Annotated in this window: 50 protein-coding genes, 3 tRNA genes and 1 riboswitch (1 of these 54 running past the window's edge); of the genes, 33 read left to right on the top strand and 20 right to left on the bottom strand. The window is 64.0% G+C overall.

Annotated elements, in window-relative coordinates:
* The 5 genes from thiC to EMB92_RS02940 all read right to left on the bottom strand — a co-directional run.
* Positions 1-472 carry the start of a phosphomethylpyrimidine synthase ThiC gene (thiC, locus tag EMB92_RS02960; RefSeq protein WP_395951749.1) on the bottom strand. Its footprint begins 2,249 nt before the window's first position, so only the first 472 of its 2,721 coding nucleotides appear in the window; it begins with the start codon at positions 470-472; the stop codon falls past the left edge of the window.
* A gap of 58 nt (positions 473-530) precedes the next feature.
* Entirely contained in the window at positions 531-1,469 is a 939-nt protein-coding gene (locus EMB92_RS02955) for a hydroxyethylthiazole kinase (RefSeq protein ID WP_150393715.1), read from the bottom strand.
* Positions 1,463-1,570, bottom strand: a riboswitch (TPP riboswitch). (Overlaps the previous gene by 7 nt.)
* A 15-nt stretch (positions 1,571-1,585) precedes the next feature.
* The gene (locus tag EMB92_RS02950) at positions 1,586-2,923 is read right to left on the bottom strand and encodes a sensor histidine kinase (RefSeq protein WP_150393714.1); all 1,338 of its coding nucleotides are present in this window, start codon (positions 2,921-2,923) and stop codon (positions 1,586-1,588) included.
* Positions 2,920-3,612: a response regulator transcription factor gene (locus tag EMB92_RS02945; RefSeq protein WP_150393713.1), complete on the bottom strand. Its 693-nt coding sequence runs from the start codon at positions 3,610-3,612 to the stop codon at positions 2,920-2,922. Before EMB92_RS02945 ends, EMB92_RS02950 begins: the two co-directional genes overlap by 4 nt.
* Positions 3,613-3,615: 3 nt before the next feature.
* Complete coding sequence (locus tag EMB92_RS02940) at positions 3,616-4,413, bottom strand: hypothetical protein (protein ID WP_150393712.1); 798 nt, start codon at positions 4,411-4,413, stop codon at positions 3,616-3,618.
* 210 nt (positions 4,414-4,623) lie between these two features.
* Here EMB92_RS02940 and EMB92_RS02935 point away from each other — a divergent pair, with 210 nt between their 5' ends.
* From EMB92_RS02935 to EMB92_RS02875, 13 genes are all read left to right on the top strand, one after another.
* A complete protein-coding gene (locus EMB92_RS02935) occupies positions 4,624-5,811 on the top strand; it encodes a peptidoglycan-binding domain-containing protein (RefSeq protein ID WP_150393711.1) in 1,188 nt (395 codons plus the stop codon).
* On the top strand, positions 5,796-6,449 hold the full coding sequence (locus tag EMB92_RS02930) for an ABC transporter ATP-binding protein (RefSeq protein WP_150393710.1): 654 nt from the start codon (positions 5,796-5,798) through the stop codon (positions 6,447-6,449). The genes EMB92_RS02935 and EMB92_RS02930 overlap by 16 nt, the downstream gene beginning before the upstream one ends.
* Positions 6,446-7,525 carry a hypothetical protein gene (locus EMB92_RS02925; protein ID WP_150393709.1) on the top strand — a complete coding sequence of 360 codons (1,080 nt, stop codon included), beginning with the start codon at positions 6,446-6,448 and terminating at the stop codon, positions 7,523-7,525. Before EMB92_RS02930 ends, EMB92_RS02925 begins: the two co-directional genes overlap by 4 nt.
* Before the next feature lie 96 nt (positions 7,526-7,621).
* Positions 7,622-9,097 (top strand): glycine--tRNA ligase, encoded by a 1,476-nt coding sequence (locus tag EMB92_RS02920; RefSeq protein WP_107044293.1) that lies wholly within the window; start codon positions 7,622-7,624, stop codon positions 9,095-9,097.
* Position 9,098: 1 nt separating this feature from the next.
* The gene (gene dusB, locus EMB92_RS02915) at positions 9,099-10,349 is read left to right on the top strand and encodes a tRNA dihydrouridine synthase DusB (protein WP_190973533.1); all 1,251 of its coding nucleotides are present in this window, start codon (positions 9,099-9,101) and stop codon (positions 10,347-10,349) included.
* A gap of 95 nt (positions 10,350-10,444) precedes the next feature.
* Complete coding sequence (gene ftsZ, locus EMB92_RS02910; protein WP_150393708.1) at positions 10,445-11,806, top strand: cell division protein FtsZ; 1,362 nt, start codon at positions 10,445-10,447, stop codon at positions 11,804-11,806.
* A gap of 40 nt (positions 11,807-11,846) precedes the next feature.
* Positions 11,847-12,362, top strand: a complete 516-nt coding sequence (locus EMB92_RS02905; RefSeq protein WP_043167168.1) for a cell division protein SepF — start codon at positions 11,847-11,849, stop codon at positions 12,360-12,362.
* A 169-nt stretch (positions 12,363-12,531) separates the two neighbouring features.
* Entirely contained in the window at positions 12,532-12,813 is a 282-nt protein-coding gene (locus EMB92_RS02900; protein ID WP_043167171.1) for a YggT family protein, read from the top strand.
* Between the two features lie 188 nt (positions 12,814-13,001).
* Complete coding sequence (locus EMB92_RS02895) at positions 13,002-14,333, top strand: DivIVA domain-containing protein (protein ID WP_140445113.1); 1,332 nt, start codon at positions 13,002-13,004, stop codon at positions 14,331-14,333.
* Positions 14,334-14,353: 20 nt separating this feature from the next.
* The gene (lspA, locus tag EMB92_RS02890; RefSeq protein ID WP_150393707.1) at positions 14,354-14,893 is read left to right on the top strand and encodes a signal peptidase II; all 540 of its coding nucleotides are present in this window, start codon (positions 14,354-14,356) and stop codon (positions 14,891-14,893) included.
* Positions 14,890-15,834, top strand: a complete 945-nt coding sequence (locus tag EMB92_RS02885; RefSeq protein ID WP_043167176.1) for an RluA family pseudouridine synthase — start codon at positions 14,890-14,892, stop codon at positions 15,832-15,834. The genes lspA and EMB92_RS02885 overlap by 4 nt, the downstream gene beginning before the upstream one ends.
* A 34-nt stretch (positions 15,835-15,868) precedes the next feature.
* Positions 15,869-19,420: a DNA polymerase III subunit alpha gene (gene dnaE / locus EMB92_RS02880; protein WP_190973532.1), complete on the top strand. Its 3,552-nt coding sequence runs from the start codon at positions 15,869-15,871 to the stop codon at positions 19,418-19,420.
* Positions 19,421-19,538: 118 nt separating this feature from the next.
* Positions 19,539-20,429: an aldo/keto reductase gene (locus EMB92_RS02875; RefSeq protein WP_150393705.1), complete on the top strand. Its 891-nt coding sequence runs from the start codon at positions 19,539-19,541 to the stop codon at positions 20,427-20,429.
* A gap of 224 nt (positions 20,430-20,653) precedes the next feature.
* Here the strand turns inward: EMB92_RS02875 and EMB92_RS02870 are convergent, their stop codons facing one another.
* The 7 genes from EMB92_RS02870 to EMB92_RS02840 are packed head-to-tail and all read right to left on the bottom strand — an operon-like array spanning position 20,654 to position 26,708.
* Complete coding sequence (locus tag EMB92_RS02870) at positions 20,654-21,268, bottom strand: DUF6466 family protein (protein ID WP_150393704.1); 615 nt, start codon at positions 21,266-21,268, stop codon at positions 20,654-20,656.
* Positions 21,265-22,299, bottom strand: a complete 1,035-nt coding sequence (locus EMB92_RS02865) for a VWA domain-containing protein (protein ID WP_150393931.1) — start codon at positions 22,297-22,299, stop codon at positions 21,265-21,267. The genes EMB92_RS02870 and EMB92_RS02865 overlap by 4 nt, the downstream gene beginning before the upstream one ends.
* A gap of 17 nt (positions 22,300-22,316) precedes the next feature.
* On the bottom strand, positions 22,317-23,396 hold the full coding sequence (locus EMB92_RS02860; protein WP_150393703.1) for a vWA domain-containing protein: 1,080 nt from the start codon (positions 23,394-23,396) through the stop codon (positions 22,317-22,319).
* Positions 23,396-23,899 carry a hypothetical protein gene (locus tag EMB92_RS02855; RefSeq protein WP_223847530.1) on the bottom strand — a complete coding sequence of 168 codons (504 nt, stop codon included), beginning with the start codon at positions 23,897-23,899 and terminating at the stop codon, positions 23,396-23,398. The genes EMB92_RS02860 and EMB92_RS02855 overlap by 1 nt, the downstream gene beginning before the upstream one ends.
* Positions 23,900-23,940: 41 nt before the next feature.
* Positions 23,941-24,897, bottom strand: a complete 957-nt coding sequence (locus tag EMB92_RS02850; protein ID WP_150393701.1) for a DUF58 domain-containing protein — start codon at positions 24,895-24,897, stop codon at positions 23,941-23,943.
* Complete coding sequence (locus EMB92_RS02845; protein WP_043167552.1) at positions 24,894-25,976, bottom strand: AAA family ATPase; 1,083 nt, start codon at positions 25,974-25,976, stop codon at positions 24,894-24,896. The genes EMB92_RS02850 and EMB92_RS02845 overlap by 4 nt, the downstream gene beginning before the upstream one ends.
* Before the next feature lie 33 nt (positions 25,977-26,009).
* Positions 26,010-26,708: a uracil-DNA glycosylase gene (locus tag EMB92_RS02840; protein ID WP_043167549.1), complete on the bottom strand. Its 699-nt coding sequence runs from the start codon at positions 26,706-26,708 to the stop codon at positions 26,010-26,012.
* Between the two features lie 135 nt (positions 26,709-26,843).
* On the opposite strand from EMB92_RS02840, the gene EMB92_RS02835 reads away from it, so the two are divergent.
* From EMB92_RS02835 to EMB92_RS02800, 8 genes are all read left to right on the top strand, one after another.
* A complete protein-coding gene (locus EMB92_RS02835) occupies positions 26,844-27,575 on the top strand; it encodes a LytR C-terminal domain-containing protein (RefSeq protein WP_043167547.1) in 732 nt (243 codons plus the stop codon).
* Between the two features lie 164 nt (positions 27,576-27,739).
* Positions 27,740-27,943 carry a cold-shock protein gene (locus EMB92_RS02830; RefSeq protein WP_043167546.1) on the top strand — a complete coding sequence of 68 codons (204 nt, stop codon included), beginning with the start codon at positions 27,740-27,742 and terminating at the stop codon, positions 27,941-27,943.
* Between the two features lie 321 nt (positions 27,944-28,264).
* The gene (gene groL / locus EMB92_RS02825; RefSeq protein WP_043167545.1) at positions 28,265-29,890 is read left to right on the top strand and encodes a chaperonin GroEL; all 1,626 of its coding nucleotides are present in this window, start codon (positions 28,265-28,267) and stop codon (positions 29,888-29,890) included.
* 192 nt (positions 29,891-30,082) lie between these two features.
* Entirely contained in the window at positions 30,083-30,988 is a 906-nt protein-coding gene (locus tag EMB92_RS02820; RefSeq protein WP_052119322.1) for a TPM domain-containing protein, read from the top strand.
* A 97-nt stretch (positions 30,989-31,085) separates the two neighbouring features.
* Positions 31,086-31,817, top strand: a complete 732-nt coding sequence (locus tag EMB92_RS02815; RefSeq protein WP_043167544.1) for a response regulator transcription factor — start codon at positions 31,086-31,088, stop codon at positions 31,815-31,817.
* A 242-nt stretch (positions 31,818-32,059) separates the two neighbouring features.
* Entirely contained in the window at positions 32,060-33,952 is a 1,893-nt protein-coding gene (locus tag EMB92_RS02810) for a sensor histidine kinase (protein WP_395951747.1), read from the top strand.
* A 97-nt stretch (positions 33,953-34,049) separates the two neighbouring features.
* Positions 34,050-34,439, top strand: coding sequence for a cold-shock protein (locus tag EMB92_RS02805; RefSeq protein ID WP_043167542.1), 390 nt, complete (start codon positions 34,050-34,052; stop codon positions 34,437-34,439).
* A 9-nt stretch (positions 34,440-34,448) separates the two neighbouring features.
* Positions 34,449-35,870, top strand: coding sequence for a DUF3027 domain-containing protein (locus tag EMB92_RS02800; protein ID WP_081887153.1), 1,422 nt, complete (start codon positions 34,449-34,451; stop codon positions 35,868-35,870).
* A gap of 70 nt (positions 35,871-35,940) precedes the next feature.
* Here the strand turns inward: EMB92_RS02800 and EMB92_RS02795 are convergent.
* Positions 35,941-36,014 (bottom strand) — tRNA-Leu (locus tag EMB92_RS02795).
* 238 nt (positions 36,015-36,252) lie between these two features.
* Here EMB92_RS02795 and EMB92_RS02790 point away from each other — a divergent pair.
* The 7 genes from EMB92_RS02790 to EMB92_RS02760 all read left to right on the top strand — a co-directional run bounded on the left by EMB92_RS02790 (position 36,253) and on the right by EMB92_RS02760 (position 44,885).
* Positions 36,253-36,858 (top strand): NUDIX domain-containing protein, encoded by a 606-nt coding sequence (locus EMB92_RS02790; RefSeq protein WP_043167540.1) that lies wholly within the window; start codon positions 36,253-36,255, stop codon positions 36,856-36,858.
* Positions 36,859-37,023: 165 nt separating this feature from the next.
* Entirely contained in the window at positions 37,024-37,812 is a 789-nt protein-coding gene (locus tag EMB92_RS02785) for an ANTAR domain-containing response regulator (protein WP_043167538.1), read from the top strand.
* Positions 37,813-37,846: 34 nt separating this feature from the next.
* A complete protein-coding gene (gene polA, locus EMB92_RS02780) occupies positions 37,847-40,726 on the top strand; it encodes a DNA polymerase I (protein WP_043167536.1) in 2,880 nt (959 codons plus the stop codon).
* Positions 40,727-40,794: 68 nt separating this feature from the next.
* The gene (locus EMB92_RS02775) at positions 40,795-41,778 is read left to right on the top strand and encodes a Nif3-like dinuclear metal center hexameric protein (RefSeq protein WP_081887154.1); all 984 of its coding nucleotides are present in this window, start codon (positions 40,795-40,797) and stop codon (positions 41,776-41,778) included.
* A 1-nt stretch (position 41,779) separates the two neighbouring features.
* On the top strand, positions 41,780-42,403 hold the full coding sequence (locus EMB92_RS02770) for an NUDIX hydrolase (protein WP_081887155.1): 624 nt from the start codon (positions 41,780-41,782) through the stop codon (positions 42,401-42,403).
* A 93-nt stretch (positions 42,404-42,496) separates the two neighbouring features.
* Positions 42,497-44,638 carry a glycogen debranching protein GlgX gene (gene glgX / locus EMB92_RS02765; protein WP_150393698.1) on the top strand — a complete coding sequence of 714 codons (2,142 nt, stop codon included), beginning with the start codon at positions 42,497-42,499 and terminating at the stop codon, positions 44,636-44,638.
* 159 nt (positions 44,639-44,797) lie between these two features.
* Positions 44,798-44,885 (top strand) — tRNA-Leu (locus EMB92_RS02760).
* 576 nt (positions 44,886-45,461) lie between these two features.
* Here EMB92_RS02760 and EMB92_RS02755 read toward each other — a convergent pair.
* From EMB92_RS02755 to EMB92_RS02745, 3 genes are all read right to left on the bottom strand, one after another.
* Positions 45,462-46,028: an ASCH domain-containing protein gene (locus tag EMB92_RS02755; protein WP_150393697.1), complete on the bottom strand. Its 567-nt coding sequence runs from the start codon at positions 46,026-46,028 to the stop codon at positions 45,462-45,464.
* A gap of 160 nt (positions 46,029-46,188) precedes the next feature.
* The gene (locus EMB92_RS02750) at positions 46,189-46,656 is read right to left on the bottom strand and encodes an aminoacyl-tRNA deacylase (protein WP_150393696.1); all 468 of its coding nucleotides are present in this window, start codon (positions 46,654-46,656) and stop codon (positions 46,189-46,191) included.
* A 144-nt stretch (positions 46,657-46,800) separates the two neighbouring features.
* Positions 46,801-47,061: a type II toxin-antitoxin system RelB/DinJ family antitoxin gene (locus EMB92_RS02745; RefSeq protein WP_150393695.1), complete on the bottom strand. Its 261-nt coding sequence runs from the start codon at positions 47,059-47,061 to the stop codon at positions 46,801-46,803.
* A 427-nt stretch (positions 47,062-47,488) separates the two neighbouring features.
* Between EMB92_RS02745 and EMB92_RS02740 the strand changes: the two genes are divergently transcribed.
* Positions 47,489-48,088: a GNAT family N-acetyltransferase gene (locus EMB92_RS02740; RefSeq protein WP_150393694.1), complete on the top strand. Its 600-nt coding sequence runs from the start codon at positions 47,489-47,491 to the stop codon at positions 48,086-48,088.
* Positions 48,089-48,640: 552 nt separating this feature from the next.
* Here EMB92_RS02740 and EMB92_RS02735 read toward each other — a convergent pair.
* Together EMB92_RS02735 and EMB92_RS02730 are read right to left on the bottom strand one after the other, a co-directional pair.
* On the bottom strand, positions 48,641-49,315 hold the full coding sequence (locus EMB92_RS02735; RefSeq protein WP_150393693.1) for a DUF3800 domain-containing protein: 675 nt from the start codon (positions 49,313-49,315) through the stop codon (positions 48,641-48,643).
* Positions 49,316-49,633: 318 nt separating this feature from the next.
* A tRNA-Pro gene (locus tag EMB92_RS02730) sits at positions 49,634-49,710 on the bottom strand.
* 72 nt (positions 49,711-49,782) lie between these two features.
* On the opposite strand from EMB92_RS02730, the gene EMB92_RS02725 reads away from it, so the two are divergent.
* Together EMB92_RS02725 and EMB92_RS02720 are read left to right on the top strand one after the other, a co-directional pair.
* Positions 49,783-51,081 carry an ABC transporter permease gene (locus EMB92_RS02725; RefSeq protein WP_223847529.1) on the top strand — a complete coding sequence of 433 codons (1,299 nt, stop codon included), beginning with the start codon at positions 49,783-49,785 and terminating at the stop codon, positions 51,079-51,081.
* A gap of 183 nt (positions 51,082-51,264) precedes the next feature.
* Positions 51,265-52,521, top strand: a complete 1,257-nt coding sequence (locus tag EMB92_RS02720; RefSeq protein WP_150393692.1) for an MFS transporter — start codon at positions 51,265-51,267, stop codon at positions 52,519-52,521.
* Here EMB92_RS02720 and EMB92_RS02715 read toward each other — a convergent pair.
* The gene (locus tag EMB92_RS02715; protein ID WP_150393691.1) at positions 52,511-53,419 is read right to left on the bottom strand and encodes a hypothetical protein; all 909 of its coding nucleotides are present in this window, start codon (positions 53,417-53,419) and stop codon (positions 52,511-52,513) included. The two genes, EMB92_RS02720 and EMB92_RS02715, sit on opposite strands and share 11 nt — an antisense overlap.
* 250 nt (positions 53,420-53,669) lie before the next feature.
* Here EMB92_RS02715 and EMB92_RS02710 point away from each other — a divergent pair, with 250 nt between their 5' ends.
* Positions 53,670-54,659: a hypothetical protein gene (locus EMB92_RS02710; RefSeq protein WP_150393690.1), complete on the top strand. Its 990-nt coding sequence runs from the start codon at positions 53,670-53,672 to the stop codon at positions 54,657-54,659.
* A 139-nt stretch (positions 54,660-54,798) separates the two neighbouring features.
* The gene (aroA, locus tag EMB92_RS02705) at positions 54,799-56,136 is read left to right on the top strand and encodes a 3-phosphoshikimate 1-carboxyvinyltransferase (RefSeq protein WP_190973531.1); all 1,338 of its coding nucleotides are present in this window, start codon (positions 54,799-54,801) and stop codon (positions 56,134-56,136) included.
* A 144-nt stretch (positions 56,137-56,280) separates the two neighbouring features.
* Here aroA and EMB92_RS02700 read toward each other — a convergent pair whose 3' ends face one another.
* A complete protein-coding gene (locus EMB92_RS02700) occupies positions 56,281-57,510 on the bottom strand; it encodes an acetate/propionate family kinase (RefSeq protein ID WP_043167649.1) in 1,230 nt (409 codons plus the stop codon).
* Positions 57,511-57,671 lie beyond the last annotated feature (161 nt).

The following is a 57,671-nucleotide window of genomic DNA, read 5'->3' as shown; positions in this document are numbered from 1 at the left end:
CGCCCACGGAGGCCTCCGGCTTGGTGACGGACACGTGCAGCGGGCCGGCGCCGATGTAGTCGATGCAGCCGTCGGGCAGCTCGTTGATGAGACGCACCAGCGACTCGGTCTCGGCGGACAGACCCACGATCGCTTCGTCGCCCAAGAGGGCACGGGCCTCGCGCGGCTCCATATCGGTCTGTCCGATGTGCACGCCGTCGACCTTGATACCCTTGCGGCGGGCCTGCCACACCACGTCGGCACGGTCGTCGATCACGAAGGCCACGGAGTCGGACTTGCCGTTGTCCTCGATGATCTGCGCGATGTCCTGTGCCATCGTCGTCAGCTCGGAGGCGTCGGCCTTCTTGGCGCGAAGCTGGATGAACGTGGCGCCGCCGGTGAGAGCCTGATCGACCACGTCGGTCAGCGGTCGGCCCTTGCAGTCCTCCGGGCCGACCACGAAGTACGCGGACAGGTCGAAGCTGTCGCGCATCGACGCGTATGGGTATTCGTTGTTCATTGATTTGTTCCTTTGGTTGTTGGTGGAAGTGTCAGAACATGTGGATCTCGGAGGCGGCCACCTGATCGGCGGTCACGTTCCACAGGGCGTCGAGGAAGGCGACCTGGAACGAGCCGGGGCCGTTGGACTGCGTCTCGGCGATCTCGCCGGCGCGGTCGTACAGGGCGCTCGCCGCCAGCGCGGCGGTCAGCGGGTCGGCTACGGCGAGATAGGTGGCGGTCACGCCGCCGAGCGAGCATCCGGCGCCGGTGATCTTCGTCATCATCGCGCTGCCGCCGGGCAGTCGGTAGACGGTCTCGCCATCGGTGACGAGATCGATCTTGCCGGAGACGGCCACGGCGGCCGTCTTATCCGGGGCGGAGGCGGCGAGGAACTGCGCCAGACGTCTGGCCGGTTCGACGGCCGCATCGACCTCGTCGACGGTCTCGACGCCGGCCGGGCGGGTGGCGGGCTGGTTGCCGGGTTCGGCTTCGGCTGACAGACCCCACATATCGGCAAGGGCGATGATCTCGGAGGCGTTGCCGCGCACGATGGTCGGGGGAATGGCGCGGAAGGCGCGCAGGATCTCGGTGCGGGTGCGGCCGATGCCTGCGGCCACCGGATCGAGCACCCACTTGTGCCCGGTCTTGTGGAAGGCGCGTGCGATCTGCGGCAGCGCGTCCTTGTAGAACGGCAGCAGCGTGCCCACGTTGATGTAGTCCGCGCCGGAGATCGGCGCCGTGTCGATCACGTCGTCGGGCAGGAAGCTCATCGCCGCGGCGCCGCCGGCGGCGAGCTGGGCGTTGGCCACGAGGTTGATCGTCACGAAATTGGTGAACGACTGCGCCAGCGGGCGGGTGGCCCTCACCTGTTCGACGGCGGTTCGGATGCGGACGCGCAGCTCGGCGAGATCGCATCCGGAGTCGTCAGAATTGGTATAAGAGGAATCGATACCGCGTTCGTTGCGGATGGATAGCGAAGCATCGCTCATATATCACTGCTCCCTACGCTGGTCTTAACCAACAGGTTCAAAGGGTCGGGCCATCGCCCATCTCAACCCGCCTAGTGGTGCGGGTTCCCCTGCATTTCGTTTGTTGCTTCCCGAAACTACGCGCCGATACGGACATGGTTGTTACAAAATCGCACAGACACGCCGAATCGGCCCGGCTCGGGTCTGGCGAGTCGTAGCTCGGCATGGTAAAGATCCGCGATCTCCCTGACGATCGACAGGCCCAGTCCGTTGCCGGGCCGGTTCTCGAGCCGGGACGCCCTCCCGCGATGGAACGGGATCAGCAGATCGTCCAGATCGCACCCGTCCGCCGACTCCGCTGGATCTGTCGACTCCTCCGCCTCCGTGCTGTTGGTGACGGACAGTTCGACGCCCCCGCCGTCAATGCTCCGCACGTCAACCTCGATGTCGCCGCGGTCCACGTTGTGCACCACGGCGTTGCGGATGAGGTTGCCCGTCAACAGGGCCAGCATCGTCGGATCCGCGCGCACCGCCGGCGCGGGGTCGATGTCGCAGCGCACGTCGATGCCGCGTTCGTCGATCACGTCCCACGAGGCATCCAGCGCGTGCTCCACGGCCTGACCGAGCGACGTCTCGGGCGGCCGTTCCTCGCCCGGATGCAACGCCATGCTCTGCACGCGCGACAGCGCCAGCAGCCCCTCCACCAGGTCGGCCGCGTTCCGGTCCGCCTCCAGCGCCCGGCGCACCGCCGGCTCCACGTCCGCCGCGAACCGCCCCTGCGCGAGCGGGGCGTCCAGACTGGTTCCGATCACCGCGATCGGCGTGCGCAGCTCGTGCGAGGCGTTCGCGATGAACTGCCGCTGCGTGGCCGCCGCCTGCTCGATACGCGCGAGCATCGCATTCACGTCGCCGGCCAGCGACGCCACCTCGTCCGATCCCGCGATCGACACGCGCTCGCCGGTGGCCGCCGGGTCGAGCCGGCGCATCTGCGCTCCCAGCGAGGAGATGCGCCCGGCCAGCCTGCGGGAGATGAACCACGCCGCGACCATCGCCAGCACGGCGAACCCGGCGAACAGCGTCAGCGAGAACCACATGGCGCCCTGCATCAGGGGCCCTCGCATGTCCGAGTCGCTGATCTCCATGATCGACCCCGGCGTCATCGGTCCGCAGCCCACGGTGTGGTCGGTGTAGTAGCAGCCGGTGGAGGACACATACAGTTCGCCGCCGTCGGGCGTGGGCAGCGTTCCGCCGCTGGCCACCTGATACAGCCGGTAGGACGACCGGTCGTAGATGCGGCCGAACAGCATGGTCTGCAACGCCAGGGCGATCCCGAGGAACACCGCCACCAGCAGGCCGATGGCGAGCGCGAGCTTGCCGCGGAAGGTGCGCGGGCGCAGATGGAACCGGCGCTTTCCGGACGGGTCGGACGGGCTGGACGGGCTGGATGCGTTGGTCAGACTGGACGGGTGGTTCATGGCAGACGGTATCCCTTCCCTCGCGCCGAGACGATGGCGCCCCTGCCACCGGCGGCCTCGAGCTTGCGTCTGAGCGTGTAGACGAGCGTCTTGGCCGCCCCGGCGCTGGCCGTGCCGTCCGGCCATGCGGCGGCGATGAGTTCGTCGAGCGTGACCCAGCCGCCGTCCGCCTCGACGATGCGGCGCAGCACGGCGAACTCCCGTGCGGTCAGGTCGAGCGGGGTGTTTCTCCAGTAGGCGAGTCGGCGGTCGTCGTCGATGACGACCGGTTGCGCGACGGCGCCGGAATCGTCGGAGGACCCTGCCGGCGCGCGTCGTCTCGCGTCGTGGCGCAGCAGGGCGCGGATGCGGGCCGACAGCTCCCGGTAGACGAACGGTTTGGGCAGGTAGTCGTCGGCGCCGAGGTCCAGCCCCTCGACGCGCTGCTCCGGGCTTGCGGAGGCGGTGACCATGAGCACGCTCACGTCCAGTCCGAGCGTACGGATCGTCGTCATCACCGTGTCGCCGGACATGACCGGCAGGTCGCGGTCGAGCAGGACCACGTCGATGGCGTCCCGGTGCGCGGCGAGCAGTTCCAGCGCCTCGACGCCGGTCCCGGCCGTCCAGGTGCGGTAGCCCTCATGCCGCAACGCGTCGTCGAGCGAGGCGGCCATGCCCGTGTTGTCCTCGACGATCAGTATCCCCGCCATGATCTACCAGAGGTACTCCACGGGGTCGTCGGCGCTGCTTGACGACCAGCCCTGCGACGCCTTGCAGCCGCGCACGCGCGCGTCCCCGAAATCGTAGCCGAGCTTGTCCTTCGCGTCCGTCCAACCCTCCGTCTGGAGCAGGGTCTGCCCGTCGTTGAAGTCCTTGACCGTGTAGCTCGGGGGCACCACGCCCTCGCGCCGCATGCAGTCGACGACCGCCTCGTCGACGTTGGCGTACAGGTTCGGGTTGCCCTGCTGCTGACCGTACAGTCCCTGTACGTGGGAGAACCGCAGGTAGCAGTCGGCGTAGGCGTCGCGCCACCGCTCCTCCTGCTCATCGGTGCCGACGGCGTGCTGCATGATGTCCATCATGCCGTTCGGGAACCGTTCGAGCTTCGGCTCGGGGAAGCCGTGGTCGACCATGCACGTCTTGTAGTCCGACCAGACCTTCTCATAGACGGTTGTCGACACCCGCCCCTCCTTCTTGGCCTGTTCGAGGAACGGGCGCTCGTAGTCCGACACGTACGGGTCGGCGAGCACCTCGTCGATGTAGGCGGACAGCGAGCTCGCCAGCCGCCCGTTGCCGTCGGCGTCGAGCAGCGTCGAGACCGGCCCCTGCTGTTGCGAGGAATCCCGCTTCTGCGTCGACGAACCCTGATCCCCGGATGCGGGTGATGCGGATTTCGCGCCGTTCGTCAACCCCGCGCAGCCCGCGAGCCCCGCGAGCAGCGACGCCACGGACAACGTCGCGGCCAGCAGGCGCAGGATGTGTGTGAACCCCTGTGATGATCGTCGTCCCATCTCAACCCCCTTGTCTGCAGAACCCCTGTGCCGCACGGCTGTGCGGCCTGTGCACCTTCCATCGTAGGCGGCCCCGCCCTGACCTTCGCCTGACCGTGCGCGTGGACGGCGTGGAACGATGGAATCGGACACGACGCCGAAGCCGACGTCGGGATCGAAGCCCGATCGGACGCGAGGGCGAGCGCGAGGGCGCGAGGAGGGGAGGTCATCATGGCGAAGACATCATCGGCATCATCGGGGCCGTCGATGGGGCGGGGAGCGCCGCGCGGTACTCCACGCGGCACCGTGCGACGCAGGTTCCCCGTCGCCGGGCTGCTGATCGCCGTCATCCTCACCGCGGCCGTCAGCGTCGGCGCGGCCGCGTTCCTGCTGCCCGACCGTCATCCGGCGATACTGTCGCGCGCGAAGGAGATCACCAGCGCGCCGGTCGGCATCCAGCGCTACGACGCGAACAGGCAGATCAGCGTCATCCCCACGTTCTCCGCATCCCGCCAGATGCTCATCAACACGTCCGGCACCGTGACCGCCGACCATTCCGGCGAGGGGCTCGTCTCCGGCAGAGCCGCGCTCGCGGTCGACGAACGGCCCATCGTCGCACTCGCCACCGCGACCCCGCTCTACCGCGACCTGAAATACGGCGACAAGGGCAGGGACGTGCGCGCGCTCAACGATGAACTCGCGCGGCTCGGATTCGGCGCGCCTGCCGACACCGACCGGTACACGACGCGTACGGTCAAGGCCGTCAAGGCCCTGTGGCGCGGGCTCGGCGTGACCTCGGACCTGGACGGAAACCTCGCCATCGCGGACGTGATCTGGCTGCCGCAGCGTGAGGCGGCCGTCTCCGACTGGAACGGCGTACCCGGCACCATGGTCACGGCCGGAACCACGATCGGCCGGATCCCCGGGGCGTTGACCGCGATCAGCTTGAGGGACGGCGCCGCCGAGAACGCCGACCGGACGATCACCGTCTTCGGCCAGCAGGGCGTGCTCAAGGCCGGCGCCACGCGCATCGACGACCCGGAGTTCTGCGCGCGCGTCACCGCCTCGCCGGAGTTCCGCATGTTCGCCCAATCCTCGTCGTCCAAGTCCGTGCAGGGCCAGTCGTCGGGCCAGTCATCTGGCCAATCCGCGTCGCAGGAGTCCGTGCAGGGGATCGACGCCACCGTGGCCCTGACGCAGCCTCTCGACGTGATGCGCGTGCCGGCCGCCGCCGTGTTCGGCGTCGACGGCGATACCGGATGCATCGCCTCCGACGACAGGACGATCCCGGTGACGGTGATCGGCGCGGACCTGGGCGTGAGCCTCATCAGACCCGCCGACGGCTCCGAACCATCCGCCGGCCCCTCCACGGTGCAGGTGGGCGGGGCGATCAGGGGGCTGACATGTCCGCGAGGGTGACCGGCCGCGACCTCGCCCACCGGTTCCCCGGCACGGACACGCTGTTCGAACACCTGTCGTTCACCCTCGAGGCGGGCACCACGACGGCGATCTGCGGGCCGAGCGGCTGCGGCAAATCCACGCTGCTGTCGATCCTCGCCGGATGGGAGAAACCCGCCTCCGGCACGGTCACGCGCGACGGCGTGAACCGCATCGGCTGGGTGTTCCAGAACCCGTACGGCGTCGCCGAACGCAGCGCGCTCGACCACGTCGTCTTCCCGCTGCTCGCGCGGGGCCTGCGCCGTCGCGAGGCGGAACCGCAGGCGCTGGAGGCGATGGGCATGTTCGATCTCGGGCCCGTCGCCGACCGCCCGTTCGCCGCGCTCTCCGGCGGCGAGGCGCAACGGCTCATGCTCGCCCGAGCCGTCAGCTCGGCCCCTGACATGCTGCTTGTCGACGAACCCACGGCCCAGCTGGACACGCGCACCGCCCACAGCGTCTCGGGCGTGCTCGGCAACCTCGCCGGACACGGCATGATCGTCGTCGTCGCCACCCACGACCTCGCCACCCGCGACGCCTGCGGGCGGGTCATCGACCTCGCCGACTATGCGCCGGAAGAGGCGGCGACGCAGGCGCGGTACGGAAAGGAGACGTCATGAGACTCGCGTCCATCCTCTCCGAGGCGATGCGCAACATCGGCTCCGGCGCCGCCCGCGCCGCGGTCTGGTTCCTCGCCGTGGCCGTGGCCGGCACGCTCATCGGCGGATTCGAGGCGCTCGCCGTCATCGGACAGGAGCGCGACGCCGTCACCCGCATCCGTGCCGCGGCAGACGTCACCACCATCGTCAGCCCCGTCTCCGTGATCGACGGCGCCGCCTGCGACCGTCTCGTCGACGCGGACGGCGGGCCGCAGGCCGCGGGCGCCATGCGCGAGGGCGACCAGATCACCCCGCGCTCGACACCGGGACGCAGCATCGGCTCATACGAGGTCACCGCCGGCATGATCGGCCTGCTCGCGGCCGCCGACGCCGACCCCACCGGCGTATGGGTCTCCACGACCCTCGCCCACGACTTCGGCTGGGCCAAGGGCGTCACGATCGAGACCGACCGCGGAGACATCTCCGTCGCCGGCGTCTTCGACTGGCCGAACGACGGACGCGACACCCGCTTCGCCTACGCGCTCGTCGTCCCCGCGACGGCCGACGCCAAGCCGTTCAGCGAATGCTGGGCCAAACAGTGGCCGCGCACCGACGCGGTCGAATCGCTGCTTACCACGACCGCCATCGCCGGCAAATCGACCACGCAGACCCTCCCCGGCACCACCATGCTCAACAAAAGCCTCGATCGTGGCTGGAACGCCGCGGCGCTCTACGAGACGCGCATGACCCGCATGCTGCCCTGGGCGGCGCTCGCGGTCGGCCTCGTCATCGGCGTCGCGTCCGTGCACAGGCGGCGTCTGGAATACGCGGGAGCCCTTCACTGCGGCCAACGCAAATCGGACCAGTTGCTCGCAGCGCTGATCGAGACCCTCGTCTGGGCCGGCGGCGCGACCGCGGCAGGCCTGTCGCTGATCGCCGCGCTCTGCCTGCGCGCCTCCCCGTCCGAGCCCACGGCCGTGCTCCTCGCCGCCGCCCGCTCGCCGCTCGCCCTGTTCGCCGGCGTCCTTGCCGCGACCGTCGCCGGCGTGCTCGCCGTGCGCGAATCCCGCCTGTTTCGCCTGTTCAAGGGGAGGTGATGCGGCGCGGAGGCGGTCCGGCCGCCACTGTCAGACTGTGCCGGTATCCTGAAGCGGTTGTAAAGACCCCAAACCGTTCATACCAGAAGGTGCATTGTGGCTCAGTCCAAACTTGATGAAGTCGTATCCCTCGCGAAGCGTCGCGGTTTCGTGTTCCCCGCCGGCGAGATCTACGGCGGAACCCGTTCCGCATGGGACTACGGTCCGCTCGGTGTCGCCCTGAAGGACAACATCAAGCGCGAATGGTGGCGTTCGATGGTCGTCACCCGTCCCGACGTCGTCGGCGTCGACACGTCCATCATCCTGCCGACCCCGGTGTGGGTCGCCTCCGGCCACGTCGCCGTGTTCAACGACCCGCTGGTCGAGTGCCTCAACTGCCACAAGCGCAACCGCGCCGACAAGCTCCAGGAGAGCTACGCCGAGAAGCACGGCGACAAGCTGCCTGAGAACGGCATGGCCGACATCGTGTGCCCCGACTGCGGCACCCGCGGCAAGTGGACCGAGCCGCGCGACTTCAACATGATGCTGCGCACGCACCTCGGCCCGGTCGAGGACGAGAACAGCCTGCATTACCTGCGCCCGGAGACCGCGCAGGGCATCTTCGTCGACTTCAAGAACGTGATGACCTCCTCGCGCTCCAAGCCGCCGTTCGGCATCGCCAACATGGGCAAGTCCTTCCGTAACGAGATCACGCCCGGCAACTTCATCTTCCGCACCCGTGAGTTCGAGCAGATGGAGATGGAGTTCTTCGTCGAGCCCGGCACCGACGAGGAATGGCACCAGTACTGGATCGACGCCCGCACCCAGTGGTACCTGGACCTCGGCGTCAAGCCGGAGAACCTGCGCCACTACGAGCACCCGAAGGAGAAGCTGGCCCACTACTCCAAGCGCACCGTCGACATCGAGTACAAGTTCGGCTTCCAGGGCTCCGACTGGGGCGAGCTCGAGGGCGTGGCCAACCGCACCGACTTCGACCTGTCCGCGCACGCCAAGCACTCCGGCGAGGACCTGAGCTACTTCAACCAGGCCACCGGCGAGAAGTACATCCCGTACGTCATCGAGCCGGCCGCGGGACTCACCCGCTCCCTGATGTGCTTCCTCGTCGACGCCTACGACGTGGACGAGGCCCCGAACACCAAGGGCGGCGTCGACAAGCGCACCGTCCTGCGCCTCGACCCGCGTCTCGCGCCGGTCAAGGCCGCCGTCCTGCCGCTTTCGAAGAAGCCCGAGCTGCAGACCGTCGCCCAGGACCTGGCCGCCGACCTGCGCCAGCACGAGTGGATGATCGACTACGACGAGGCCGGCGCCATCGGCCGCCGCTACCGCCGCGAGGACGAGATCGGCACCCCGCTGTGCATCACCGTCGACTTCGACACCCTCGAGGATCACGCCGTCACCATCCGCGACCGCGACACGATGAACCAGGAGCGCGTCTCGCTGGACAAGGTCGCCGAGTACGTCGACTCCCGCATCGGCGAGCATCGCACCCGCGTGCCGATGAAGCCCGTCGCCATGGGCGGCGAGGCATGGCCCGACTCCGTGAAGATCAACGAGGCCGGCGGTCTGTACTGAGTTGACAGCCAACAGCGAAACCGTCATCGACGAGCGCGGCGACTCCCTCACGGGGGAGGATCCGCGCTCGCCGCGTCATACCGCCGCGCTCGACGCACCCGCACCGGTCATCAGGCCGGTCCGTCTCGGGCCGATCGACGTGCCCACCCCGGTCGTGCTCTCACCGATGGCCGGCGTCACCAACTGGCCGTTCCGCGTGCTGTGCGAGGAGTACGGCCCCGACGGCCTGTACGTGGCCGAGATGATCACCGCCCGCGCGCTCGTCGCCCGCAACCCCAAGGCCCTGCGCCTGTGCCGGTTCGCGCCCACCGAGCGCGTGCGCTCGCTGCAGCTGTACGGCGTGAACCCGGCGATCGTCGAACAGGCCGCGCGGATCGTCGTCGACGAGCACATGGCCGACCACGTCGACCTCAACTTCGGATGCCCGGTGCCCAAGGTCACACGTCGTGGCGGCGGCTCCGCCCTGCCGTGGAAGACCGACATCTTCACCGAGCTCATCCGACGCGTCGTCAAGGTGTGCGAGCCGGCGAACATCCCGGTCACCGCGAAGATCCGCGTCGGCATCGACCATGATCACGAGACGTTCCTCGAGGCCGGGCGCATCGCCCAGGAGGAGGGCTGCGCCGCCGTGACCCTCCACGCGCGCACCACCGCCGAATACTACGGAGGCCACTCGGACTGGAGCCGCATCGGCGAGCTCAAGGAGCATCTGACGATCCCCGTGTTCGGCAACGGCGACATCTGGGGCGCCGACGACGCCCTCGCGATGATCGCCGAGACCGGCTGCGACGGCGTGGCCATCGGCCGCGGATGCCAGGGGCGCCCGTGGCTGTTCGCCGACATCAGGCACGCGTTCGAGGGCTCCGACGAGCGGTTCAACCCGACCCTTGGCGAGGTGTGCCGCGTGATCGCACGCCACGCACGCCTGCTCGTCGAGTTCTACGACGGCGACGAGCGCATGGCCGTGCATGACCTGCGCAAACACATCGCCTGGTATCTGAAGGGCTTCCCGGTCGGCGGGTCCACGCGCAAGGCGTTCATGGAATGCGAGAGTCTCGAGGATGTGGACCGTGAGATCGGCCGGCTCGACCCGACGGTCGAGTTCCCGCCCCGTGTGGTCGACAAGCCGCGCGGCCGCGTGCGCTTCGCCAAGAAGGTCCACCTGCCCTACGGCTGGCTCGAGTCGCGCACCACCAGCCACGAGGAGCGCGAGACCCTCTTCGGCGACGACCCGATGGACGCCAGTTACTAAGCTATAAATGTGCGCTACACGCGCGAAAATATCACACAATACGGCGTGGCCCTGCGCTAGTCTAGGGTGTAACCGTGAAGTGACAGGAGCACAACGTGAGCGAGATCGCCCAGAACGAGGAGTTGAACGACAGGACCAACATCAAGGTCGTCGGCGTAGGCGGTGCCGGTGGCAACGCCGTCAACCGCATGATCGCCGAGGGCTTGCAGAATGTCGAATTCATCGCAGTGAACACCGATGCCAAGGATCTGCTGCGCTCCGACGCCGATGTGAAGATCTCCCTGTCCGATCAGTCCAGCCGCGGCCTGGGAGCGGGCGCCGACCCCGAGAAGGGTGCCAAGGCCGCTCAGGACCACCAGTCCGACATCGAGGAGGCCGTCAAGGGCGCCGACATGGTCTTCGTCACCTGCGGCGAGGGCGGTGGCACCGGTACCGGCGCCAGCCCGATCGTCGCACGTGCAGCCCACCAGCAGGGCGCGCTGACCATCGCCGTGGTCACCCGTCCGTTCTCGTTCGAGGGTCCGCAGCGCTCCGCCTCCGCCGAACTCGGCATCGACAACCTGCGTCAGGAGGTCGACGCCCTCATCGTCATCCCGAACGATCGACTGCTGGAGCTGTCCGACCGTTCGATCACGATCATGGACGCCTTCAAGACCGCCGATTCCGCACTGCTCTCCGGCGTGCAGGGCATCACCGATCTGATCACTTCCAACTCCTACATCCACGTCGACTTCTCCGACGTCACCGCGATTCTGCGTGGCGCCGGCACCGCGCTGTTCGGCATCGGCTCCGCACGGGGCGAGGACCGCGCCACCCAGGCCGCCGAGCTGGCCATCAGCTCCCCGCTGCTCGAGGAGAGCATCGAAGGCGCCCACGGTGCGCTCATCAACGTCGCAGGCCCGACCGACATCGGTCTGCAGGAGGCCTCCGCCGCCGTCGAACTGGTGCGCAAGGCCATCCACCCGGAGGCCCAGATCATCTGGGGTCTCGCGCTCGACGACGCCTATGGCGACGAGGTGCGCGTCACCGTCATCGCCGCCGGCTTCGACACCGCCAAGCAGGCGGCGGCCAATGCCGCCGCCGCGGGCATGCCCGTCGTGCCACAGCGCGCCGCCGCCCCGGCGGCCCAGCAGCCCGCCCGACAGACTCCGGCCGCCCAGCCGCAGCAGCAGACCGCTCCGGCCGACAATCCGGCTCCGGCACAGACCCAGAACCCGGCCCCGCAGGCGACCCCGGTCGCCCCGGCCCAGCCGGCTGTGACGCAGACCGGTCAGATCCCGGTCCAGCAGCCGGTCGCCCCGGCCCAGCCGCAGCAGGTGCCGCCGAGCACGTCGCCGTTCACCTTCGCGCCGGCCCCCGGCTACCCGCAGCAGCCGTACCCGCAGTACCCGCAGACCACGTACACGCCGGATGCGAACGATCCGGGTGATCTGGACATCCCCGACTTCCTGCGCTGAAACCACCACGGACGAGACTGACTAAAGAAAGGATTGAGGCATGGCTGGATTCATGAAGAACGCGATGTCCTATCTGGGCATGTCGGACGTGGCTGAGGACGATGACGATTTCGACGTCGCCGACGAGCCCGATACTCCGGTCTCCGCCGCGACGTCCGCGCCGGCGTTCGACTCGGATCGCGTGGTCACGCCGATGCCGGCGGCCAAGCCGGCCCAGTCCGGCCCCACGCTGTCCTCCGGCTCCACCACGCGTACGGCGAGTCCGTTCCAGAATCGCATGAACCGCATCACCACCATCCATCCGAAGTCCTATGAGGACGCGCAGATGGTCGGTCGTGCGATCCGCGACGGCGTGCCCGTCGTGCTCAATCTCACTGGCGTGCCCGAGGCCGTGGCCTACCGCATCGTCGACTTCTCCGCCGGCGTGGTGTTCGGCGTGCATGGTTCGATGGAGCGCGTCACCCCGCGCGTGTTTCTCCTGAGCCCCTCCCAGGTGAACATCAAGGTGGAGGAGCCCATCACCGCCAACAGCGCCCACGATCTGTTCACCGAATGATCGGCGACTAGGACGGGCGTCCATATCGGACGGACACGTTCATCGAAACGGGATCGGACCTTTACGCTCCGGTCCCGTTTCGCGTAAGCGGACATGATCCGGCTCACATCCAGTCCGTTCACAGCGAACGTTGCACGAACATTCCATGAGGCTTGATACGGTGTCGTATATGCTTTTCATCATCCTGATGCGTCTGCTCGACGGTCTTATCGACGCCTACATCACCGTGCTGTTCATCCGCATGATCCTCGACTGGGTCGCGATGCTGTCCCCGATGTGGCGTCCGCGTGGCTTCGTCTACACGATCATCGACATCATCTATCGGATCACCGATCCGCCGCTCAACTGGCTGCGACGCTACATCCCGCCGCTCAGGCTCGGTCCGGTGGCGCTCGACCTGAGCTTCATCGTCCTGTACTTCCTGCTGGTGGTGCTGCGCGTGCTGATCTGATCGGGCCGCGTGCGAGGATATCGGGTGATATCGGGGGTATGTCGGCGTTTGCCCCCGATATTTCACGGGATATGCCCGCAATCTTTTCGTAAAAGCCACGAAAACTCCATAAAGGCTCATGTCCGTGGTAAGGTCGTATCTGATACCAACGTAAGCGAGGCACAGCCCCAAAGCGAGGTGTAAGATTTATGGCTCTGTTGACGCCGAAAGACATCAGGGAGCGCACGTTCCAGACGGTGCGTTTCAAGGAAGGATATGACGTCGACGAGGTCGACGATTTCCTTGACCAGGTCACTGAAACCGTCGAAGCGCTCGGCAAGCAGGCCGTTGCGGGCGGTCAGGCGACTCAGTCGTTGGGTCCGGACGTTACCGCACTCAACAAGAAGATCTCCGATCTCAACGCTCAGGTTCAGCAGCTGCAGGATGAGAACAAGCAGCTGAAGGATGCAATGCAGCAGGGGGCCGGCAAGGGAGATCAGAACGCCCAGGTCGTGGCCGCCAAGCTGTCCGAGGCCGAGGAGTCCAACCGTGCGCTGACCTCCCAGAACGAGCAGCTCAAGGCGCAGACCGATCAGCTCAACGCTCAGATCGACCAGCTGACCGCACAGGTCGCGCAGGCCTCCGGCAACCAGGATGCCGTCGCGCAGCAGATCGCCGCCATCCAGAAGGAGCGCGACCAGTTCCGCTCCCAGAACGAGGATCTGTCCCGTCAGGTGGCCGCCTTCCAGCAGCAGGCCGCCGGCGTGCAGCAGCAGGCGCAGCAGATCGCCAACCTGACCCGCCAGCTCGAGGAATCCAAGCAGCGCGAGAACCAGCTGCGCGAGCAGGTCTCCAAGGTCGAGCCGAGCACCGAAACCGGCTCCCTGCAGAAGATCGCCGGCGCCGCAGCCGGTGCGGGCACCGAGCCCGAGCGCGCCACCGCCATGCTGACCCTGGCCATGCAGCTGCACGACCAGTACGTCGACAAGGGCAAGGCCAAGGCGAAGGAGATCTCCGAGAAGAGCCAGCGCGACTACAACGACCTCATCGGCAAGGCCAACGACTACAACGATCGCACCCGCACCGAGGCCGACGACTACAACAAGCGCGTCCACTCCGAGGCCGACGCCTACTCCGACCGCACCCGCTCCGAGGCCGACGCCTACTCCGTCAAGACCCGTCAGGATGCCGACACCTACCTCACCGAGAAGCACAACGAGGCCGATCAGTACGAGGCCGAGGTTCAGCGCCGCGCCGCCGACTACGACAAGAAGGTTCGTGCGGACGCCGTCGCGTACGACAAGAAGCTGCGCGCCGAGTCCGACGGTTACAGCAAGAAGACCCGTGCCGCCGCCGACGACTACGCCGATCAGGTGCGCACCAACCTCACCAATGAGTCCAAGCTCATCGAGGGCAACATCCAGGGTCTCAAGCAGTTCGAAGCCGAATACCGTGCCCGCCTGACCGACTTCCTCGGCCAGCTGGTCAATCAGGTCTCGGATACGAACAACTACAGCCGAACCGAGCAGTCCGGCGAGTGATTTCGGACTGAATCCGCTCTATGGAAACGATTCGAAAGGGACGGCTGCGCATACGCGTGGCCGTCTTTGCTTGTGTCGCCGTCGTCGCGCTGATCGTCGACCAGCTCACCAAACTGTGGGCGTTGGACGTGCTCGGCGACGGTCGTACGATTCCCGTCATTCCCGGTCTGCTGTCGTTCACGCTGGTGCGTAACCCGGGTGCCTCCCTCGGCTTCGGTTCGGGATCCACATGGATGATCTCGCTGCTCGCGATAGTCGCATGCATCGCACTGATCGTCGTGACCGTGCGCACCATCTCCATGGCATGGACCACCGCGTTCGCGTTCGCGTTCGCCGGCGCCTTCGGCAATCTCATCGACCGCGTCGTCTATGCCGACGGGTTCCTCAACGGCAAGGTCGTCGACTTCCTCAACTACGGCTGGTCCGTCGGCAACGTGGCGGATGTGTATCTGGTCATCGCCGGCGTCGTCATCGTCGCGATGATCCTCGCGAACGTGCCGTTCAGCCAGAAGGACCTCGACGAGAAGCGGGGTGCGAGCGAGAAGGGCAGTGCGGCATGAGCCGTCTTGTCCCAGCCCCCGACGCGCTGGTCGGCAGGCGCTTCGACGTCGCGGTGGCGAAGATGTTGGGCGTCTCCCGCTCCAAGGCCGCCGAACTCATCGATTCCGGTCAGGCGCGCGTGCTCGACCGCAGCATCGCCAAGTCGGGCACGCTGCAGTCCGGTGAGACAGTGGAATTCGATCTCGCCGAAGAGCAGCAGACCCCCGAACCGATAGCCGATGACATGGCCGTCGTCTACGAGGATGATGACGTGGTGGTGGTCGACAAGCCGGTCGGCGTCGCCGCCCACGCCTCCGTCGGATGGACAGGCCCCACCGTGCTCGGCTCGCTGCGCGATCGCGGCGTGCACATCACCTCGTATGGCGCCGCCGGGCGCGAGGGCATCGTCTCCCGTCTCGACGTCGGCACATCCGGCTTGATGCTCGTATGCAAATCCGATCTGGCATACGTGGAGATGCGCCGTCAGTTCGCCGAACATGAGGTCGTCAAGACCTATCATGCGCTCGTGCAGGGCTCCCTCAAACAGGACAAGGCCACCATCGAGGCGCCGATCGGACGAGCGAAGGTGTCCGACTTCCGCTTCTGCGTGACGCCCGCCGGCAAACCTGCCGTCACGCACTGGGATGTGATGGAGCGATTCGGGGGAGAGGCGACGCTGGTGTCGGTCAACCTCGAGACCGGCCGTACGCATCAGATCCGCGTGCACTTCTCCTCGATCGGGCATCCGCTCGTCGGCGACCACATGTACGGCGCGAACCCGGTGCTGGCCGAGGAGGTCGGCCTCGACCGCCAGTGGCTGCACGCGATGCAGCTCGAGTTCCGCCACCCGCGCACCCGCGTGTGGACGACCGTCACCTCGCAATACCCGGCCGATCTCGACCACGCGCTGGAGGTCATGCGCGCCCGCCACAAGAACGACGACGTGGTGGCCGCCGACTGACCTGCCGGGCGGGCCCGGCGGTATGCTGGAACGCATGGCTGATTCGGGAAACTTCGTTCATCTGCATAACCACACGCACTACTCGCTGCTCGATGGGGCGTCCAAGATCCCGGATCTGGCGAAGTATACGGCTGAACTGGGTATGCCGGCGGTCGCCATTACGGATCATGGCAACATGCATGGCGCGTATGAGATGTATACGAACTGTGTGGCCAATGGTGTCAAGCCGATCATCGGGATCGAGGCGTATGTGACGCCGGAGACGGCGCGTCAGGACAAGTCGCGCGTGCATTGGGGTACCGAGGAGCAGCGCAGTGATGACGTTTCCGGTGGCGGTCTGATCACGCACATGACGATGTGGGCGGAGAACGATGAGGGTCTGGTGAATCTCATCAAGGCGTCGTCGGTGGCGAACCTCGAGGGTCGTGTGCAGCGTTATCCGCGTATGGACAAGGAGGTGCTCGCGACCTATTCGAGGGGTGTGATCGCGTCGTCGGGTTGTCCGTCGGGCATTATCCAGACGAGGCTGCGTTTGGGTCAGTTCGATGAGGCGTTGCGTGCGGCGGGGGAGTTTCAGGATATCTTCGGGCGTGACAATTTCTATATCGAGCTGATGGATCATGGTCTGAGGATCGAGAGGCAGGTGACGTCGGGTCTGCTGGACATCGCCAGGCGGCTGAACGCGCCGTTGTTGGCCACGAACGATTCGCATTACGTGCATGCGGAGGACGCGGAGGCGCAGGATGCGATGCTGTGCATCAACTCGGGTTCGCATCTGGATGATCCGAACCGGTTCAAGTTCGATGGCACGGGCTATTACATCAAGCCCGCGGAGGAGATGCGTGAGTTGTTCCGGGAGTTTCCGGAGGCGTGTGATAACACGTTGGAGATCGCGGAGCGGTGCAACGTGATCTTCGATGATCACGAGGACGGCGCGTTCATGCCGCAGTTCGACTGTCCGGAGGGGTGGGACGAGGCGAGTCTGTTCCTCAGGAAGGTGGAGGAGGGTCTGGAGCGTCGGTATGACGGCAATGTGCCGGAGCATGTGTCCCGTCAGGCGGATTACGAGTGTGGTGTGATCTGTCAGATGCAGTTCTGCGGTTACTTCCTGGTGGTGGCGGATTACATCCAGTGGGCGAAGGATCACGGGATCATGGTGGGTCCGGGTCGTGGTTCTGCTGCGGGGTCGATGGTGGCGTATGCGATGGGCATCACGGAGCTGGATCCGTTGAAGCATGGTCTGATCTTCGAGAGGTTCCTGAATCCGGAGCGTGTGAGCTTGCCGGATATTGATGTGGACTTCGACCCGGAGGGTCGTCTGCATGTGATCGACTACTGCGGTGAGAAGTACGGGCGTGACAAGGTCGCGCAGTGCGTGATCTACGGTGTGATCAAGACGAAGCAGGCGTTGAAGGATTCGGCTCGCATCATGGGCTACGAGTTCGCGATGGGCACGAAGGTCACCGAGGCGCTGCCCCCGTCGAAGAACGGCAAGGACGCGAGCCTCAAGGAGATCTTCGATCCGACGTCGAAGCGGTATGCGGAGGCGCGTGAGTTCCGTGAACTCTACGAGTCGGATCATGACGTGCACATGGTCGTCGACAAGGCGAAGACGATCGAGGGTCTGATTCGTCAGACGGGTGTGCATGCGTGTGCGACGATCATGGGTAGCGAGCCGATCACGGATACGTCGCCCCTGTTGGAGCGTACGGATGGCACGGTGACGACCACGTTCGAGTATCACACGTGCGAGACGCTGGGCTTGGTGAAGATGGACTTCCTGGGGTTGTCCAACCTGACGATCATCCAGGACACGCTTCGGAACATCGAGGCGAACGGCAAGCCCGCGATCGACTACACGAAGATCCCGCTGGATGACAGGGCCACGTACGAGCTGCTGTCGCGTGGTGACACGCTGGGCGTGTTCCAGTTGGATTCCGACGGCATGCGCAGCCTGCTCAAGATGTTGAAGCCGGATAACTTCAACGACATCTCGGCATTGATCGCGCTGTATCGTCCGGGCCCGATGTCGATGGAGTCGCATATCAACTACGCCAAGCGCAAGAACGGGTTGCAGCGGATCACGCCGATCCATCCGGAGCTGGACGAGCCGCTTCGTCAGGTGCTTGACGAGACGTATGGTCTGATCATCTACCAGGAGCAGGTGCAGTCGGCGGCGCGTATCCTGGCGGGGTACTCGCTGGGCAAGGCCGACGTGCTGCGGCGTGCGATGGGCAAGAAGAAGCCGGAGGTGCTGGCCAAGGAGAAGATCCCGTTCTTCGCGGGCATGAAGGAGCACGGCTATTCCGAGGAGGCGTCGCAGGCCGTGTGGGACGTGCTGGTCCCGTTCTCCGGGTATGCGTTCAACAAGGCGCATTCGGCCGCGTATGGTTTGATCTCGTATTGGACCGCGTACTTGAAGACGCATTATCCGGTGGAGTTCATGGCGGCCCTCCTGCAGGGCGCGAAGGGCAACAAGGACAAGACCGCGTTGTATTTGGGTGAGGCGCGGCGCATGGGCATCCAGGTGCTGTCGCCGGACGTCAACGAGTCGCAGTTCGCGTATTCGGCCGTGGGTGACGTGGTGCGCTTCGGCTTGGGTGCGATCCGTAACGTGGGCGAGAAGCCGGTGGCCGACATCATCGCGGAACGTTCCGGCGGTCATGGCCGGTATGTGAACTTCATGGACTTCATCCGCCGCGTGCCCCTGACCGCGCTCAACAAGCGCCTCGTCGAGTCCCTGATCAAGGCGGGCGCGTTCGATTCCATCGACCCCAACCGTCGCGCGCTCTACGAAATCCACGAAGCCGCCATCGATTCGGTCGTCAGCCTCAAACGCAAGCAGGCCGAGGGCCAGTTCGACCTGTTCTCCGACGACGAGGACGGTGGCGCCGAGGCGATGGGTGACGCGTCCATCACCGTGCCCGACGTGGAGGAGTGGGACAAGAAGACCAAGCTCAACTTCGAACGCGAGATGCTCGGCCTGTACGTCTCCGACCATCCGCTTTCCGGCATGTCCGCCGTGCTGGCGGGTCTGCGCGAGATGTCGATCGCGCATCTCATCGACCGTGCTCGCACCATGGGCGACGGCCAGCAGGTCACCCTCGCCGGACTCGTCACCAACGTGGACCGCCGCGTCTCCAAGAAGGGCAACGCGTGGGCGATCGTCACCATCGAGGATCTGGAAAGCTCCATCCAATGCCTGTTCTTCGGCAAGGTGTACGAAGCCGCTGCAACCGAACTCACCGTCGACCAGATCGTCCAGATCCGCGGGCAGGTCGAACTGCGCGACGAGACCGTCTCGCTGCGCGCCACCGAAATGCAGGTGCCGTCATTGGAGGCGGAGGATGAACGCCCATTGGTCATCACCCTGCCCGAAGTGGCGGTCGACCGGCCGCACATGATGAAGCTCGGACAGGTGCTCACCAACCATCCGGGATACTGTGAGGTCAGACTCGCGATCATGAACGAGAAGGGCGACGCCGAGGTCATGACCTTCGGCGACCGGTTCCGCGTCAAACGCGATACCTCGCTCTTCGCCGAACTCAAGATCCTGTTCGGACCTCGGTGCCTGCCCGCCGCGTGAAAGCTCACACGTGTAGGATAAGGCGGTGAAGGACGGTCCGGGGCAGACCCTCCCGGACCGGCAGGCTGGCCGGTTACGCATCGGCGCACAATCGTCGCACAGGTTGGGAGGACTTGTCATGACACTTGGGGAAGCAGCACTTGAATCGCCGGAACTCACGTTGAACGACGCGAATCACACCGTCATTCCGCAGATCGGATTCGGCGTCTTCCAGATTCCGCCCGAGGACACGCAGCGGGCCGTCGAGGACGCGCTCGCGATCGGCTACCGTCACATCGACACGGCCGCCGCCTACTACAACGAGAAGGAGGTCGGCGAGGCGCTCAAGGCCACCGGCATGACCGGCAAGGTCTGGGTCACCACCAAGCTGCGCAACTGCGACCAGGGACGTGAACCCGCACGCATCGCCCTCGAACGCTCGCTCGACAAGCTCGGCCTCGACCACGTCGACATGTACCTGATCCACTGGCCGTTCGCCGCCGTCGACCTGTACCGCGAGACGTGGCGCTCGCTGCTCGACCTGCGCGACGCCGGACTCATCCGCGTGCCGGGCGTCAGCAACTTCCTGCCCGAGCATCTTGAGGCCATCATCGATGACTCCGGCGCGGCCCCGGCAGTCAACCAGATCGAGGTGCACCCGCGGTTCAGCCAGCCGGCGAACATCGCCTATTGCAAGGACCATGGCATCACCGTGGAGGCGTACAGCCCGCTCGGCCACGGTTCCGACATGAACGCGGAACCGGTGCTCGCCGCCGCGCAGGCGCATCAGGTCACGCCCGCCCAGGTCGTGTTGCGCTGGCACACGCAGGAGGGACGCGTCGTCATCCCGAAGTCCAAGCACCCCGACCGCATGCGTCAGAACCTTGCCGCGGCGTCGTTCGATCTCACCGACGCCGAACTGGCGGCCATCGACGCGCTCGACACACCCGAAGGACGCGTGAGCGCGGATCCGGCCACGTTCGTCCAATCGCAGTCGTGGGCCAACCAGCACTCGCGCGGCAACATCTAGTCCTCTGTTAGGTCGCCGCCGTTATGTGACGATGCACGACACACTCAAGGCACCCGGCCTCGCAGCATAGCTGCTCGCTTCGCCTATGTGCAATCCACTGGATTGCACATGTTAACGGCTCAGCAGCCAAGCCTATGGTCGTGCATCGTCACATAACGGCGGCTCGGATAGTGACGAACTCACGTTCGCGCGCTGCTGACTGAGAATCCTGATTAAGCGCCCGATCACCAGGGTTTGGTGGTTTGATTCTGGTCGGCCTTCTTGCTGGGGGTCTGCTGGGTGGAGGTGCTGGTGTCGGTGGACTGCTGGTTGGATCTGAGCAGCTGCTCCACCTGAGCCCTCTGCTGATCGGTGAGTGCCGGGCCGTTGGAGGAGTTGTCCTGGTTGTTCGTGGCGGCGCCTGTATCGTCGGAGCCACTGCCGGAGCCGTTCGTTCCGTTGCCGGACGAGGACGACCCCTGCTGCTCGGCGAGACGCCGCTCGATCAATGCGGTGAGCTGACGGGAGATCTCGGTGTTCGTCCTTAATGACGACCGCACGTTCGGCAGCAGCGCGGCTTCGAGCGTGGCGGCCTCCCTGAACTGGGCGTCGGTCTGCTGCTGACTCGCCTTGAGCGTGGCGAGATCGGCGTCTTCCTTGTCCGCGGCCTTGATGTTGCGCGTCAGAGTGGCGGTCGCCTGATTGAACTGGCCGACCGCCACGAGGTTCGTCAGAGCGAGACCGGCCGTGACCAGGGCTGCCACGGCCACGACGATGAGCAGGATGCGCACGGGCAGTGCTGCCCGAGGACTCGCCGTGCGTGCGGCGTTCGTGACGCGCATATCGGTTTCGCTGGTCATATCAGCCTCCTCGACAGTACGATCTGTGCGCCGGCCTCCCATGCCAGCAGCAGAGCCATCACGATCGCCAACGGCCATACGACGGGCGTCGTACGGGTGCGGGACTTGGCCGTGGACGTGATCTTCCACTGGGTGGATGCCTTGGCCGACAGCCCGTCCTTCATGGTTTTGGCGGCGGAGACGGGCAGATACGATCCGCCCATCTCGTCGGCGATGTCCTTGAGGTTGCCTTCGTCCATCTTCGAGATGCCGGGCTGTCCGGTATCGGGGTCCGTCACCCACTGCTGATCGGACTGCCCGTTGGAGTTCTGTGCGCTCACACCATCGGCGATTCGCGGGATCCTGCCGCCCTGCGTCGATCCGACGCCCACGGTGAACGCGTCGGTCAGATAGCTGCGTAGCGTCGAGAACGTGCGTCGCGTACGCGCGGAGGTCTGCTCGCCGTCGGTGATCATATACAGTACGATCGCATCATCGGGATGCAGATCGCGCATCTGCTTCAACGTGGAGACCAACGAGTCGAGCGGCGCATCGAGCGACGAACCGCTCGACACGCTCGTCGCCTCGGGAGCGAGCGTCGCGGCCCAGTTGCGGATCGCCGGCGCATCCGGGGTGAGCGGTACGTCAAGCGTGCCGGACGCCCCGAACCGCATTGCGGCGAAACTCGCATCCGCATACAGGTTCGTCAGATCGTCCACGGCCCTGCGCGCCGCATCCAGACGCGTGATCGTCTCATCGGAACCGTATTTCGCGTCCGAGACGGCCATCGAACCGGTCACATCGACCGCCACGACCACATCGGTGGCGTTCACCGCACGCGACGTGGTCGACGAGACGACGCTCGGCGTGAGCATCATCAGCGCCGCGATCAGACAGACGAGCGTGCGCCTGACGCACGAGCCTACCGTCTCGTCGCCGGCACGACCACGTGCATGCCGTACGATCTCGACGACGGCGAGCATGATCATCAGCGTCGCGATCGCACCGCCCGCAAGCCAGCCGAGCGCGGGGGAGAGGGTCAGCGACGTCAGTGCATTCAACGGATTCGTCATCGCTTCAACCTCCAGACGGTGATCAGCCACAGGCCGAGCGCGATGCTCAGGGCCAGCGTCCACCACTTCGGATCGTCGACGACGGCGGCCTGATGGGCCTGACGTTCCTGCGTCTCGCGTCTGCCGTCGATGTCACGCACCAGTTCGTCCACGCTCGACCCGTTCGCCTGGGTCAGGAAGACGCCGTCATGCGCCTCGATGAGCTGCCTCATGCGCGTGGTCGTGTTCTCGCCCTCGCTGGCACGGGGGCCGGAGAACAGGCCGTCTACGGTGATCCCCGCCTGCGAGGTCAGATCCAGCGCCTGCTCGAGCGTATACGTGGGCGTACCGGACACCACGTTATCGGTGGCGAGCACGATCGAGGCGGCGCGGCTGCGCTTCGCCGATGCGCCGGCGGAGTTGGACGAACCGGTGGAACCGTAGGTGAATCCGGGCAGCATCGCGGCGCAGGAGACGACGCCATCGCCGATCAGCGACGTCGTGTCCTTGCGGTTCTGCGTGCCCTCAAGCCAATCGGAGATTCTCTGATAGTCGGAGTCGCTCATCTTGTCGATATCATCCTGCGATTCGACGCCCTTGAGAATGTCCGACGACTCCCTGAGCTGTCTGGAGACCAGATCGTAGTCGTCGGTCAGCGGAAAGACCGTACGCGAGGTCGAGTTGAAGATGCTCATCCCGATGCGCTCGCCCTGGAAGCGTGAGACGAGGTCACGATACGTGTCGATCACCTGACGGTCGTACGGCAGCGTCGATCCGGACACGTCGAGACACAGGACGATGTCACGGCTTGCGGAACGCTCCTGACTGCTGTCCACCGTCGACGGACGCGCGGCCAGCGTGACCGAGAGCAGTGCGGCCGCTGCCAGCAGCGCCATCGCGGCGCGGTTGAGCCAGCGCCACCTACGGAACAGGCGCGAGGCGAACTCGGTGTTGAGATCGTCATCCAACGAGAACACCCGTGCCGCATCGGATTCGTCACGCCCCCGGCGCGACAGCGCGATCGTCAGGATGATGATCGCCGCGACGACGGCCACGCCTACCAGTGCGGCCCACGGCCATTGCCAGGACAGTTGCATCAGCGAGACCACCTTTCCACCAGATTCGACACCCATCCGGCGGCCTCCTCCACACTCGCCTCCCGGGCGGGTCCGTTGACCGCGCTATCCGCGAACTCCGGCGGGTACAGCGCCGAAATCGTCAGACGCAGCATATCGAGTCCTTGCTTCGTCGACGACGTGCGCGGTTCGCGACGGATGTCGGCGAGCGTATGCGACTTGAGATCACGTCCCGACGCCTCGGACGCATAGTCGCGGGCGATGGACGCCAGTTCGGCGAACGCCTCGCCGCGCTCCAACGCTCCGGCCTGATGGCGCGACACCACATCGTCGATACGCCGATGCCAACGGCGACGATCCTGCGCATCGGCGTGCGCGCCACGCTGACGCGCCGCGGCGCGCACCCTTCTGGGACGGGACAGCAGCACCGCGCCCACGACCAGTGCGATCGCGGCCAGCACGCAGGCGACGGCGACGGCGACGAGCGGCGTCGTCAGATCGATCGGACCGACGGGAGTACCCATAGAAAGAGGTTTCACGGCCGCGAAGACGAACGAACGCATGATCACGCCTCACCTCCCGACATCGACAGCGAGCCGCCGACCGCCGGATCGCGCGCAACGAGACGGACGCCGGAAGTGCCGGCCAGCGAGCGGGAGACCAACGCGACGAACGCGTCGAACATCGCCTCGCTGGAACCGGCATGGATCAGATGCCCTCCCACACGCGAGAGCTCATGCTCCAGCGAAGCCGCCAGAAACGCGCGATGCGTATCCACCTGTTCGGCCGCACGCGCGTCGACGAAGAACGCGGGCAGCCGTCTGCCGCCGAGCCCATCGAACACATGCGTTCCGGCCGCCACGGCGAACGGATTGACCGTCGCCACATCGATGAGCACCACCGGATGCGTGCGGGCGATGAGCCGGATCGACTTGATATGCCGTTCGACCAACGCCTGCTCGTCGGTGGCGATCACCACCAGCGCACGGCGATCCTTGATGCGCCGCGCGTAGTCGAGCAGTGCATCGATATTGCGACCATGACGCCACCTGCGGTTCAACGCGCCGTCCAGCGTGCGCTCGAACTGGGCGAACCCGCCGTTGAACGGCACTCGCGTGATGCTCGCCGCATCGCCGAACACCAGCGAGATGTCATCCGAACGGCGCAGCGACAACGCGGCGAACATGCGCAGCGCATTCGCCGCCACCTCATACGCGCGTTCCCCCGACTCGCATGAACCGGTCATCTCCAGACCGACATCAAGCAGCATCCACACGCGCGACGTGACCAGACGCTCACGATACACCACCATCGGCCGGCCCATGCGGGCGCTGGTCTTCCATTCGATGAGACGCGCCTCGTCACCGGGCTCGTAGGCACGCACATCCATCAACTCGTCCGAGCCGCCCGCACGCCGAGAGGAATGCTCGCCCTCGATCACGCCCAGCGCCTTACGGACGGTGGGCATCGTCAGCTGCGTGCCCAACGCCTCGATCCTGGCCCTGATCGGATCGTCGATCATGGAACGGGGACCGCCTGGACGATGCGATCAACCACCTGATCGGCGTTCACGCCATCCGCCAGCGCCTCGAACGTCAGCAGCACGCGATGGCGCAGAATCTCACGCATGTGCGCCTTGAGATCCTCCGGCACCACGTAATCGCGGCCTGACAGCAGCGCGCTCGCCTGACCGATGCGGACCAGCGCGATGGAGGCGCGCGGCGAGGCGCCAAGCCTGACCAGCGACCCCAGACCCTGCACCGGATGCGAGCCGGCACCTCGGGAGGTCGCCGTCACATCGGCCGCATAACGCATGATCGCATCGGAGACATGCACGCGTCGGGCGGCATCGCGCAGGAACTCCACGTCACGGATCGACAGGCGCTCGGCGGTCAGCTGCGTGGGATCGAACACATCCGAGCCGCGACGGGTGAGCAGCGCCAGCATGCGCGTCTCCTCGTCCGGCGTCGGATAGGTCATCATCGCCTTCATCATGAAACGATCCATCTGCGCCTCGGGCAGCGTGAACGTGCCCTCCTCCTCGATCGGATTCTGCGTGGCGATCACCATGAACGGCTTCGGCAGCGCGATACGCTGGCCGCCGATCGTGGTCGCGCCCTCGGCCATCGCCTCGAGCATCGCCGACTGCGTCTTCGCGTTCGAGCGGTTGATCTCGTCGAGCAGCACGAAATTGGCGTGGATCGGACCGATCTGCGTGGTGAACTTCTGCGTGGCGAAATCGAAGACCTGCGTGCCGACCAGATCGGACGGCATGAGATCGGGCGTGCACTGCACGCGCTTGAACGTGCCGGAGACCGACGTCGCCAGCGTCTGTGCGGCGGTGGTCTTCGCCAGACCGGGCACGGATTCGATGAGGATATGGCCGCCGGCAACCAGTGTGAGGATCAGCGATTCACGCAGATTGTCCTGACCGACCAGCGTCTGCGCGAACCGTGAGCGGATGCGATCGGCAAGCGCCTTCGAGCGCGCGACATCATCGGCGCTCAGCGCGCTCGCCGACGCGGAGACCGGCGTCGGCGGCATCAGAGGCGATTGCGTAGGCTGCAGGGGCGTCTGCGGTTTGGGAGGGAAAAATGCCATGCGCTCCACTGTAACTAGGTGCGGTGACCGGGATCAGGGCAGCTGCCAGTTGACGGGGTCGGCGCCCATGGCGATGAGGGCCTGATTGGCCCGGGAGAAGGGGTGGGAGCCGAAGAAGCCGCGTGAGGCGGACAGTGGGCTTGGATGTGGGGATTTGATGATGACGGCGTTGGTCAGCAGAGGTTCCAGCGTCTGCGCATTGCGGCCCCACAGGATCGCGACCAGCGGACGCGGCTTGCCCGTCTGCGGATCGACGCGCGCGTTCAGGGCTCTGATCGCCGCCTCGGTGACCTGTTCCCAGCCCTTGCCCTGATGCGAGTTCGGACGGCCCACGCCGACCGTCAGACACCTGTTGAGCAGCAGCACGCCGCGTTCGGTCCATGGGGTCAGATCGCCGTTGCTTGGCATCGGCACCCCCAGATCGGAGACCAGCTCCTTATATATATTGATCAGGCTCTTGGGCAGCGGGCTGACGTCCGGGGCGACGCAGAAGCTCAGTCCCACCGGGTGCCCCGGAGTCGGGTAGGGGTCCTGACCGACGATCAGCACCTTGATCGAATCGAAGGGGATCGTGAACGCCCGGAGGATGTTATGGCTTGCGGGCAGCCAATGGCGTCCCGCGCGATTCTCCTCGCGCAGAAAATCTCCCATGTGGTGGATCGCCGGTTCGACATCCGCCAATGCGGCGGCCCAACCGGGTTCGACGAGTTCACTCAACGGTTTGACGCTCATGATGGTCTACTCTACGCGCTCCATGCGCCGTACACGAACGTGCACATCCGGTGGCGGCACGGGCGCATCATTGCGTATGGGGATGCGCTGACGTTACACTCTTGGATAGTTCACATGGATGGAGGAATGAGCAGTATGGCGAAGCGAGATCGAAAGCGGGACAACGGCGAATCCTATGAGCCGGACGTCTTCGACAATCCGCCGTCGGGCCCTGCCGGCGTCCATCGCGGCAACACATCCCTAGCCTCACGCCTGGTGCCGTTCGCGATCGTCGTGCTGGTGGCGGCGCTGTGCGGATTCGCCGCATGGGGATTCTTCTCCGGCGAAGTGAACAACATCACATGGCCGTGGTCCTCGCATTCCACCACGCAGAGCGCGGCCGACGCGTCGAGCGAGTCGAAGTCGTCGTCCTCCGACTCCACGGACTCCTCCGATTCATCCGATTCCTCGAAGTCCGACTCCTCGGCGTCAAAGGATTCGTCCTCTGATTCGTCCTCGAAGCAGGATTCCTCCGATCAGCAGACGAGCGATGCGCAGGCCCAGCAGGATGAGGCCGCCAAGCAGCAGGCGGCGCAGCAGCAGGCCGAGGCGGCCGCCCAGCCGAACAAGGCGACCGAGGTGCGGGTCGTCAACGGCACCAGAACCTCCGGATACGCCACCTCCCGGAAGAACACGCTCAATGCGGCCGGCTATACGAATGTCGTGGCCGCCAACCCGAGCGGCAGCCTGCCGAGCTCCACCGTGGTGTGGTACCAGTCCGAGTCGGACAAGGCCACGGCCGAGAACGTGGCCAGTACGCTGGGCATCTCCAATGTGCAGCAGGCGTCCGGCATCTCCGCCGCGATCGTGGTGGTGCTGATGAACTGAAATCCCATGAATCAGTTCCATGCGTGGAACCCGCCTTGTTGTTGTTTTGGGTCGCGTCTATACTGGCCCTTTAGTCGCGAGGCGGGGGGAGCGCGGTGTTGTGGTTGTATGTCCCTCCGTGTCGGGAGAGATATAGAGCTCACACAGCTAAGGGAAGTGCAAACATGGCGCAAGGAACCGTAAAGTTTTTCAGTAACGGCAAGGGGTATGGCTTCATCACGCCGGAAGGCGGAGGTGAGGACGTGTTCGTCCACTACTCGGTTATTCAGGGCGAGGGATTCAAGACTCTGGACGAGGGAGACAAGGTCGAATACGAGGCCGAGAAGGGCCCCAAGGGAATGCAGGCCACGAAGGTCACCAAGCTGTGAAAATGTGACCGCGTGCGAGTACAAGGCATCGCCCGCATATAAGTGAAGAGTTCGTGAGGTTGAGGATTCGGACCCCTCAGGTTGCCCCGGTCAGTACGACGGGGCTTTTTTCATGCCTTTTTTCCATCTTTTCCCTCGGCTGTTTCATGCCCAAAGCGCAATCGCCGAAACGAATGTTGGCACTCGACGATGCAGAGTGCTAATGTCTGGGTTAGCACTCGGAGGTCGAGAGTGATAACCCGCAGCTGACGGCGGGAGGTTGCTCCGGACCGTACGGGTGAATAACCGGAACCGAATAAAGCCATTTGGAGGAACACAACCATGGCAAAGATCATCGCGTATGATGAGGAAGCCCGTCAGGGCATGCTGGAGGGCCTCGACAAGCTCGCCAACACCGTCAAGGTCACGCTGGGCCCGAAGGGCCGCAATGTCGTGCTCGACAAGACCTACGGCGCTCCGACCATCACCAACGATGGCGTCTCCATCGCCAAGGAGATCGATCTCGAGGATCCGTACGAGCGCATCGGCGCCGAGCTGGTCAAGGAAGTCGCCAAGAAGACCGACGACGTCGCCGGCGATGGCACCACCACCGCTACCGTGCTGGCCCAGTCCCTCGTGCACGAAGGCCTGAAGAACGTGGTCGCCGGTTCCAACCCGATCGCGCTGCGTCGCGGCATTGAGAAGGCCGCCGACGCCATCGTCAAGGAACTCATCGCCGCCGCCAAGGACGTCGAGACCAAGGACCAGATCGCCGCTACCGCGACCATCTCCGCCGCCGATCCGGAGGTCGGTGAGAAGATCGCCGAGGCTCTGGACAAGGTCGGTCAGGACGGCGTCGTGACCGTCGAGGACAACAACCGCTTCGGTCTGGATCTCGAGTTCACCGAGGGCATGCGCTTCGACAAGGGCTACATCGCCCCGTACTTCGTCACCAACGCCGACGACCAGACCGCCGTGCTCGAGGATCCGTACATTCTTCTGACCTCCGGCAAGGTCTCCAGCCAGCAGGACGTCGTTCACGTCGCCGAGCTGGTCATGAAGACTGGCAAGCCGCTGCTGATCATCGCCGAGGACGTCGACGGTGAGGCTCTGCCGACCCTGATCCTGAACAACATCCGCGGTACCTTCAAGTCCTGCGCCGTCAAGGCCCCGGGCTTCGGCGACCGTCGCAAGGCCATGCTGCAGGATATGGCCATCCTCACCGGCGCTCAGGTCGTCTCCGATGAGCTGGGCCTCAAGCTCGACTCCATCGACACCTCCGTGCTCGGCCACGCCAAGAAGGTCATCGTCTCCAAGGACGAGACCACCATCGTTCAGGGTGCCGGCTCCAAGGAGGACATCGACGCCCGCGTTTCCCAGATCCGCGCCGAGATCGAGAACACCGATTCCGACTATGATCGCGAGAAGCTGCAGGAGCGTCTGGCCAAGCTGGCCGGCGGTGTCGCCGTCATCAAGGTCGGCGCTGCCACCGAGGTCGAGGCCAAGGAGCGCAAGCACCGCATCGAGGACGCCGTGCGCAATGCGAAGGCCGCCATCGAGGAGGGTCTGCTGCCCGGCGGTGGCGTCGCCCTCGTTCAGGCTGCCGCCAAGGCCGAGAAGGATGAGTCCGTCACGTCTCTGACGGGCGAGGAGGCCACCGGTGCGGCCATCGTGTTCCGCGCCATCGAGGCCCCGATCAAGCAGATCGCCGAGAACTCCGGTGTGTCTGGCGACGTCGTGATCAACAAGGTCCGCTCGCTGCCGGAGGGTGAGGGCTTCAACGCCGCCACCAACACCTACGAGGATCTGCTGGCTGCCGGCGTCACCGACCCGGTGAAGGTCACCCGCTCCGCTCTGCAGAACGCCGCCTCCATCGCCGGTCTGTTCCTGACCACCGAGGCCGTCGTCGCCAACAAGCCGGAGCCGAAGGCCGCCGCCCCGGCCGCCGGTGCCGACATGGGCTACTGATCGTCACCCCAAGGATAGACGGACAGTTACGTAGACGAATAGTCTGACGCAAGGGTCCCGGTTCCCGCTCATGGGAACCGGGACCCTTGTTGTCGTTCATGGGTTCACGCGGTTCATGGGTGTGTATGAGTTCGACGTGCGTGTCGGTCATGCCGGACCGTTCCCCGGCCGGAAGGCGCTAATGTGGGACATATGACTTTCGCTTTCGCACGATTCGCTGATCACGACGATTCGAGAACGTCGTCTTCGCGCCCGATCATGCTCCCGGTCGTGGCGGCGCTGCTGATGTGCCTTACCATGATCGTGCCGTCCATGGTGCTTGCTCCCGTCGCCGTGGCGGCGCAGACCGGAACGATGACCAACGAGATCACCGACCCGCAGAACCTGCTCGGCTCCAACGTCTCCACGGTCACCGACAAGATCAAGCAGACCGAGGAGACCACCGGAGTGCACGTGCATCTGCAATACGTGGAAAGCTTCGGATCAGACATCACGCCGTCCACATGGGCGAACCGCGTGCTGGAGGCGAGTAAGCCGGAACCCAACACCGTGCTGCTCGCGGTGGCCTCCGGCGACGGCAATCTCATTGTGGCTGTCTCGTCGAACTCCGACGAATGGCTGCGCGACGAGAACACCGTCGACGAGCTGAGCAAGGCGGCCACGGCCCCTCTGGCCAAGCAGAACGACCAGAACTGGTCGGGCGCGGCGATCGCCATGATGGACGAGATCGAACAGCAGAAGCGGACCTCGACCAACTCGCGCGCCATCAGAATCGGCGTCATCGTCATGGGCGTCGTGCTCATAGTGCTCGTCATCGTGATCGTGGTGACGCTGACCGTGCGTCGCCGTCGCAGGGGGCGCAGAGCCGCCGGCGGCTCCGGATCGAAGTCGTCGAAGAAGTCGGACAGGTCGTCGAAATCGCAGCCGGCGACCGGTGCCGGTGCCGAGCCCGCGGCGGAGGAGAAGGCCATGGCCGACCTGCTCAATGCGATCGAGAAGGATGAGAGGAACGAGGAGAGCGGCGGAGCCAGGCCGATGACCCGACGTCAGATGCGCGAGGCGCGCAAGGTCAAGCGGGGCCCGTTCGGCCGGAAGTAGGCAGGACAGGCCGCACATCGCCAGGCCGGTTCGATCGGCAAAGAACGCACAGACGCCTTTCAGGAAACCTCCAGACAGAGAGGCCAAGCTGGAAGCCATGAGCAAGCCTATTGAAGCAAACATCGTCGTCGTCGACGACGAGCCGTCCATCCGTGAATTGCTGGTCGCCTCGCTCCATTTCGCGGGCTTTGAGGTGAACACCGCAGCCTCCGGCTCCGAGGCCATCGAGGTCATCGAGAAGGTCAGGCCCGACCTCATCGTGCTCGACGTCATGCTGCCGGACATCGACGGATTCACCGTCACCCGCCGCATCCGTCAGGAGGGCATCGATTCCCCCGTCTTGTTCCTCACCGCACGTGACGACACTCAGGACAAGGTCATGGGACTGACCGTCGGCGGTGACGACTACGTCACCAAGCCGTTCAGCCTCGAGGAGGTCGTGGCGCGCATCCGCGCCATCCTGCGCCGCACCCGCGAGCAGGAGGAGGATGATCCGGTCATCCGTGTGGCGGATCTGGAGATCAACGAGGACTCCCACGATGTGACGCGTGCCGGTCAGACCATCGATCTGAGCCCCACCGAATACAAGCTGCTGCGCTACCTGATGGACAACGCCGGACGAGTGCTCTCCAAGCCGCAGATCCTCGATCACGTCTGGCAGTACGACTGGGGCGGCGACGCGGCCATCGTCGAAAGCTACATCTCCTACCTGCGCAAGAAGGTCGACGGCATCGAGGTCACCGACGAGAACGGAGAGAAGCATAAGGTCACGCCGCTTATTGAGACCAAGCGCGGCATCGGATACATGATTCGCGAACCGAAGTCATGATCGTACATCCCGCGAACACCGCCGGAACGTCGAAACCAACCGCAGCTGCAGGCGCTCCCGGAAGGCCCGCAGCCCCCGTCCCTGCGGCGGGCAAGGGCCCGTGGCATCGATTCACCCGACTGTTCCTCGACAGGATCGACCGCGTCTCGCTGAGCGCCAAGCTCGTCGCCTGCACGCTGGTCATCCTCATCGTCGGAACCGTCGGCATTTCGGCTACCATCCGCCAGCTCGTCAGCGGCTACATGCTGGAGAAGACCGACTCGCAGATCATCTCGCAGCGTGACATCGTCTTCCAGTACGTGCAGCAGAACCCCACACAGAACAGCGGTCTCAACAGCTACTTCGTGGAGGTCCGCTACGCGAAGGACGGTAAGCTGACGAACATTTCCAGAACGCCATCCTACCCGGTGCTGGAGGGCAATGTCGTATCCATGCCCCAACTGCCGTCCAACGCGCAGATCACCGCGGACATGCTCGGCAAGCCGTTCACCACCAGCGCGAAGGTCGTCTCACTGCAGACGATGAGCTCGAACTCGTCGGGCACAGTCCCCGGTACGGGCACGCCCGACGCCAGCGGGGGAGCTGCGGATGGCTCCGGATCGACCGGATCCGACGGCTCCTCCGACCAGTCCGCGAACGGCGCGGATCCCGGGCAGTCCCAGCAGTCGTCGCCGGACGGCCAGAGCTCTGATGCGTCGGGTTCCTCGCAGGCATCAGGGACACCGGTCACCAGCTCCCGCAAGACGCTGCAGGCGGCAAGTGCCCCGTGGCGCGTCGGCGTCTTCCAATGGGAGGACAAGGAGACGGGCGCATACAGGGGAGTCGTGTTCATCGGACTGTCCCTGGCCGATCAGATCGACACCATCAACACGCTCACCCGGTACTGCATCACGGTGGGCATCGCGATCGTGCTGCTCGGCGGATCCCTGTCGGCGCTGATCATCCAGCGCACGCTCGACCCGCTCAAGCGCATCGAGAAGACCGCCGCCAAGATCGCCGCCGGCGATCTGAGCCAGCGTGTCCCGTACGCGCCGGAGAACACCGAGGTCGGCTCGTTGTCGGCATCGCTGAACATGATGCTCACACGCATCGAACAGAGCTTCCACGAACAGGAACAGACCACGGCGAAGATGAAGCGGTTCGTCTCCGATGCCAGCCACGAGCTGCGCACACCGCTCGCGGCGATCCACGGCTATGCGGAGCTGTACACCATGCAGCGAGGCATGCCCGGGGCATTGGAGCGCGCCGACGAATCGATCGCGCACATCGAGCGTTCCAGCCAGCGCATGACCGTGCTCGTCGAGGACCTGCTGTCTCTGGCGAGACTCGACGAGGGTCGCGGCATCGACATGACCCAGACCGTCTCGCTCACCACGCTGGTCACCGATGCGGTCGACGACCTGCACGCGCTCGACCCGCAGCGCGAGGTCACCCGCGGCACGGTGGCGTTCGAGCCATCCAGCGACATGACGCATCCGAGCACCCTCGGCATCGAAGGCGACTCGATGGCGTCGATCACGATCACCGGCGACGCTTCGCGTCTGCGGCAGGTCGTCACCAACATCGTGGGCAATATCCACCGGTACACGCCCGATGATTCGCCCGCACGGGTGGGACTGGGAGTCGTGGCCGCGTCGATCACCCCCGAGCAGCTCTCCCGCATGCCCTCCAACGACGAATCGCTGCGGCGGTTCCTCGAGGCGGCCGAGGTCGGACACACGATGCACACCGGCACCAACTATGCGGTGCTGCGGTTCGAGGACCACGGACCCGGTGTGCCCGCCGAGTCTCGCGCGCAGATCTTCGAACGCTTCTACACGGCGGATCCCTCGCGCGCCCGCGAAAAAGGCGGCACTGGCCTCGGCCTTGCCATCGCGCAGTCCGTGGTCAAGGCGCATAGGGGACTCATCTGTGCCACCGAGACCTCGGGAGGCGGTCTGACGTTCACGATCATGCTGCCGCTGGGACCGGTGGATGCCAATGCGTCCAGCGAAGTCGGCGCTGCTGCCGCAACGGGCAAGAACGGCGGTGCGGCAGGCAGCGCCAAACAGGCTCGTCAGACCAAGCGAGGCAAGGACGGCAAAGGCGGCAAGGACGGCGGTAAGCGGGGATCGTGGTTCTCCCGTTCACGCTGATCGCGGTTTCCTTCGGCTTCGCCATCGGCGTGTGACGGGGTGATGCGGTAGAATAAATCGGCTTAGCAATACTGGAGTAGGAAAGTGAGAGTGTACGATGCCCACCGGTCGAGTTCGTTGGTTCGATGCCGCCAAGGGATATGGCTTCATCACCAGTGAGGAAGGCAAGGACGTGTTCCTGCCCGCGGCCGCGCTGCCGACTGGCGTCACCACGTTGCGCAAGGGCGCTAAGGTGGAGTATTCCGTCGTCGAAGGCCGCAAGGGACCGCAGGCCATGGATGTGAACGTCGTCGCCGCCGCGCCGTCGCTGGTCAAGGCCACGCGGCCGAAGCCGGACGATATGGCCGCCATCTGCGAGGATCTCATCAAGATGCTGGACTCCGCGGGCAACACGCTGCGCCGCCATCGCTATCCCTCCTCCGCCGAGAGCCGCAAGCTGGCAACCCTGCTGCGTGCGGTGGCGGACAACTTCGACGTACAGGACTGAAAACCGCATATGACCGATACGAGCGAAACCAACATCACCGACGACGAGGAGCAGGACATTGCCTCCCCGCAGCCGCGGATCGATCCTCGTGATCTTGCGCGCGCCGTGGCCATCGAGGTGGCCGAGGAGCCCGAACAGGTCGGTGATGTGGTGGACGCCATCGATTTGGGCGACGGCGTCACCGATTTCCGCATCGCCGCGCACATCCGCGGATACGAGGGCTGGCAGTGGTCGGTGACGCTGTACCATGACGAGGAACTCGATCACTGGACCGTCAATGAATCCTCGCTCATTCCCACGTCCGACGCGCTGGTTCCCCCGGCATGGATCCCGTGGAAGGATCGTCTGGAACCCACCGATCTGGCACCGACCGATTCGATCGGCACCGATCCCGACGACCCCCGTCTCGAGGAGGGATTCCGCAGGACCGATCCTGTCGTTTCCGTTGATGCGGCTGATGCGGTTGCTGACGCCGATGCCGCCGGTACTGTCGAAGAGCGACCGTCCAAGGACGGCGATGGCGACGGTGAAGGTGACGGTGATGGCAGCGATGAGCAGCGGGAGACAGCCGTCGATTCCAAGGAGGACGTCGATGAGGCGGTCGAGGAGTTCGATCTGTCCCGTCGGCATGTGTTGTCCTCGCTCGGCCGTGCGCAGGCCGCCAAACGCTGGTATGAGGGCCCGCGTGGCCCGAAGGCCATGAGCACGAAGACCGCTGATGGCAACCTGTGCTCGACGTGCGGGTTCTTCGTGCCGCTCAAGGGCGAACTGAACCTGCTGTTCGGCGTGTGCGCGAACAAGTGGAGCCCGGATGACGGTCGTGTCGTGTCCCTCGACCACGGCTGTGGCGAGCATTCGGAGATCGAGCCTCCGGAACCCAGTCGTCTGTGGGTGCAGTCGAAGCCCGCCTTCGACGATCTGCACATCGACATCATCGCCCAGCGCCCGCGCGAGGACCGTGCCCAGATCGAACTGCTCGAAGCGCAGGACGACGACACCGAAGACGTGAACGACGTCGACGTGAACGATGCGGATAAGGCGGCCGATGCCGCCGTCGATACGGACGCGCAGGACATCGCCGACGCGCAGGACATCGACGAGAACACCGAGATCGATGCCGATTCCGAGGACGTCGAGGAGAACACCGTCCCCGACGACGAGTCCGAGCCCGAGGTCGAGTCCACCGTCGATCTGAGCGGTGAGCCGGATATTCCGGGTACCGCGGATACCGCAGACGATGCAGGTGATGAGGATGAATCCGAAGAGGACGATTCCGAGGGGTCCGAGAAGAGTGATACCGAGGACGGCGGCGACAATACGTCCGACGGATTCAAGGACGATGATCCGGACTCCGTCGACAACGGCGATACCGTCGGCGACGATGACACCGTCGATGCCGGCGGTTCCGAGGAGTCCGAGCAGGTCGAATAGCGATCACGCCGATACGCACAAGGGCTGTGAATCGTTGGGATTCCAACGATTCACAGCCCTTTGTCGAACGTGCCCTCGGTGGGACTCGAACCCACACTGCGCAGATTTTGAGGCTGCTTCCTCTACCAATTGGGATACGAGGGCGATCCCATGCTTCGATCCGGACATCGACCGCATTCATAGACCGATGCCCAAAAGCACTCGTGACAATGTACCACAACTCTCCGACCGCGTTCGCGCGACATGCCGGCCGAAGCCACGGCGCTGCGGCACGGAGACGAGTGCGGCCGACAGCGTACTCCAGCGTGGCTCACGACGAATGAACATTCGCGATCTACAATAAATTTGGAACGTTTCTCATGGAAAGGACCGAGGAGGGACCATGAACAACGAGACCTATCGTCAATTCGACCCGTGGCGTCCCGCGCCGCTCAAGGAGGAGTCGCGGACCCAGGTGATGACCAGCCACTACTTCAACATCGACAGCGTGACGCTCGAATCGGCGCAGGCCGGCAGCATCAAGCGTACCGTCGTCCACGTGAACAACGGCGATTCCGTGTCGGTCGTCGCTCTGACCGAGGATGGCAGAATCCCTCTGGTGGAGCAGTATCGCATCCCGATCCACCGTTGGACCCTGGAGATCCCCGGCGGCCACGCCAACACTCCGGACGAGCGTCCGCTCGACGTCGCCAAGCGCAAACTGCGCGAGGAGGCCGGATACGAGGCCAAGTCGTTCCGTCAGGTGATGCGCTACGCCAACACTCCGGGCTTCACCACCCAGTACACGTCCCTGTACTACGCGACCGGACTGACCTCCGTACCGGATGACCGCACCCAGATCGGGCCGGAGACCCCGCGTTCCGAGGTTCGCCTCTACACGATCGACGAGGCGTACCAGATGGTCGTCAACGGCACCATCATGGATGTGAACTCGATCATCGCGATCCTGCGCATGCATTCGGGACTCTCCGAGATCGAGGGCGACTGACCACTGCGATGAACGGCAACCGACGCCGGCACCGCACCGGTATTGTGCCGATGCAGTGCCGATATTGCGTTGCGGGCACGTCGTCCGCGGCCAATCGCGGTTATGCGTTAAAATCACGAAGCATACAGAATTCAGCCAAACAACGCACGTAGGAAAGGGACTGGCATGGTTGCTAGGAAGACCGCTGATCAGGCTCCGCAGATGGAACCGGTACTCACCGAGGAGGAGCTCGAGGCCGTGGCTCGCGGCGAAACCGACATCAAGGAGACGGCGGCTCCCGAAGTGGATGAGAACCGCAAGCGCACCGTCGTCGTGGCCGAGGACGAGTCCGTCAATCGCATGGACCTCGTCGGCATGCTCGAGGACAACGGATACGAGGTCGTCGGCGAGGCCGCCAACGGTGAGGAGGCCGTCGAACTGACCCGTGCCAAGCGTCCGGACGTGGTGTGCATGGACGTCAAGATGCCGCGAATGGACGGCATCACCGCCGCAGGCATCATCTGCGACGAGAACATCGCCCCCGTGGTGATGCTCACCGCCTTCTCCCAGCCCGATCTGGTCAAGAAGTCCACCGGCGCCGGCGCGATGGCGTACGTCACCAAGCCGTACGAGGAGTCCAAGCTCATCCCGGCGCTCGAGGTCGCGATGGGCCGCTTCGCCGAGATCAACGATCTGCTCGACAACGTCGAGCGCAGCGAGAACAAGCTCAAGGAGACCAAGGAGGAGCTCGCCAAGGCGCAGGCCGATCTGCAGAAGGCCCAGGACACGCTTGAGGAGCGCAAGCTCGTCGATCGCGCCAAGGGTCTGCTCATGGACAAGGCTGACTTCTCCGAGCAGGGTGCGTTCCGCTGGATCCAGAAGACCTCGATGGATCAGCGCATCCCGAAGAAGCGTCTGGCCATGGCCATCATCGCGAAGTACGGCGATCCCAAGCCTGAGCGCGACGAGCACTGACGGTTCAGGCCCCGATAAGCCCCGATAAGGAATCATGGCGGATATCGAATCCACTGAGACCACCGAGACGCGCGGAACGCTACTGGTCGTTGACGGCCATTCCTTGGCGTTCCGCGCGTTCTTCGCTCTTCCGGTCGAAAACTTCTCCACAGCCTCCGGTCAGGCCACCAACGCCGTATGGGGATTCGCCTCGATGCTCTCCCAGGTCATCGAGTCCGAAAAGCCCGATCGCCTCGCCGTCGCCTTCGACGTCAAGGGCGGCACGTTCCGCAATACGCTGCTGCCGCAGTACAAGGGCACGCGTGACGCCGCCCCCGAGGAGCTGCTCACCCAGTTGCCGCTCATCCAGCGGATGCTCGCCGCACTGGGCGTCACCTATATCGAGAAGCCCGGCTACGAGGGCGATGACGTGATCGGCACGCTCGCCACGATGGGCGATCACGCCGGATACCACACGCTCGTCCTCTCCGGCGATCGTGACGCGTTCCAGCTGATCGACGATCGCGTCACCGTGCTGTACCCCGGGCACCATTTCAAGGATCTCAAGCACATGACCCCACAGGCCGTCGTCGCCAAATACAAGGTGACGCCGGCCCAGTACCCGGATCTGGCCGCATTGCGAGGCGAGACCGCCGACAACATCCCCGGGGTTCCCGGCGTCGGCGATGGCTTCGCGGCCAAATGGATCAACCTGTACGGCTCATTGGACGGCATCCGTGAGCACGCTGATGAGATCGGCGGCAAGAAGGGCGAGGCCCTGCGCGCCAACATCGATCAGGTGATGCTCAACCGCAAGGTCAACGCGCTGGTGCGCGATCTGGATCTCGGCGTCACCGTCGATGATCTGACCTTCGGCGATCCCGATGTCGACGAACTCGACGCGCTGTTCAAGCAGCTCGAGTTCGGACCGCGCACGAAGAACCGTGTATTGAAGGTCTTCGTCAGCGGCCGCTCCGTGCACGGTACGGACGGCAAACGGACCGGAACCGGAGCCGCCGGATCGGCGGGAGCGAAGGCCGAGGACGAGTCAGGCCTGACGATTCCCGAGGCCACGCATGCCGCAGGCGCCGAGGACATCGCGCTGTGGGAACGCGAGAACCTGCCGGCTGCGGAGGATGGCGCGAATGATGACGCCGACGCGAACAACGTGCCGAACCTGATCATCCACGCGGAAGGCGACGACCGTCCCGGACGCGTCTCGCTCGAGGCGGTCACGCTGCTCGCCGCGGACCGGAACACGGCCCTCGTCCTCGATGCGCCGTTCGGCACCGACATGGCCGCAGCGTTGGAAGGACTGCTTGATCGTCATCGTTCGATCCTCGCGGTGCACGGGTACAAGGAGCATCTGCATCTGCTGGCGGCGTACGGGGTCGACGTGCCCCAGCCGGCGTTCGACACCAAGCTCGCCGGATACCTGATCCGACCGGATTTCCACGCGGACGGTCTGGAACAGGCCGCCTCCCAGTTCCTCGACCTGCATCTGGACGAGGAGCAGCCCAAGGCCACGCAGGGCCTGCTCGACTTCGACGCCGAGCCGGACGATTCCGCGGATTCCGGCGACGGCGAGTCGGACGAGAGGCGTAAGCAGGATGCGACGCTGCTGCGCCACGCCGCCATCGTCGCCGCGCTGACCCGTGAGCTCGGACCGAAGCTCGAGGCGTGCGAGCAGACGAAGCTGCTTTCCGCCATCGAACTGCCCGTCTCCCGTGTGCTGTTCGGCATGGAGAACGAGGGCGCGAAGCTCGACATGCGTCGTCTCGACGATCTGCGTGACATGTTCGCCGCCGAGGCGAATCAGGCGCAGGAGATCGCGTGGGACAACGCCGGATCGCGCGTCAACCTGCAAAGCCCCAAGCAGCTCGCCAAGGTGCTGTTCGAGGACATGGGACTGAAACCCACCAAGCGCACCAAAAGCGGTTCGTACACGACCAACGCGGATGCGCTGCAGACCCTGTATGTGCGCAACGCGGACAACGATCGCGCCAGCGGATTCCTCGGAGCACTGCTGCGCCATCGCGAGACCAACAAGCTTCGGCAGATCGTCGCCACGCTGATCGACGCGGTCAACCCGGCGGACGGGCGCATCCACACCACGTTCGAGCAGACGGTGGCCGCCACCGGACGCCTGAGCTCGGTCGACCCGAATCTGCAGAACATTCCGAACCGCAACGCGGCCGGACGCGAGATCAGATCCGCGTTCGTGCCCGGCGAGGGCTACGAATCGCTGATGAGCTGCGACTACTCGCAGGTCGAGCTGCGCATCATGGCCCACCTGTCCGGAGACGAGGCGCTGATCGAGGCGTTCCGTTCCGGCGCCGACTTCCACCGCTACGTGGCCAGTCTCGTCTACCAGCTGCCCGTCGACGAGATCAGCGCCGACCAGCGCAGCCACGTGAAGGCGATGAGCTACGGACTCGCCTACGGGCTGAGCACCTATGGCCTGTCCCAGCAGCTCAAGATCAGCCCGGGGGAGGCCGAAGGACTCAAGGCCAAGTACTTCGCGACCTTCGGCAAGGTGCATGACTTCCTGGAATCGTGCGTCTCCGAGGCGCGCGAACGCGGCTACACGGAGACGATGTTCGGCCGCCGTCGCTACTTCCCGGCGTTGAACTCGGTCAACCGCGTCGCACGCGACGCCGCCGAACGCGCGGCGCTCAACGCGCCGATCCAGGGCACGGCCGCCGACATCATGAAGATCGCCATGATCCATGCCGATGAGGCGCTGCGCTCCGCGGGTCTGAACAGCAGGATCATCCTGCAGATCCACGACGAACTCGTCGTGGAGATCGCGCCCGGCGAGGCCGAACAGGCCACACGTCTCGTGCGCGAGGCGATGGAGGGAGCCGTGTCCCTCGATGTGCCGTTGGACGTCTCCACCGGCATCGGATCGGATTGGCAGCTCGCCGCGCACTGAGCCATCACTGACTCAGCTCTGACCCATACGGGCCCGAGGAAGCCCGGACCAGATCAAGGGAGGACATCATGCCGAATCTCAAACAGGTCGTCGACGTACTTGAGAGCCTGTATCCGTTGCGATACGCCGAACAGTGGGATGAGCCGGGGCTCATCGTCGGAGATCCGGCCCGTCCGGTCACGCGCATCGTCTTCGCCGCCGATCCGACCTCGGCGATCGTCGACGAGGCGATCGCACATGGCGCCGACCTGCTCATCACCCACCATCCGCTGTTCTTCCGGTCGGTGCATCAGGTGTCCGGACTCGGCTTCCGCGGCGCCATCGTGGATCGTCTCGCACGCGCCGGCTGTGCGCTGTGGGTCGGGCATACCAACGCCGATGCGGCGTATCGCGGCGTCGCACAGGCCGCCGCGGACGGGTTCGGGCTCGTCGACCAGTGCCCGCTGGTTCCCATTGACGATCCCGCTTCGCCGCACGCCGTCGGTCTCGGACGTGTGGGACGTCTGGTCGAACCGGTCTCGTTCGAGGCGTTCGCCAGACGCGTGGCCACAGCCCTGCCCATCGATACCGCGCTCGGCGTGCAGGCGTGCGGCGATCCGGACGCGCCGGTCTCGACCGTAGCCGTGCTCCCCGGATCCGGCGACTCCCTGTTCGACGAGGTGCGCGCCGCCGGCGTCGACGTGTACGTGACCAGCGATCTTCGCCACCATCCCGTCACCGACGCCATCGAACAGGCGCGCTATGAGGCGTCGATGCGTGCCGCCGGCATCGTACTCGACAGGGGAGGGGAGCCGGGCGACGGACAGGTGCGCCCCTGCTTCGTCAACACCCCGCATTCGGCCATCGAATCGATGTGGTTCCGTTACGCCATCGAGGACGTTCCCACGGCAATCGAACGCGCCTTGGGGGAGCGGCCGGTCGTCGACTGGATCCGACGCAACACGGATCCGTGGACCTTCACCATCCATTCGGGACGGATCGTCACGCCACGCACGCCGGCCACGTCGGATACGGGTGTCGGCGACGGCAACGGCGATGCGAGGGAGGCTTGACATGGCGACGGATGCGCTGGACGCCAGTTCCGACGGCATCGACATGAACACGCCCGCGATGGTGATCGACAGCCGCGAGGTGTACCGCGGCGCGATCTTCCACGTGGACGACATGACCATCGGACTGACCACCAACACGGGCGGTCTCGTACGTATCAGACGGCAGGTGCTCCGGCACGCGCCATGCGTGGTCATGCTCGTGCACGATACGACGACGGACCGGTATCTGATCGAACGCGAATACCGTGCCGGTAGTGACATCTTCGCCTACGGACTGCCCGCAGGACTCATGGACTCGGGCGAGGACGTGGAGACGGCGGCGCTGCGCGAACTCGCCGAGGAGACCGGCGTCGTGCCGACATCCCGCGACGCACTCGACATCGACCACGTCGGCGACTACTACTCGTCGGAGGGGATGACTGATGAACTCGCGCACATCATGGTCCTCCATCTCGACTCATGGACGCATCGCGACACGCACTTCGACCCCGACGAGCACGTCGAATCCGCATGGGTGGACTGGGACGACCTTCTGTCCACGCGCATCACCGCGTCCAATTCGATCATCGCCATCCAGCACGAGACGATACGACGGCTCCGACACGAATCGAACCGTGTCTCCTGATCCCGCGTTCCACGCCGCTTCGTCCACGAAGAAACACCGACTGTTCATACAACAACACATTTCCATACGATTTGAGGTGCGATACTGGTGACTATGCAGATACGACCAGGTTTAACCTATCCGCTCGGCGCCAGCTACGACGGCGCCGGAGTCAACTTCGCATTGTTCTCTCAGGTTGCCGACAGCGTCGAGTTGTGTCTTTTCGACGACAACGACTATGAGACCCGCATCCAGATGACCGAGCAGAACTCGTACATCTGGCACAACTACATTCCCGGCCTCCAGCCGGGACAGCGCTACGGCTTCCGCGTGCACGGACCGTACGACCCCAATCAGGGTCTGCGCTGCAATCCCTCCAAGCTCCTGCTCGACCCGTACGCCAAGGCCATCGAAGGCAACATCGACGGTGACGAGAGTCTCTTCTCCTACCGGTTCTCCTCGCCCGACAACCCCTACAACGTCAACCTGCTCGACTCCGCGGCGCACACGATGAAGTCCGTGGTCGTCAACCCCTACTTCGACTGGGGCAACGACCAGCACCCGCGCATCCCGTACCACGACTCCGTGATCTACGAAGCCCACGTGCGTGGCATGACCAACCTCAACAGGGACGTGCCTCCGGACATCCGAGGCACCTACGCGGGCCTCGCATACCCGACGGTCATCGAGTACCTGAAGAAGCTCGGCGTCACCGCCATCGAGCTCATGCCGATCCACCAGTTCGTCAACGACTCCTTCCTGCAGGAGAAGGGGCTGTCCAACTACTGGGGATACAACACCATCGGCTTCTTCGCTCCGCACAACGCCTACTCGTCCGCAGGCGAGCGCGGCCAGCAGGTCAACGAGTTCAAGTCCATGGTCAAGGCCTACCATCAGGCCGGCATGGAGGTCATCCTCGACGTGGTGTACAACCACACCGCCGAAGGCAACCACATGGGTCCGACCCTGAGCTTCAAGGGCATCGACAACCGCTCCTACTACCGTCTGGTCGACAACGACCAGCAGCACTACTTCGACACCACCGGAACCGGCAACTCGCTGCTCATGCGTTCGCCGCACGCGCTGCAGCTCATCACCGACTCCCTGCGCTACTGGGTGTCCGAAATGCACGTCGACGGCTTCCGATTCGATCTTGCCGCGACGCTGGCCCGTCAGTTCCAGGAGGTCGACAAGCTCTCCGCGTTCTTCGACATCGTCGAGCAGGATCCGGTCATCAGCCGCGTCAAGCTCATCGCCGAACCGTGGGATCTGGGCTCCGGCGGCTATCAGGTGGGCGGCTTCCCGTCCAGCTGGTCCGAATGGAACGGCCGTTACCGCGACACCGTTCGTGACTTCTGGCGCTCGCAGCCGTCCACGCTGCCCGAGTTCGCGTCGCGCCTCATGGGCTCGTCCGACCTGTATCAGATGAACGGACGTCGTCCGGTCGCGTCGGTCAATTTCATCACCGCGCACGACGGTTTCACGATGAACGACCTCGTGTCGTACAACGGGAAGCACAACGACGCCAACGGCGAAGGCAACCGTGACGGCGAGTCGAACAACCGCTCGTGGAACTGCGGCGTGGAGGGTCCCACCACCATCCTCGACGTCAACGAGCTGCGTCAGCGTCAGATCCGCAACATGTTCTCCACGCTGCTGGTCAGCCAGGGCATTCCGATGATCTGCGGCGGCGACGAGGTCGAGCGTACCCAGCAGGGCAACAACAACGCCTACTGCCAGGACAACGAGATCTCGTGGACCGACTGGGATCTGGATGAGACGCGCGAGGACATGTTCGAGTTCGTCTCGAAGCTCATTCACCTGCGCCTCGATCATCCGGTGCTGCACCGGCGTCGCTTCTTCTCCGGACGTGAGCCGGGGGAGGACACCGAGACGATCCCGCAGGTCGAATGGTTCGATCACACCGGCTCCATCATGGACATGGAGGACTGGCAGAACACGCACGCCTTCTCGATGATGGTGTACCTCAACGGTTCGGATATCCCCGAGCTGGACTACTACGGCAACCCGATGGTGGACAACGACTTCATCCTCATCTTCAACGCGCACTACGAACCCATCCAGTTCACGCTGCCTGAGGAACGTTACGGCCACAAGTGGAAGCTGATTGTCGACACGCACAACCCGAAGGGTCCGGTGCTCAACTACGAGGCCGGGTTCACGATCACCGCGCAGTCGCGCAGCTTCATGCTGCTGATGAGCGCCGAAAAGCCCGTCCAGCCGCGCAACTTCTGATCGGTAGTCGATTTCTGTCCGTTTGTCGGCCCCCTCGTCAGAGGGGGCTGTCAGCGGCTGACTGGAGGAGAGAAGTCGACGGGGAACATCGGTGCGACACGCGGGTTGACGATTCGTCAAACTGTAGTAAACTCATCATCTGTTGTCTGATCGACACCTGCCCGGGTGGCGGAATGGTAGACGCGCTAGCTTGAGGTGCTAGTGCCTATTTTTAACGGGCGTACGGGTTCAAGTCCCGTCTCGGGCACGGATAACATACGATTGAGGCCTCGTGGAAACACGAGGCCTTTTCGTATTGCCGCTTCAGTTTCGTTTCCGGAACCCGATCATGTCGAAGGGCCGTGAGCCTCGGGGGATTCAACGCCGAACTTGGCCGCAGTCGCGTTGAGTCCCACGAATCCGGGGGACTCAACGCGACTCCCCGCGTTTTCCGTGCTGAGTCCCTCGATGTCACCCGCCTGTATCATTACCGGACCGGAAGCGAACCATCATTGCCATTCGGGAATGGCGTAATTTCAATGATTCCTGCTGTGTACGCAGCGGATGGCCGCAACGTGCGCAGACAGTGCGCAGGCGGTCCGGGGGACTCAGAGCCAAAAATTGCCGGGATCATGTTGAGTCCCACGAATCCGGGGGACTCAACATGATTGTTCGCGTTTTCCCCTCTGGATCCCCCGATCATCCCGACGACCGCTTCCCGAAGAGGCGGAACGACAAGCAGATCCCTTCGGGGGTTGGGAGAGACGTATCCGCCAATACTGCGTGACGATTTCCTGCTGATGCTCATTTGGTGAGAGTATCAGCGCGCAACGGTGACAGGTGGCTATCGTTGGGGCAGCAGTTCCTTGACCGTGAAATGTTCCAGGACGACCGGCGTGTCATCGTCGATCGGGAAATCATGGTCGGTGAATTCGGCGCGGTAGTTCTGCGAGTCCCAGAATGCCTCGTGTACACGCCGCCATTCGTCCGCCGTGGTGTTGCCCTCGCCTTCGTCGATGGCATGCCGATCGGTGACGTCGGCTAGTCGGACTACATCGACCGCGGTGGTGACGAGCACCGCTACTCCGCATTCATCGGAGTCCACCAGCATGGACTGGTCGCCGACCTTGGGCAGTGGGTCGCCACACTCCTGATAGTCGATCAGCAGTGATGTGGTGGCGGTTTTTGTACCGTCGAGGATGAGGTCGACCAGTCGGTCGCGCTCCGGCCCCGGCATCATAAACTCGGCCTTCGGCAGATTCGCAAGATCCTCGGGATGCGTTCGTTCTGAGTCCGCGTTCGTTTGGGTGAGCGGTTCCTGATGACTGCGCCGATTGCTCGTATCGGCGCATGCACCATGTGGGAACCAGTTGCGCAGATCAGCGACTGTGGCTTGCGTGTTATTGGTCATGGAGCCAATACTAACGAGTACAAGAACCCGTGAAAGTCACTCATGCGAAACATCATGAAACTCCGAGGTCAACGTGTATTCCGGCATCCGCGGTTGCCGCTCGGGCATCCTTCTCGGTGGATAAGTCCGGTTTTCGGCATTTGGCTATTGGTCAGTCGGTCTACTTCAGGTATTCGTCGCTGTCGAAGTAGCCGGCGATGTCGTTGCTGTCGACAATGAGTCTTGGCGCGATGGCGAGCGTGTGGTGCGCATCCTCCGTACCGCAGTACACCGTGTCATGCTCCAGAAGCCTGTTGTCGAAGAACATGCGCAGGCCGTCCAGGAACAGCGGGCCGACCATGCCGACGTCGTAACCCGTGCGCTCCTTGACCAGCTCCGGTGATGCCAGATGGATCTGATGCAATCCCAGGGCGCGGCCGAGTTGACGCCATTTCAGGTGTCCCGTGGCGGAAGCGACGACAGCGAACACGCCCTCCCTGGCCTCGACGATATAGGTGGCCGCAGCCTTGGCGATGTCGAACACCCTCGCACCGGACTCCAAGTCGACGATCGCGGTCTCGTGTTCTATGATTCGGGCCTGTTCGGGATGCAGTTGCGCGAACTGCTTGATCTGTTCGTAACTGGCCATATCGTGCTCCTCCGGTCAATGGTGTTTTTCTGCTCGTGGACGGTATTCCGGCGTCACATGTCAGTACAGCTGGTCGTAATGCTTCCTCAACAGTCCTCTGAAGTCCTTCTTGAACTCTTGAACTGCGTGGTGCGGAAGACGGATCTAAGCATCCATCAGGTCCTTCATCAGATCATTCGCAGACGAGAACGCGGCACCTTCCCGGGTGTCGGCCTGACGGCGGGCCTCAATGTTCAGTGGATTCTCCCTCGTGGCGCGGAACGGCATACCGTTGTCGGTCAGAGACTGGCGCAGGAACATGTTCAATGCGGTTGACAGATCCAGCCCCATCGACTCATACAGTTCCTTCGCCTGCTGCTTGACCTGTGGGTCCGTGCGGAAAGTGATCGTCGCGGTATCGGCCATCGCAAACTCCTCACTGACTAAAGTAATGCTTATGTATGAACATTGTAACACTGGAGCGTAGTGCTCGGTCGTTCGCGCGACGTCATAAACCCCCGGGGGATTTTTCAATGCTGAGGGCATTGTTATGCCTCACGGGATCCTGTGAAGCTGGTCGGGGTCGCTCTGGGTTATAGGAACCTGCAACATCCCTATTATGTCGTCATTGGTGATGGGATTCATGCATGGGCGAACGGAACATGTTTGCCGTGCTTCGTCGTCGGGTCCTGCACCGTGACGAGGTCATACACCGCATCGAGCGGACGGTGATTTACGGGCAATGGCCAACGGCACTCTGCGTCCTCAGACTGGAAAGGCGGCGGATTCCTGTCATATCCGGTTGCTGCGGCTAGTATGGGGCCTAATGATTCCGACGGTCCGGGAGGTCCGGATGAGCGAGACGATTGAAACCGCAAGGCTGCTGCTACGCCCGTGGAGAACCGATGACACGGCCGATGCCGACGCGCTGTTCCGGTATGCTTCCGATCCGGAGATCGGACTGCTGTGCGGCTGGCCTCCGCATACCAGTGTCGAGGGCAGCCTGAACGACATCGGAAACATTCTCGCCGTAGAGAACAACTGGGCCATCACCATCAGGGACAATGGCGATGAGCCGGTTGGCAGCATCGCGCTCAAGACGGTCAGTCACTACATCATCGATCCGGTCGAGGCGGACGCCGGACTCAGAAAGCGCTACGGCAAGTACCTTGGCGGCAATGCGCTGGAGTTGGGCTATTGGATCGGTCGCCCATTCTGGGGCAACGGTTATATGCCCGAGGCGTTGAAGGCGGTGCTCGGCTATGCGTTCGATGCGCTGCATAAGGACGCCGTGTGGGGTGGACACTACGCGGAGAACTCCCAGTCCGGTCGTGTGATGGACAAGTGCGGCATGAAACCGGTCTTCGAGTCGAAACACGACTATTTCAACCTCATCGACGCATACCATGACGGTGTCTACCGTATCGTCATGGCGGACGAATGGGAATCTTGAACCTCTGCATGAACCTCTGAATGTACAAGTGCAGAGTAGGCCGATGCTCTCGTGCGGGAGATCGAGATGCGGTGGCGCATGAATCGGGGTATCCGGATGTTCGCAGATATCAGGCGTTGGTCCTGATGATGGCGATGATGTCACGGCTGAAGTCCGCGGTCATTGTTGGTTGCCGGATTGTTACTGCGGTGGCGTTCCACACCGAACGACGAAACCACAAATCCCAAGTGGAAGTAAGGTTTTATGGTCGGGCCGGCGGGATTTGAACCCGCGACATCCTGTACCATCAGGGGGTTGTTTTGCAAAAATCAGCTGCTTTGGATGGGCTGAATATCGTTGGAATCAAGCCGTTTCTGAGTTTTGGTGTTCTTTGCTGGAACCAGTGGGTTTGGCTAATCCTGACGGTCACTGTTACTGAAATGTTACTGGGATTTGTTGCTTGGGAAGGCGACACGTTCGGCGTGTCGTGAGTGGTTGGATTGCAGTCCAGCAAGAACTGTTTCGTCGGTAGTTACTGGATTCCCGGCAGAAAGACCATGCTTCTGGATTCTATCAGAATTGCTTGCGTCGTAGAATCTTGAGATAGTTTTTACGGAAGTCACGCCGATCTTTGAACATCTTTCGGTCGGTAGCGGTCTCTTCGCCGGCGTTGAATTTCAACGCTGTCAGTTCGATGGTGCACATCAAATCGGCGGCCTGCTCCAGACGATAGTCCTTCGGTTGCGCATCGCGATACACGACGGCCTCCTTGGACAGCGCATAGTCGATGGATGCTTTCAGCGCATTCGATACGATTTGCTGCCCATTGTCGTAGTACACCTTGATTGTCTCATACGATTGGAATTCGTTGAGATGTGATAAGAAGAAGTCCGCAAGATCGCGTTTGAGCTGTGCTTCGAATCGGGTCCTGTCGCCGTCGAACATGCTTTTGCGATGGGCGAACGTCACGTATCGGAACGGAAGGTTGCGGGCAAGCGTGAAGAACGCGAAGAACAGTCTCTTGCGATCCGCGAATGAGACGTCCTCGTAATCGTTGTGCCCGTTGAACAACGGACCGGCATGGAACGGAATGTCCGGCAAAGCCGAATCTGTCAGATGCCGTTCATACTTCTCGATGTGCGTGGTTATGGGCGTGGACTGCACATGGAACACCAGCGTGATGAGATAGTATTCGGACAGCTTGCCCCATTCGCCGGACTCATCCACGAAGATGCTCAATTCGCTCAACCGATTCCCCTGACAAGACGGCGGATAAAGGAATGCCGGGGGAATACCCCCGGCGACTTGGAGCCTCGCCCTTACGGGACGAAGCGTCACCATTATGACAGAACCAGCTCTGACATGCAAGAGCCAGGATTCATGATGGCTATACTAATGGCGAATGCCCCGGAACGTCACTCATGCGAAACATCATGAAACCCCGGGGATTTTTTTCCTGCACGGCCAATTGAAGTTAAAATCTGCGGTCATTGTTACCGGATTGTTACTGCAGCGGCGTTCCGCATTGAATGGCAGGCTGCAAATCCCAAGCGGGAGTAAAGCTTATGGTCGGGCCGGCGGGATTTGAACCCGCGACATCCTGCTCCCAAAGCAGGCGCGCTACCAAACTGCGCTACGGCCCGTATTCGTACCTAGTATCAGGCACAACCAGTCATTGTACAATACAGGTGGACGTGACACGGAGGAGGTAGAACATGGGCCGTCATCAACGTGCGGAGACCGGCGGCCTGATCTCGTTCATCCTGTGCGCCTGCGTCGGCGCCATCGGCATGAACCTCTACCTGCAGTACGCCCCCGCCATCTGGCAGGTCTCGCAGCGCCGGTTCACCGTCTGCGCGGGCATCGTCGCCGCCTGCGCCGTAGTGTCGTTCTGCGTCGGATACATCTCCAACTCCCGCTCGATGACCCTGAAGAACGGCTGGCTCGCGCCGATCCGCCGCATCATCGAGACGCTGGCCCTCTCCACCGTGTACGCCGCGACCACGTTCCTGTCGTCGTTCGCGCTGCTCGGCGCGATCAACGAGATGATGGGCACGCTGTTCGTCGGATACATGTCGTCGGTGTGCGCCGCATTCGCCGGAGTCGTCGGCTACATGACGTTCGTGCAGGCGGAGATGATGAGCGCGAAGACCCTCGCCTCCCTGCTGCCGTTCTTCGTGATCGCCGGCGTGAGCGTCGCGGGACTGACCACGGATGACCCATACTGGTATCACAACAACTTCTCCCAGCTGGGGGACAGGACCACCTTCGCCGCCACGATGTTCAACTCCACGCTGATGCTGGCCGGCGTGTGCATCATCATCGTCAGCTACTTCGCGGTCTCCGAACTGCTGACCACCGAACGACTCATGCGCCTATGGCACGACCACACGCGCGACGACCCCAATCGCGGTTACGACATCCCGCATTTCGTCACGCGCATGACCGTACTCGCCGTGCTGCTCACCCTGTCCGGTCTCGCATTCATAGGCATCGGCGCGTTCCGTTACACGCCGCACAACCTGATGCACAACATCTGCGCGAAGGGACTGCCGTTCATCATGCTGCTGCTGTTCCTGCTGCTGCCATGGCTCGCGCCACGCATCGGCAAGGCGGTGATGGTCGTCTCCGATCTCGTCGCACTGGTGTGCGCGGGATTCTGGGCCAACATGATGCTCGGCCACAACACCCTGACCAACGTCGAGGCGCTCGCCGGCCTGCTCTTCCTCGGATGGTTCATCGTCTTCTCCAGACAGATCGCCGCGATCGAGGCGGATCGTGTCACGATGCAGCTCGTGCGCCATCAGGCGCAGCTGCAGCTCGAGGACAATGGTGAGGGACAGTCGGACGACAACGCCCAGATCGACTCCGACGTCGATGCGAGCACCGGTACCGGATCACAGACCGTTCCCATGAGCATCACGGCGAACGTCACAGCCGGCACCTCCATACACGCGGGCGCGCATAAGCCGTCAACCGCCATGCCGGAGTCACGCATCGCCTCCGACCGCTGATCCGTTCGATCAGCATCCCCTCCGATCCGCAACACGTCCGGCCCGCGCCGACGAATCGAGACCCGGCACATGCCAAAGCACGTGAGCCCGGGTGAACCGCCGATCGACGAAGACCCGCGCTACGATGAACCCATGAGCAATTCGCAACGAGGCGCATCGACGACAACCGGGGAACCAACGGCCATGAGACACTCCGCACTTCAGAGTTCCGGACCGAACTACGATCGCACGGTCATCGCGTGTTTCGTCGGATACATCACCCAGGCGGTCATCAACAACTTCATGCCGTTGCTGTTCGTCACCTTCGCGACGACGTTCGACATCGGCATGGCCAGACTATCGGCCCTCATCACCGTCAACTTCGTGACCCAGCTGATCGTCGACGTGCTCGCCGGCAGATTCGTGGACCGCATAGGATACAGGCCCTGCATCATCGCGGCGCACGTCGCGGCGCTCGCCGGTCTTCTGGTGCTGGGACTGGCTCCCACCCGTGTCCCCGATCCGTATGCGGCCATCCTCGTGGCCATCTTCCTGTATGCGCTCGGCGGGGGACTGATCGAGGTGATGGTCTCGCCCATCGTCGAGGCGTGCCCCAGCGAGCACAAGGACAAGGCGATGAGTCTGCTGCATTCCTTCTACTGCTGGGGACAGCTCGGCACGGTGGTGATCTCCACGTTGTTCCTGTTCTTCTTCGGCGCGAACTCGTGGCCGGTGCTGGCATGTCTATGGGCGATCGTGCCTGCCATCGGCATCGCGATGTTCATCGGTGTGCCCATGCCGCGCATCGTTCCTGAGGGGACGGTGGCCATGCGTTTCATCGATCTGGTCGGCAGACCCGTGTTTCTGCTCATGTTCCTTATGATGCTGTGCGCCGGTGCCGCCGAGCAGGGAATGAGCCAGTGGGCCAGCGCCTTCGCCGAATCGGGTCTTGGCGTTGCCAAGGTCGTCGGCGATCTGGCCGGTCCGGCGATGTTTGCCCTGATGATGGGATTGTCCAGAACGATCTACGGCATCCTCGGTCACAGGATGAATCTCACGGTCTTCATCGCTGGCAGCTCGGTGCTGTGCGTCGCCATGTATCTGACCGCCGCCCTGTCCCCAATGCCCGTGATCAATCTGGTCGCCTGCGCGGTCACCGGCTTCTCCGTGGGTATCATGTGGCCCGGTACGTTCTCGATGGCCGCCGAGGCGATGCCGGGCGGCGGTACGCTGATGTTCGCGCTGCTCGCCGTGGCGGGCGATCTGGGATGTGCGGGAGGCCCGTCGTTGGTCGGTTTCGTCGCCTCCGCCAACGGCGACGATCTCAGGACGGGTCTGTTGTTCGGATCCCTCTTCGCGCTGATCCTGCTTGTGTGCGTCTTCGTCGCCGGACGGATGAGACGTGTCAGGCACGGATCTGCGGTGGCGACGCGAGACGGCGAATCCGCGGCTAGGCGATGAATCGCAGGTAGGTGCGGTCGTCGAACGACTTCAGGCCGGCCGTGAAACCCTTCGTGGAACGGTATTCGCGGATGAGCTGCGGGTCCTCACGGCGCAGCCGCTCCAGCTCGCGTTCCGAACCGTCCAACGTGGGTGCGAGTAGGGGATAGCCGTCCGAGGCGAGCACCACCTCGTCACCGGGACGGACAGGCACGACTTGGATCGGATACGTCGGATCAGTGAACCCGTCGAACACGAAATAGCCGTATTCACCCCGTCGGTTCGCGAATTGCGACTGGAGCCGCAGGAACGGCAGGATCATCTCTCGTGCGGGATCGTTGGGTGGCATGCGCGTTCCGGCTGCGGTCTCGGCGGTGCCGGCGTCACCGGCGTCACCGACGTTGTCCAAGGTGTTGTCCTGTTCGCCCTCCGCGTCCCGTTGCTTGCCTGCTTCCATGAGACGCAGAGCCTGCGCCGCGAACGATCTCAGGTCGCCCAGCAGCTCGTCCACCTTCTTCAGCGTGGGCGTTTGCACGCCGTTGACCATGATCTGGCAGTCGCCGAACAGCCACGCCTCGCCCCTCGATGCGCTATACACCACGGCGTTGGCCTGCAGACGTTCCAACGGCTCATGTTCGAAGAACGACGGGCCCAGCGGATGCGCCTGATACGCGGCTCGGAACCGTTCATCTACCAGACACTGGACGTCCCTCATGCCCGCATCGGCGGGCAGCGACGCCAGCACATCCAGCATCGCGTCCTTCGCCACCACGCCGCCGCTCGGATCCCAAGGATGACGCACGCTCTTGCCGGTCACGCCATCCACCACCGCGGCGAACCGATCCGAGACGAACAGCCCGTCCTCATTGAGCGTCTGATCCGTATGCTTGCCTCGGCAGCATTGCTCGATGATTCTCATAAGACACCTCCGACGTCACGACGATTCCGTCATCCATCGTCATCCACCGTGATCCACTGTATCCATCGAGTGTCCGCCGTGCATCCGTGCCCCACGGATGGCCGTTTCTTGGTCAGTCCTCCCGATTACCCTGAGAATGATCACCACCGCATCGGACGGATTCGACCGGACGCTTTCGATAGACGATTGCGCATGACGGCCGATTTCCGTTGCGATTCCGCCATACGATGGCGCAAGCAAGGGAGACCGTATGACCGACGTGCAGGACAGGACCGTCACCGACGACGAACGTGACGAACACGACGAAAGAAACGGCAGTCAGGTCGATATCGTACCGCTTGACGCTCCCGGCATGCGTTCTCCGATCGAAGCACCCGACTTCGACGAGCTCATTCGCCCGGTCGAGCTCAAACGCAGGCGTCCGCCGCTGTCGGCCATCATCGGCACCATCGTCGCCGTAATCGCGGTCGTCGCGGTGGTCGTGGCGCTGATCGTGCTCAAGCCGTTCTCCGCCGTACGCGCCTCCGACTATTCGACGGCTGCGCAGCAGACCTCCACGATGGCCAAGCAGTACGCGGCCACGTCGGCGGCCGTCGATGACGCGTTCAAGTTCCTCTACGCGCAGGGCGTCTCCTATGACGCCTCCAAGGAGCAGACCCTCAAGGCGCAGGCCTCCAAACTCGGCAAATCGGTGGACGCATTCGCCGATCTGCGGGCGGCCAAGGATCCCGACGTACTCGCCGCGTACACCGTCTACGCCACGCAGGCCAAGCATTTCGTGCGATTGTCCGAGAACCTGGCGGATTCCGCACAGCCGCTGTCCGCAATGGTCACGGCATGCGGCAAGACCCCCAGCGGCACGATGTACGATGCCGACTTCATCACCAACTATGAGCAGTACATCGCCACGTGCAAGGCCGCGGTGGAGCCTCTGGACGACGCGAAGGCACAGGTCGTCTCCGAGTTCTCCTCCACCCTTGGACAGACGCTCGACCAGATGACCGCGATCATCAACCAGATGAAGGCGATCGGCGATCCCTCGTCGTATTCCTCCAGCTCCGATCAGGGCAAGCAGCTGAAGGATCTCTCCTCGCAGCTCGTCGACCTCGACACCTCCTATGGCGCGCTCAACACCCTTCAGGAGCAGCTGCGTCAGTCACGGGAGAACGCGGACCCGACCGCCCTGCTCGACAAACTCAACGTCGCGATACAGCAGGGATACCAGCACGACGGCAAGTAGCGTCCGTTCGTCCCCACATGGGGCTTGGCGATGTTGATGGTCCGTCCGACGAATGCCTGAGACGAACGCCCGGTCGATAGGGACACTGCGATGGACATGCGGCTTCTTCAGTTCGCAGACGCCTTATACGATGGGGCGTATGAGCGAAACGAAGCATGAGAGCCTGTGGGCCGCGCCCACGCCCGATGGCCCGATCGACGCGACCATCACCATCCCCGGCAGCAAGTCCCTGTCGAACCGGTATCTGATCCTCGCCGCATTGGGATCGAAGCCGGTCACGCTGGTGGGACTGCTGCGCTCCCGGGACACCGAATTGATGATGGGTGCCCTTGAGGCGCTTGGCGTGACCTGTGCCGTCGATCCGGACAACGACACCACCGTTACCGTGACGCCCCCGGCCTCCGGCCGCTTCCGCGGCAATGTGGACGTATTCTGCGGCCTCGCCGGAACCGTGATGCGATTTGTGCCCGGTCTCGCGCTGTTCGCAGACGATGCCGTGCGATTCGACGGCGACGAACAGGCGTACGCACGTCCGATGAAGCCCGTACTCGACGGACTCGAGCAGTTGGGTGCGACGATCGAATACCACGGTGAGGAGGGCTTCCTGCCGTTCACGGTCACGCCGCCGAAGACATTGCCGGATTCCCTGGCCAAGGTGTCGATCGACTCCTCCGGTTCGTCCCAGTTCATCTCCGGACTGTTGCTTGTCGGCTCGCGTCTGCCCGCAGGACTCGAACTGACGCACACGGGGGAGAGGACCCCGAGCCTGCCGCACATCCACATGACCGTCGCCGACGTCAACGGTGCCGGCGGCCATGCCACGGCCGATGAGGCGCATCACCTGTGGAGCGTCGAACACGGCGAACTTCAGCTGCCCGAGCGCGTGGTCGTCGAACCGGACCTGTCGAACGCGGCGCCGTTCCTCGGAGCGGCGCTGATCGCAGGAGGGCGTGTCCGCGTGCCCCACTGGCCGGTCGAAACCACCCAACCCGGTGGTCTCCTGCCCGGATATCTTGAGGCGATGGGCGCGCGCATCACGTTCCCCGAGGAGAACGGCGTGCGCTACTGCGCCGTGGAATCCGACGGGAGCATCCATGGCCTCGGCGACTTCGACCTGACCGCGGCCGGTGAGATCGCGCCCTCCCTGGCGGCGATCCTCGTCTTCGCCGACAAGCCCACGAACATGATCGGCATCGGACATCTGCGTGGCCACGAGACGAACAGACTCGCCGCGCTCGTCACCGAGATCACGCGAATCGGAGGACGGGCGACCGAACTGCCGGACGGCATCGCCATCACGCCGGTGCCGGCGGACCGGCTGCACGGTGCGGTCATAGAGACCTACGCCGATCACCGCATGGCCACGTTCGCCGCGATGGTCGGACTCAAGGTGCCCGGTGTGGATGTGGTTGACGTCGAAACCACCAGAAAGACGCTGCCCGACTTCGTGGGCATGTGGAACAGGCTGCTCGGATAGCTGTTCGGAAATCCTGACAAGCAGCATCCGGAAACGGCAGGGGCCTGCATCGGAGTTCGGATGAACCCGATGCAGGCCCCTGCCTGTCTTCGCGTCGGATCGCCCGCTTCGGCGGCGACCCGACGGCTCAGGCGATCAGACTACTCACTTGGCGAACTTGTTGCCGTAGGTGTCCTCGCCGGCCTCGGCGATGGCGGCGGACTTGCGGGCGATGGCCAGCTCCTCGTTGGTCGGGATCACGGCGATGATCACGGAGGAATCCGGCGTGGAGATGATGCGCGGCTGCTTGGAGCGGGTCGCGTTCTTCTCCTCGTCCAGCTTGACGCCGAACGGAGCGAGCTTGTCGCACACCATCTTGCGCACGATGTCATCGTTCTCGCCGACACCGGCGGTGAAGGTGATCACGTCGCAGCCACCCATCTGGTAGGTGTAGTTGCCGATGTAGCTGACGATGCGGTGCACGTAGACGTCGAGGGCCAGCTTGGCGTCCTCGTTGCCCTCGGCCACCAGACGGTGGACCTCGCGCAGATCGCCGAAGCCGGTCATGCCCATCATGCCGGAGCGCTTGTTGAACAGGGCGTCGAGCTCGTCGACGTTCATGTGGGCGTTGCGGATCAGGTGGAAGACCACGGCCGGGTCGATGTCACCGGTACGGCCGCCCATGACGAGGCCCTCGAGCGGGGTCAGACCCATGGAGGTCTCGACCGGCTTGCCGGACACCTCGGCGGAGGCGGAGGCACCGTTGCCGATGTGCAGGACGATCTGCTTGAGACCCTCGGCCGGCTTGCCGACGACCTCCGGCACCACGGAGGAGATGAACTCGTGGGAGGTGCCGTGGGCGCCGTAGCGGCGGATGTGGTACTGGTCGGCGATCTCCTTGTTCAGCGCGTAGGTGCTGGCGGCCTTCGGCAGCTGGAAGAAGAAGGAGGAGTCGAAGACGAAGATCTGCGGCACGTCCGGCAGCAGGGAGCGCATGACCTCGGCGCCCTTGGCCTCCGGGCCGTTGTGCAGCGGGGCGAGCACGGCAAGATCCTTGACCTGGTTGATGGTCTTGTCGGTGACCAGCGCCGGCTTCGGGAAGATGGAGCCGCCCTGGACGACGCGGTGGCCGACGGCCACGATGCCCGCCTCGGACAGGTTCGGGCCGTACTCCTCGAAGAAGCCGAGCACGCGCTTGAGGCCCTGCTCGTGATCGTGGATCGGCTCCTCGAGCTCGTGCTTCTCGCCGTTGTACTCGTGCTTGTAGTGGCCGTCGATCGGCTCGCCGATCTTCTCGACGAGGCCGGAAGCCAGGCCTTCGCCGGTTTCAAGGTCGACCAGCTGGTACTTGATAGAGCTGGAACCGGAATTGATGACAAGGACGGTTTTCGCCATTGTGGGCATCCTCCATTGTGATTTGTCTGTTTCCCGCTGACACGGGTTACCGTTAGTCAGACTACTCGCTACTTACTACAAACTACTGGGCTTCGATGTTCCGGGACGGAGAACGGGAACATGGTGCCAGACACACTCGAGGCCGTTCGGCCGAGCCTACG

The sequence above is a fragment of the Bifidobacterium callitrichos genome (assembly GCF_008698085.1).
GTDB lineage: Bacteria > Actinomycetota > Actinomycetes > Actinomycetales > Bifidobacteriaceae > Bifidobacterium > Bifidobacterium callitrichos.
The sequence above is the reverse complement of the archived record's forward strand: the minus strand, read 5'-3'. Positions and strand labels throughout refer to the sequence as shown.

What these genes read in the sequence shown, in the direction of transcription:
- EMB92_RS02955 (WP_150393715.1), bottom strand. Translation starts at nt 1,469, where the DNA reads ATGAGCGATGCTTCGCTATCCATCCGCAACGAACGCGGTATCGATTCC.
- EMB92_RS02950 (WP_150393714.1), bottom strand. Translation starts at nt 2,923, where the DNA reads ATGAACCACCCGTCCAGTCTGACCAACGCATCCAGCCCGTCCAGCCCG.
- EMB92_RS02945 (WP_150393713.1), bottom strand. Translation starts at nt 3,612, where the DNA reads ATGGCGGGGATACTGATCGTCGAGGACAACACGGGCATGGCCGCCTCG.
- EMB92_RS02940 (WP_150393712.1), bottom strand. Translation starts at nt 4,413, where the DNA reads ATGGGACGACGATCATCACAGGGGTTCACACACATCCTGCGCCTGCTG.
- EMB92_RS02935 (WP_150393711.1), top strand. Translation starts at nt 4,624, where the DNA reads ATGGCGAAGACATCATCGGCATCATCGGGGCCGTCGATGGGGCGGGGA.
- EMB92_RS02930 (WP_150393710.1), top strand. Translation starts at nt 5,796, where the DNA reads ATGTCCGCGAGGGTGACCGGCCGCGACCTCGCCCACCGGTTCCCCGGC.
- EMB92_RS02925 (WP_150393709.1), top strand. Translation starts at nt 6,446, where the DNA reads ATGAGACTCGCGTCCATCCTCTCCGAGGCGATGCGCAACATCGGCTCC.
- EMB92_RS02905 (WP_043167168.1), top strand. Translation starts at nt 11,847, where the DNA reads ATGGCTGGATTCATGAAGAACGCGATGTCCTATCTGGGCATGTCGGAC.
- EMB92_RS02900 (WP_043167171.1), top strand. Translation starts at nt 12,532, where the DNA reads ATGCTTTTCATCATCCTGATGCGTCTGCTCGACGGTCTTATCGACGCC.
- EMB92_RS02895 (WP_140445113.1), top strand. Translation starts at nt 13,002, where the DNA reads ATGGCTCTGTTGACGCCGAAAGACATCAGGGAGCGCACGTTCCAGACG.
- lspA (WP_150393707.1), top strand. Translation starts at nt 14,354, where the DNA reads ATGGAAACGATTCGAAAGGGACGGCTGCGCATACGCGTGGCCGTCTTT.
- EMB92_RS02885 (WP_043167176.1), top strand. Translation starts at nt 14,890, where the DNA reads ATGAGCCGTCTTGTCCCAGCCCCCGACGCGCTGGTCGGCAGGCGCTTC.
- dnaE (WP_190973532.1), top strand. Translation starts at nt 15,869, where the DNA reads ATGGCTGATTCGGGAAACTTCGTTCATCTGCATAACCACACGCACTAC.
- EMB92_RS02875 (WP_150393705.1), top strand. Translation starts at nt 19,539, where the DNA reads ATGACACTTGGGGAAGCAGCACTTGAATCGCCGGAACTCACGTTGAAC.
- EMB92_RS02870 (WP_150393704.1), bottom strand. Translation starts at nt 21,268, where the DNA reads ATGACCAGCGAAACCGATATGCGCGTCACGAACGCCGCACGCACGGCG.
- EMB92_RS02860 (WP_150393703.1), bottom strand. Translation starts at nt 23,396, where the DNA reads ATGCAACTGTCCTGGCAATGGCCGTGGGCCGCACTGGTAGGCGTGGCC.
- EMB92_RS02855 (WP_223847530.1), bottom strand. Translation starts at nt 23,899, where the DNA reads ATGGGTACTCCCGTCGGTCCGATCGATCTGACGACGCCGCTCGTCGCC.
- EMB92_RS02850 (WP_150393701.1), bottom strand. Translation starts at nt 24,897, where the DNA reads ATGATCGACGATCCGATCAGGGCCAGGATCGAGGCGTTGGGCACGCAG.
- EMB92_RS02845 (WP_043167552.1), bottom strand. Translation starts at nt 25,976, where the DNA reads ATGGCATTTTTCCCTCCCAAACCGCAGACGCCCCTGCAGCCTACGCAA.
- EMB92_RS02840 (WP_043167549.1), bottom strand. Translation starts at nt 26,708, where the DNA reads ATGAGCGTCAAACCGTTGAGTGAACTCGTCGAACCCGGTTGGGCCGCC.
- EMB92_RS02835 (WP_043167547.1), top strand. Translation starts at nt 26,844, where the DNA reads ATGGCGAAGCGAGATCGAAAGCGGGACAACGGCGAATCCTATGAGCCG.
- EMB92_RS02830 (WP_043167546.1), top strand. Translation starts at nt 27,740, where the DNA reads ATGGCGCAAGGAACCGTAAAGTTTTTCAGTAACGGCAAGGGGTATGGC.
- groL (WP_043167545.1), top strand. Translation starts at nt 28,265, where the DNA reads ATGGCAAAGATCATCGCGTATGATGAGGAAGCCCGTCAGGGCATGCTG.
- EMB92_RS02820 (WP_052119322.1), top strand. Translation starts at nt 30,083, where the DNA reads ATGACTTTCGCTTTCGCACGATTCGCTGATCACGACGATTCGAGAACG.
- EMB92_RS02815 (WP_043167544.1), top strand. Translation starts at nt 31,086, where the DNA reads ATGAGCAAGCCTATTGAAGCAAACATCGTCGTCGTCGACGACGAGCCG.
- EMB92_RS02810 (WP_395951747.1), top strand. Translation starts at nt 32,060, where the DNA reads ATGCTGGAGAAGACCGACTCGCAGATCATCTCGCAGCGTGACATCGTC.
- EMB92_RS02805 (WP_043167542.1), top strand. Translation starts at nt 34,050, where the DNA reads ATGCCCACCGGTCGAGTTCGTTGGTTCGATGCCGCCAAGGGATATGGC.
- EMB92_RS02800 (WP_081887153.1), top strand. Translation starts at nt 34,449, where the DNA reads ATGACCGATACGAGCGAAACCAACATCACCGACGACGAGGAGCAGGAC.
- EMB92_RS02790 (WP_043167540.1), top strand. Translation starts at nt 36,253, where the DNA reads ATGAACAACGAGACCTATCGTCAATTCGACCCGTGGCGTCCCGCGCCG.
- EMB92_RS02785 (WP_043167538.1), top strand. Translation starts at nt 37,024, where the DNA reads ATGGTTGCTAGGAAGACCGCTGATCAGGCTCCGCAGATGGAACCGGTA.
- polA (WP_043167536.1), top strand. Translation starts at nt 37,847, where the DNA reads ATGGCGGATATCGAATCCACTGAGACCACCGAGACGCGCGGAACGCTA.
- EMB92_RS02775 (WP_081887154.1), top strand. Translation starts at nt 40,795, where the DNA reads ATGCCGAATCTCAAACAGGTCGTCGACGTACTTGAGAGCCTGTATCCG.
- EMB92_RS02770 (WP_081887155.1), top strand. Translation starts at nt 41,780, where the DNA reads ATGGCGACGGATGCGCTGGACGCCAGTTCCGACGGCATCGACATGAAC.
- glgX (WP_150393698.1), top strand. Translation starts at nt 42,497, where the DNA reads ATGCAGATACGACCAGGTTTAACCTATCCGCTCGGCGCCAGCTACGAC.
- EMB92_RS02755 (WP_150393697.1), bottom strand. Translation starts at nt 46,028, where the DNA reads ATGACCAATAACACGCAAGCCACAGTCGCTGATCTGCGCAACTGGTTC.
- EMB92_RS02750 (WP_150393696.1), bottom strand. Translation starts at nt 46,656, where the DNA reads ATGGCCAGTTACGAACAGATCAAGCAGTTCGCGCAACTGCATCCCGAA.
- EMB92_RS02745 (WP_150393695.1), bottom strand. Translation starts at nt 47,061, where the DNA reads ATGGCCGATACCGCGACGATCACTTTCCGCACGGACCCACAGGTCAAG.
- EMB92_RS02740 (WP_150393694.1), top strand. Translation starts at nt 47,489, where the DNA reads ATGAGCGAGACGATTGAAACCGCAAGGCTGCTGCTACGCCCGTGGAGA.
- EMB92_RS02725 (WP_223847529.1), top strand. Translation starts at nt 49,783, where the DNA reads ATGGGCCGTCATCAACGTGCGGAGACCGGCGGCCTGATCTCGTTCATC.
- EMB92_RS02720 (WP_150393692.1), top strand. Translation starts at nt 51,265, where the DNA reads ATGAGACACTCCGCACTTCAGAGTTCCGGACCGAACTACGATCGCACG.
- EMB92_RS02715 (WP_150393691.1), bottom strand. Translation starts at nt 53,419, where the DNA reads ATGAGAATCATCGAGCAATGCTGCCGAGGCAAGCATACGGATCAGACG.
- EMB92_RS02710 (WP_150393690.1), top strand. Translation starts at nt 53,670, where the DNA reads ATGACCGACGTGCAGGACAGGACCGTCACCGACGACGAACGTGACGAA.
- aroA (WP_190973531.1), top strand. Translation starts at nt 54,799, where the DNA reads ATGAGCGAAACGAAGCATGAGAGCCTGTGGGCCGCGCCCACGCCCGAT.
- EMB92_RS02700 (WP_043167649.1), bottom strand. Translation starts at nt 57,510, where the DNA reads ATGGCGAAAACCGTCCTTGTCATCAATTCCGGTTCCAGCTCTATCAAG.